The organism is Rhizobium sp. NFR03 (assembly GCF_900111275.1).
In the GTDB taxonomy this organism is placed as follows: domain Bacteria; phylum Pseudomonadota; class Alphaproteobacteria; order Rhizobiales; family Rhizobiaceae; genus Ferranicluibacter.
The window spans coordinates 1-57,671 of record NZ_FOGR01000006.1 but is presented as its reverse complement, the minus strand read 5'-3'; the positions used below and the strand labels follow the sequence as shown (position 1 = coordinate 57,671).

At 62.8% G+C, this 57,671-nt stretch carries 52 protein-coding genes (1 of these 52 running past the window's edge); 16 read left to right on the top strand and 36 right to left on the bottom strand.

All coding sequences use genetic code 11. The features are described from left to right. The 11 genes from BSG19_RS18565 to sdhC all read right to left on the bottom strand — a co-directional run. Positions 1 to 1,421, bottom strand: partial view of a 2-oxoglutarate dehydrogenase E1 component gene (locus BSG19_RS18565; RefSeq protein ID WP_092989525.1) — the 5' portion only. 1,576 nt of this gene lie to the left of the window's left edge; the window shows 1,421 of its 2,997 coding nt (coding positions 1-1,421); it begins with the start codon at positions 1,419 to 1,421; its stop codon lies beyond the left edge, outside the window. A gap of 222 nt (positions 1,422 to 1,643) precedes the next feature. Then, a complete protein-coding gene (sucD, locus tag BSG19_RS18560; protein ID WP_062596279.1) occupies positions 1,644 to 2,546 on the bottom strand; it encodes a succinate--CoA ligase subunit alpha in 903 nt (300 codons plus the stop codon). Between the two features lie 3 nt (positions 2,547 to 2,549). Further along, complete coding sequence (locus BSG19_RS18555; protein ID WP_092989524.1) at positions 2,550 to 2,927, bottom strand: hypothetical protein; 378 nt, start codon at positions 2,925 to 2,927, stop codon at positions 2,550 to 2,552. 4 nt (positions 2,928 to 2,931) lie between these two features. Beyond that, on the bottom strand, positions 2,932 to 4,128 hold the full coding sequence (gene sucC / locus BSG19_RS18550; RefSeq protein ID WP_092989523.1) for an ADP-forming succinate--CoA ligase subunit beta: 1,197 nt from the start codon (positions 4,126 to 4,128) through the stop codon (positions 2,932 to 2,934). Positions 4,129 to 4,158: 30 nt separating this feature from the next. Then, a complete protein-coding gene (gene mdh, locus BSG19_RS18545) occupies positions 4,159 to 5,121 on the bottom strand; it encodes a malate dehydrogenase (protein ID WP_092989522.1) in 963 nt (320 codons plus the stop codon). 188 nt (positions 5,122 to 5,309) lie between these two features. After that, complete coding sequence (zapE, locus tag BSG19_RS18540) at positions 5,310 to 6,464, bottom strand: cell division protein ZapE (protein ID WP_092989521.1); 1,155 nt, start codon at positions 6,462 to 6,464, stop codon at positions 5,310 to 5,312. Positions 6,465 to 6,568: 104 nt separating this feature from the next. Next, complete coding sequence (locus BSG19_RS18535; protein ID WP_092989654.1) at positions 6,569 to 7,117, bottom strand: protease inhibitor Inh/omp19 family protein; 549 nt, start codon at positions 7,115 to 7,117, stop codon at positions 6,569 to 6,571. Positions 7,118 to 7,277: 160 nt separating this feature from the next. Further along, positions 7,278 to 8,057, bottom strand: coding sequence for a succinate dehydrogenase iron-sulfur subunit (locus BSG19_RS18530; RefSeq protein ID WP_092989520.1), 780 nt, complete (start codon positions 8,055 to 8,057; stop codon positions 7,278 to 7,280). A 27-nt stretch (positions 8,058 to 8,084) separates the two neighbouring features. Continuing rightward, positions 8,085 to 9,947: a succinate dehydrogenase flavoprotein subunit gene (gene sdhA, locus BSG19_RS18525; RefSeq protein ID WP_092989519.1), complete on the bottom strand. Its 1,863-nt coding sequence runs from the start codon at positions 9,945 to 9,947 to the stop codon at positions 8,085 to 8,087. 4 nt (positions 9,948 to 9,951) lie between these two features. Next, on the bottom strand, positions 9,952 to 10,332 hold the full coding sequence (gene sdhD, locus BSG19_RS18520) for a succinate dehydrogenase, hydrophobic membrane anchor protein (protein ID WP_092989518.1): 381 nt from the start codon (positions 10,330 to 10,332) through the stop codon (positions 9,952 to 9,954). 11 nt (positions 10,333 to 10,343) lie between these two features. After that, entirely contained in the window at positions 10,344 to 10,736 is a 393-nt protein-coding gene (sdhC, locus tag BSG19_RS18515) for a succinate dehydrogenase, cytochrome b556 subunit (RefSeq protein WP_062477893.1), read from the bottom strand. A 301-nt stretch (positions 10,737 to 11,037) separates the two neighbouring features. On the opposite strand from sdhC, the gene BSG19_RS18510 reads away from it, so the two are divergent. Beyond that, positions 11,038 to 11,562: a hypothetical protein gene (locus BSG19_RS18510; protein ID WP_092989517.1), complete on the top strand. Its 525-nt coding sequence runs from the start codon at positions 11,038 to 11,040 to the stop codon at positions 11,560 to 11,562. A gap of 136 nt (positions 11,563 to 11,698) precedes the next feature. Here the strand turns inward: BSG19_RS18510 and BSG19_RS18505 are convergent, their stop codons facing one another. Genes BSG19_RS18505 through tsaD form a run of 5 tightly spaced genes read right to left on the bottom strand, consistent with a single transcriptional unit; the run spans position 11,699 to position 15,208 of the window. After that, positions 11,699 to 12,343 carry a class I SAM-dependent methyltransferase gene (locus BSG19_RS18505; RefSeq protein ID WP_092989516.1) on the bottom strand — a complete coding sequence of 215 codons (645 nt, stop codon included), beginning with the start codon at positions 12,341 to 12,343 and terminating at the stop codon, positions 11,699 to 11,701. Positions 12,344 to 12,353: 10 nt separating this feature from the next. Continuing rightward, entirely contained in the window at positions 12,354 to 12,797 is a 444-nt protein-coding gene (locus BSG19_RS18500) for an EVE domain-containing protein (protein WP_092989515.1), read from the bottom strand. Positions 12,798 to 12,803: 6 nt separating this feature from the next. Then, the gene (locus BSG19_RS18495) at positions 12,804 to 13,094 is read right to left on the bottom strand and encodes a YciI-like protein (RefSeq protein WP_092989514.1); all 291 of its coding nucleotides are present in this window, start codon (positions 13,092 to 13,094) and stop codon (positions 12,804 to 12,806) included. A gap of 18 nt (positions 13,095 to 13,112) precedes the next feature. Then, entirely contained in the window at positions 13,113 to 14,117 is a 1,005-nt protein-coding gene (locus BSG19_RS18490; protein ID WP_092989513.1) for an NAD(P)H-dependent glycerol-3-phosphate dehydrogenase, read from the bottom strand. Then, positions 14,114 to 15,208, bottom strand: coding sequence for a tRNA (adenosine(37)-N6)-threonylcarbamoyltransferase complex transferase subunit TsaD (gene tsaD / locus BSG19_RS18485; protein WP_092989512.1), 1,095 nt, complete (start codon positions 15,206 to 15,208; stop codon positions 14,114 to 14,116). Before tsaD ends, BSG19_RS18490 begins: the two co-directional genes overlap by 4 nt. 75 nt (positions 15,209 to 15,283) lie before the next feature. Here tsaD and hemC point away from each other — a divergent pair, with 75 nt between their 5' ends. The 5 genes from hemC (at position 15,284) to BSG19_RS18460 (ending at position 20,734) form a co-directional block, all read left to right on the top strand. Then, complete coding sequence (gene hemC, locus BSG19_RS18480) at positions 15,284 to 16,213, top strand: hydroxymethylbilane synthase (RefSeq protein ID WP_092989511.1); 930 nt, start codon at positions 15,284 to 15,286, stop codon at positions 16,211 to 16,213. 4 nt (positions 16,214 to 16,217) lie between these two features. Continuing rightward, a complete protein-coding gene (locus tag BSG19_RS18475; RefSeq protein ID WP_170866031.1) occupies positions 16,218 to 16,919 on the top strand; it encodes a uroporphyrinogen-III synthase in 702 nt (233 codons plus the stop codon). A gap of 87 nt (positions 16,920 to 17,006) precedes the next feature. Next, positions 17,007 to 18,392, top strand: coding sequence for a COG4223 family protein (locus BSG19_RS18470; protein WP_092989509.1), 1,386 nt, complete (start codon positions 17,007 to 17,009; stop codon positions 18,390 to 18,392). 11 nt (positions 18,393 to 18,403) lie between these two features. Next, on the top strand, positions 18,404 to 20,134 hold the full coding sequence (locus tag BSG19_RS18465) for a heme biosynthesis protein HemY (RefSeq protein ID WP_092989508.1): 1,731 nt from the start codon (positions 18,404 to 18,406) through the stop codon (positions 20,132 to 20,134). Positions 20,135 to 20,257: 123 nt separating this feature from the next. Continuing rightward, positions 20,258 to 20,734 (top strand): tellurite resistance TerB family protein, encoded by a 477-nt coding sequence (locus BSG19_RS18460; protein WP_092989507.1) that lies wholly within the window; start codon positions 20,258 to 20,260, stop codon positions 20,732 to 20,734. A 38-nt stretch (positions 20,735 to 20,772) separates the two neighbouring features. On the opposite strand, the gene BSG19_RS18455 is transcribed toward BSG19_RS18460, so the two are convergent. Beyond that, a complete protein-coding gene (locus BSG19_RS18455) occupies positions 20,773 to 22,014 on the bottom strand; it encodes an MFS transporter (RefSeq protein ID WP_092989506.1) in 1,242 nt (413 codons plus the stop codon). A 262-nt stretch (positions 22,015 to 22,276) separates the two neighbouring features. Between BSG19_RS18455 and BSG19_RS18450 the strand changes: the two genes are divergently transcribed. Beyond that, a complete protein-coding gene (locus BSG19_RS18450) occupies positions 22,277 to 22,579 on the top strand; it encodes a YggT family protein (protein ID WP_092989505.1) in 303 nt (100 codons plus the stop codon). 65 nt (positions 22,580 to 22,644) lie between these two features. Here BSG19_RS18450 and BSG19_RS18445 read toward each other — a convergent pair whose 3' ends face one another. The 11 genes from BSG19_RS18445 to BSG19_RS18390 form a co-directional block, all read right to left on the bottom strand. After that, positions 22,645 to 24,297, bottom strand: coding sequence for an OFA family MFS transporter (locus tag BSG19_RS18445; RefSeq protein WP_092989504.1), 1,653 nt, complete (start codon positions 24,295 to 24,297; stop codon positions 22,645 to 22,647). 107 nt (positions 24,298 to 24,404) lie between these two features. Beyond that, positions 24,405 to 24,785 carry a formate dehydrogenase subunit delta gene (locus tag BSG19_RS18440; protein ID WP_092989503.1) on the bottom strand — a complete coding sequence of 127 codons (381 nt, stop codon included), beginning with the start codon at positions 24,783 to 24,785 and terminating at the stop codon, positions 24,405 to 24,407. Next, positions 24,775 to 25,629, bottom strand: a complete 855-nt coding sequence (gene fdhD / locus BSG19_RS18435; protein WP_092989502.1) for a formate dehydrogenase accessory sulfurtransferase FdhD — start codon at positions 25,627 to 25,629, stop codon at positions 24,775 to 24,777. Before fdhD ends, BSG19_RS18440 begins: the two co-directional genes overlap by 11 nt. 100 nt (positions 25,630 to 25,729) lie before the next feature. Continuing rightward, the gene (fdhF, locus tag BSG19_RS18430) at positions 25,730 to 28,609 is read right to left on the bottom strand and encodes a formate dehydrogenase subunit alpha (RefSeq protein WP_092989501.1); all 2,880 of its coding nucleotides are present in this window, start codon (positions 28,607 to 28,609) and stop codon (positions 25,730 to 25,732) included. Positions 28,610 to 28,834: 225 nt separating this feature from the next. Beyond that, on the bottom strand, positions 28,835 to 30,400 hold the full coding sequence (locus tag BSG19_RS18420; RefSeq protein WP_092989499.1) for a formate dehydrogenase beta subunit: 1,566 nt from the start codon (positions 30,398 to 30,400) through the stop codon (positions 28,835 to 28,837). Beyond that, positions 30,397 to 30,876: a formate dehydrogenase subunit gamma gene (locus tag BSG19_RS18415; protein WP_092989498.1), complete on the bottom strand. Its 480-nt coding sequence runs from the start codon at positions 30,874 to 30,876 to the stop codon at positions 30,397 to 30,399. The genes BSG19_RS18420 and BSG19_RS18415 overlap by 4 nt, the downstream gene beginning before the upstream one ends. A gap of 149 nt (positions 30,877 to 31,025) precedes the next feature. Then, positions 31,026 to 31,919, bottom strand: coding sequence for a LysR family transcriptional regulator (locus BSG19_RS18410; RefSeq protein ID WP_092989497.1), 894 nt, complete (start codon positions 31,917 to 31,919; stop codon positions 31,026 to 31,028). Between the two features lie 117 nt (positions 31,920 to 32,036). Next, positions 32,037 to 32,807: a sugar transferase gene (locus BSG19_RS18405; RefSeq protein WP_244529319.1), complete on the bottom strand. Its 771-nt coding sequence runs from the start codon at positions 32,805 to 32,807 to the stop codon at positions 32,037 to 32,039. A gap of 275 nt (positions 32,808 to 33,082) precedes the next feature. Next, on the bottom strand, positions 33,083 to 34,084 hold the full coding sequence (locus BSG19_RS18400) for a DUF6030 family protein (protein WP_092989496.1): 1,002 nt from the start codon (positions 34,082 to 34,084) through the stop codon (positions 33,083 to 33,085). A 131-nt stretch (positions 34,085 to 34,215) separates the two neighbouring features. Continuing rightward, entirely contained in the window at positions 34,216 to 34,413 is a 198-nt protein-coding gene (locus BSG19_RS18395) for a hypothetical protein (protein ID WP_092989495.1), read from the bottom strand. 179 nt (positions 34,414 to 34,592) lie between these two features. Then, complete coding sequence (locus BSG19_RS18390) at positions 34,593 to 35,468, bottom strand: potassium channel family protein (RefSeq protein ID WP_092989494.1); 876 nt, start codon at positions 35,466 to 35,468, stop codon at positions 34,593 to 34,595. A 257-nt stretch (positions 35,469 to 35,725) separates the two neighbouring features. Between BSG19_RS18390 and mprF the strand changes: the two genes are divergently transcribed. Together mprF and BSG19_RS18380 are read left to right on the top strand one after the other, a co-directional pair. Continuing rightward, positions 35,726 to 38,362, top strand: coding sequence for a bifunctional lysylphosphatidylglycerol flippase/synthetase MprF (gene mprF, locus BSG19_RS18385; protein WP_092989493.1), 2,637 nt, complete (start codon positions 35,726 to 35,728; stop codon positions 38,360 to 38,362). Continuing rightward, positions 38,359 to 39,729, top strand: a complete 1,371-nt coding sequence (locus BSG19_RS18380) for a virulence factor family protein (protein WP_092989492.1) — start codon at positions 38,359 to 38,361, stop codon at positions 39,727 to 39,729. The genes mprF and BSG19_RS18380 overlap by 4 nt, the downstream gene beginning before the upstream one ends. A 17-nt stretch (positions 39,730 to 39,746) precedes the next feature. Here the strand turns inward: BSG19_RS18380 and BSG19_RS18375 are convergent, their stop codons facing one another. The 6 genes from BSG19_RS18375 to BSG19_RS18350 all read right to left on the bottom strand — a co-directional run bounded on the left by BSG19_RS18375 (position 39,747) and on the right by BSG19_RS18350 (position 50,402). After that, positions 39,747 to 40,322, bottom strand: a complete 576-nt coding sequence (locus tag BSG19_RS18375) for a dual specificity protein phosphatase family protein (protein ID WP_348272147.1) — start codon at positions 40,320 to 40,322, stop codon at positions 39,747 to 39,749. A gap of 105 nt (positions 40,323 to 40,427) precedes the next feature. After that, positions 40,428 to 40,907, bottom strand: a complete 480-nt coding sequence (locus tag BSG19_RS18370; RefSeq protein WP_062477976.1) for a chemotaxis protein CheW — start codon at positions 40,905 to 40,907, stop codon at positions 40,428 to 40,430. A gap of 97 nt (positions 40,908 to 41,004) precedes the next feature. After that, complete coding sequence (rocF, locus tag BSG19_RS18365; RefSeq protein WP_092989491.1) at positions 41,005 to 41,928, bottom strand: arginase; 924 nt, start codon at positions 41,926 to 41,928, stop codon at positions 41,005 to 41,007. Between the two features lie 187 nt (positions 41,929 to 42,115). Then, positions 42,116 to 47,827, bottom strand: coding sequence for a translocation/assembly module TamB domain-containing protein (locus BSG19_RS18360; protein ID WP_170866030.1), 5,712 nt, complete (start codon positions 47,825 to 47,827; stop codon positions 42,116 to 42,118). Between the two features lie 150 nt (positions 47,828 to 47,977). Then, positions 47,978 to 49,897: an autotransporter assembly complex protein TamA gene (locus tag BSG19_RS18355; protein WP_092989489.1), complete on the bottom strand. Its 1,920-nt coding sequence runs from the start codon at positions 49,895 to 49,897 to the stop codon at positions 47,978 to 47,980. 247 nt (positions 49,898 to 50,144) lie between these two features. After that, a complete protein-coding gene (locus tag BSG19_RS18350; protein ID WP_092989488.1) occupies positions 50,145 to 50,402 on the bottom strand; it encodes a YMGG-like glycine zipper-containing protein in 258 nt (85 codons plus the stop codon). 388 nt (positions 50,403 to 50,790) lie between these two features. Here BSG19_RS18350 and hemA point away from each other — a divergent pair, with 388 nt between their 5' ends. Continuing rightward, the gene (gene hemA / locus BSG19_RS18345; RefSeq protein WP_092989487.1) at positions 50,791 to 52,005 is read left to right on the top strand and encodes a 5-aminolevulinate synthase; all 1,215 of its coding nucleotides are present in this window, start codon (positions 50,791 to 50,793) and stop codon (positions 52,003 to 52,005) included. A gap of 118 nt (positions 52,006 to 52,123) precedes the next feature. Then, on the top strand, positions 52,124 to 52,603 hold the full coding sequence (locus BSG19_RS18340) for a DUF2938 domain-containing protein (RefSeq protein WP_092989651.1): 480 nt from the start codon (positions 52,124 to 52,126) through the stop codon (positions 52,601 to 52,603). 1 nt (position 52,604) lies between these two features. On the opposite strand, the gene dxr is transcribed toward BSG19_RS18340, so the two are convergent. Next, positions 52,605 to 53,789, bottom strand: a complete 1,185-nt coding sequence (dxr, locus tag BSG19_RS18335) for a 1-deoxy-D-xylulose-5-phosphate reductoisomerase (protein WP_092989650.1) — start codon at positions 53,787 to 53,789, stop codon at positions 52,605 to 52,607. A 77-nt stretch (positions 53,790 to 53,866) separates the two neighbouring features. Between dxr and BSG19_RS18330 the strand changes: the two genes are divergently transcribed. Next, on the top strand, positions 53,867 to 55,120 hold the full coding sequence (locus BSG19_RS18330) for a glycosyltransferase family 61 protein (RefSeq protein ID WP_092989486.1): 1,254 nt from the start codon (positions 53,867 to 53,869) through the stop codon (positions 55,118 to 55,120). Positions 55,121 to 55,161: 41 nt separating this feature from the next. On the opposite strand, the gene BSG19_RS18325 is transcribed toward BSG19_RS18330, so the two are convergent. Further along, entirely contained in the window at positions 55,162 to 55,464 is a 303-nt protein-coding gene (locus tag BSG19_RS18325; RefSeq protein ID WP_092989485.1) for a hypothetical protein, read from the bottom strand. Positions 55,465 to 55,500: 36 nt separating this feature from the next. On the opposite strand from BSG19_RS18325, the gene BSG19_RS18320 reads away from it, so the two are divergent. From BSG19_RS18320 to BSG19_RS18305, 4 genes are all read left to right on the top strand, one after another. After that, positions 55,501 to 56,121, top strand: coding sequence for an O-fucosyltransferase family protein (locus BSG19_RS18320; RefSeq protein WP_092989484.1), 621 nt, complete (start codon positions 55,501 to 55,503; stop codon positions 56,119 to 56,121). A gap of 69 nt (positions 56,122 to 56,190) precedes the next feature. Then, a complete protein-coding gene (locus tag BSG19_RS18315; protein WP_092989483.1) occupies positions 56,191 to 56,535 on the top strand; it encodes a hypothetical protein in 345 nt (114 codons plus the stop codon). A 111-nt stretch (positions 56,536 to 56,646) separates the two neighbouring features. Further along, a complete protein-coding gene (locus BSG19_RS18310) occupies positions 56,647 to 57,369 on the top strand; it encodes a glycosyltransferase family 61 protein (protein WP_170866029.1) in 723 nt (240 codons plus the stop codon). Positions 57,370 to 57,416: 47 nt separating this feature from the next. Further along, on the top strand, positions 57,417 to 57,671 hold a 255-nt coding region (locus BSG19_RS18305; protein ID WP_139274793.1), incomplete at its 3' end, for an IS66-like element accessory protein TnpA.

Here is a 57,671-nt window from a genome sequence, read left to right as displayed (position 1 = left end):
TCGTCGCCGTTGACGTGGAAGATCGGCGCCTCGATCATCTTGGCAACGTCGGACGGGTAGGGCGACGAACGCGAGAAGGCCGGATTGGTGGTGAAGCCGATCTGGTTGTTGATGATGAAGTGCAGCGTGCCGCCGACGCGGTGGCCGCGCAGGCCCGACAGTCCGAGGATTTCGGCCGTGACGCCCTGACCGGCGAAAGCCGCGTCGCCATGAAGCAGCAAGGGCAGAACCTTGGAGCGTTCCTTGAGCGGAATGACGTCGCCTTCGAAGGTCGTCGCCATCTGGTCCTGCTTGGCGCGCGCCTTGCCCATGACCACGGGGTTGACGATTTCCAGGTGCGACGGGTTTGCCGTCAGCGACAGGTGAACCTTGTTGCCGTCGAACTCGCGGTCCGAGGAGGCGCCGAGGTGGTACTTCACGTCGCCGGAGCCTTCAACGTCGTCAGGAGCAGCCGAGCCGCCCTTGAACTCGTGGAACACGGCGCGATGCGGCTTGCCCATCACGTTGGTGAGAACGTTCAGGCGGCCACGGTGCGCCATGCCGAGGATGATTTCCTTCATCCCGTCCTGGCCGCCGCGCTTGATGATCTGCTCGAGCGCCGGAATGAGCGATTCGCCGCCATCGAGGCCGAAGCGCTTGGTGCCCTTGTACTTCACGTCGATGAACTGCTCGAAGCCTTCGGCCTCGATCAGCTTTGAGAGGATGGCCTTCTTGCCTTCCGGCGTGAACTCGACGCCCTTGGCGGGGCCTTCGATACGTTCCTGGATCCAGCCTTTGATCTCGGGATCGGAAATGTGCATGAACTCGACGCCGAGCGTCGAGCAGTAGGTCCGCTCGAGAATATCGACGATCTCGCGCATCGAGGCATATTCGAGCCCGAGCACGTTATCGAGGAAGATCTTGCGGTCCATGTCGCCGGCTTCGAAGCCGTAATTGGACGGGGACAGTTCGTGGTAATCCTCAACCGGTGCTGCGATCTGCAGCGGGTCGAGCTTGGCATGCAGGTGACCGCGCATGCGATAGGCGCGGATGAGCATGATGGCGCGGATGCTGTCGCGGGTCGCCTGGTGCACGTCGGCGGGCGAGGCGGGAACGCCGGTCGCTTCCGCCTTGGCTTCGGCCTTCGCCTGCACCTTCTTCTCGATGACCTTCTCGACGGTGCCCCAATCGCCGTCCAGCGCCGACGTCAGATCGTCGCGCGGCGTCAGCGGCCAGTTCGGCTTCTTCCACGAGGCGCCCTTGGCGGCCTTCACGACGTCTTCGGGATTATCGGCCAGCGCCTTGAAGAAAGACTGCCACTCGCCCGAAACGGACGACGGGTCCGCCTCGTAGCGCGCGTAGAGCTGCTCGATGTAGCTCGCATTGGCGCCGTCCAGAAAGGACGTCAGTTGAAATTGCTCGTTGGCCTCTTGCCTTGCCATGGTTTTATCGCGGACCTGTCCGTCCGCCTCCTGACTTGTTGGATGCGGCCTCTGGGATATGCGGACGTGCCATCCCGGGCCGACTTTGCGACGGCCATCCAATACGGCCGTATGCGTGTCATTTGTTTGGCAGGACCCAAGCGCGAGGCTTCGATTGCCGACTTCACTTAGATGGGGCAAGGGACGGCTGGCGCCAATGGCCGGCCGTCCCTTAAAGTTGCATCAGCCCTTGAGGACTTCCACCAGCGTCTTGCCGAGGCGGGCCGGGGAGGGCGAAACACGGATGCCGGCCTGTTCCATGGCGGCGATCTTGTCTTCCGCGCCACCCTTGCCGCCGGAGATCACGGCGCCTGCATGGCCCATAGTGCGGCCGGGAGGTGCCGTGCGACCGGCGATGAAGCCGACCATCGGCTTTTTGCGGCCACGCTTGGCTTCGTCCATCAGGAACTGCGCGGCTTCTTCTTCGGCGGAGCCGCCGATTTCGCCGATCATGATGATGGACTTGGTCTCGTCGTCGGCCAGGAACATTTCCAGCACGTCGATGAATTCGGTGCCCTTGACCGGGTCGCCGCCGATGCCGACAGCGGTCGTCTGGCCGAGGCCTTCGTTCGTGGTCTGGAACACGGCTTCATAGGTGAGCGTGCCCGAACGCGAGAGAACGCCGACGGAGCCCTTCTTGAAGATGTTGCCCGGCATGATGCCGATCTTGCACTCGTTCGGCGTCATGACGCCGGGGCAGTTCGGGCCGATGAGGCGGGACTTCGACGCATCGAGACGCGCCTTGACCTTGACCATATCGGCAACCGGAATGCCTTCGGTGATGCAGACGATGAGCGGGATTTCCGCTTCGATCGCCTCGATGATGGCGGCAGCGGCGCCGGCCGGGGGAACGTAGATGACGGACGCGTCGGCGCCGGTCTGTTCCTTGCCCTCGGCAACGGTTGCGAAGATCGGCAGCTTTTCGCCCTTGGAGCCTTCCCAGGTCTCGCCACCCTTCTTCGGGTTGATGCCGCCGACCATCTGCGTGCCATGATAGGCGAGCGCCTGCTCGGTGTGGAACGTGCCGGTCTTGCCCGTCAGACCCTGAACGAGGATCTTGGTGTCTTTATTGATGAGAATGGACATGGATCAGTTTTCCTCTTCCTCGAATTCGAGGGAATCAAATTCTTCGAAAGCGTCGTTGGACCAGCGGTAACCCTTGCCGGCGATCGACTTCTCACCAAGATGGCTGTTCAGGTTCTTGGACCAGTGCGTGTGGAACCAGTCGAACTGCTTGTCGGCTGTCGAGATGCCCAGCTCGCCCTTCCAGACGTACAGCGTTTCGTCCTTCGACTTCAGCTTGAAGAACTCGACGGCATCTTCGTCATGCGTGAAATGGGCCCAGCGATCGGCGGCCTCGTCGTCGAGGTCCGGCGTGGTGTCCCAGCAAACGAAGTAGCACAGGTTGATGTCGGTCTCGTTCGGTCCGAAGGACTGGCGATTGACCGTCTTTTTCGCATCGCTCATGTGATCAGGCACCCTTCACGGCAGCAACGATCTTCTGTGCCGCATCGTCCAGATCGTCGGCCGAGATGACGTTGAGGCCGCTCTCGTTGATGATCTTCTTGCCGAGGTCGACGTTCGTGCCTTCGAGACGCACGACGAGCGGCACCGTCAGGCCGACATCCTTCACGGCTGCGATCACGCCTTCGGCAATGACGTCGCACTTCATGATGCCGCCGAAGATGTTGACCAGAATGCCCTTCACGGCAGGATCGGCCGTGATGATCTTGAAGGCAGCTGTGACCTTCTCCTTCGTGGCGCCGCCGCCGACATCAAGGAAGTTCGCGGGCTCGGCGCCATAGAGCTTGATGATGTCCATCGTCGCCATGGCGAGACCGGCACCATTGACCATGCAGCCGATATTGCCGTCGAGGGCGACATAAGCGAGGTCATACTTGGACGCCTCGATTTCCTTCGCATCTTCCTCGGTCTTGTCGCGCAGAGCGACGACGTCTTCATGGCGGAAGAGCGCGTTGCCGTCGAAGGACATTTTAGCATCGAGGACGCGCAGGCGGCCGTTGGTCATGACGATCAGCGGGTTGACCTCGAGCAGGCTCATGTCCTTCTCGACGAACGCCTTGTAGAGGATCGGAAACAGACGCTCGCCGTCGGCCTTGGCTTCGCCTTCGAGCTTCAGCGCGGAGGTGAGGGCGTCGAGGTTTGCAGCCGTCACGCCGGCGACCGGGTCGATCGCGACGTTGATGATCTTTTCCGGCGTGTCATGCGCGACGGTCTCGATGTCCATGCCGCCTTCCGTGGAGACCACGAAGGAAACCTGACCGACGGCGCGATCGACGAGGATGGACAGGTAGAGTTCGCGGTCGATGTCGGCGCCGTCCTCGATGTAGAGGCGGTTCACCTGCTTGCCGGCGTCGCCGGTCTGCTTGGTGACGAGCGTGTTACCCAGCATTTCCTTGGAGTGGGAAACGGCTTCCTCGATGGTCTTGGCGAGGCGAACGCCACCCTTGGCGTCGGGGCCGAGTTCCTTGAACTTGCCCTTGCCGCGGCCACCGGCGTGGATCTGGCTCTTGACGACGTAAAGCGGGCCGGGAAGCGACTTCGCCGCAGCTTCCGCCTCGTCGGCCGAGAAGATCGCGACACCTTCGGCAACCGGTGCGCCAAAGCTCTTCAGAAGAGCCTTGGCCTGGTATTCATGAATGTTCATGGAAATATTCCTGTCTGATGTCGGAAAAGATTACTTCAGGCTCGGAGCGATGCCGACGCAGGCTTCGCAAAGGCCTGCAACGGCCGCCACGGACTTGTCGAAAGCTTCCTGTTCGGCCTTGGTAAACTCGACCTCGATGATACGCTCGATGCCGCCGGCACCGATGATGGTGGGAACGCCGACATACATGTCGTTGACGCCGTACTGGCCGGACAGATAGGCCGCGCAGGGCAGAACGCGCTTCTTGTCCTTGAGGAAGGACTCGGCCATTTCGATGGCGGAAGCGGCTGGTGCGTAATAGGCCGAACCGGTCTTGAGCAGGCCGACGATTTCAGCGCCGCCGTCACGGGTGCGCTGGATGATCTCTTCCAGGCGTTCCTTGGTGACCCAGCCCATCTTCACGAGGTCCGTCAGCGGGATGCCGCCGATGGTGGAGTAGCGGGCGAGCGGGACCATCGTGTCGCCGTGACCGCCGAGAACGAAGGCGGTGACGTCCTGGACGGAGACGTTGAATTCCTGGCTGAGGAACAGGCGGAAGCGGGCGCTGTCGAGCACGCCGGCCATGCCGACGACCATGTTCTTCGGCAGGCCGGAGAACTTCTGCAGTGCCCAGACCATCGCGTCGAGCGGGTTGGTGATGCAGATGACGAAGGCGTTCGGAGCATACTTCTTGATGCCGGCGCCGACCTGTTCCATGACCTTGAGGTTGATGCCGAGCAGATCGTCGCGGCTCATGCCGGGCTTGCGGGCAACGCCAGCGGTGACGATGCAGACATCGGCGCCTTCAATCGCTGCATAGTCGCTGGCGCCCGTCAGGTTGGCGTTGAAGCCTTCCACCGGCGAGGACTGCGCGATGTCGAGGCCCTTGCCCTGAGGCACGCCGTCGGCGATGTCGAAGAGAACGATGTCGCCCAGTTCCTTGAGGCCGGCCAGATGTGCCAGCGTACCGCCAATCGTTCCGGAACCGATAAGTGCGATCTTGTTGCGCGCCATGAAAGTGCTTCCTTTGAGATCAAATCTGGCAAGGTCTGCAGCGACACGTCTCCGCTTGTCCGGGCGGCACCCAACCTCACGGGCGAAAGCACTAGTCGTCTCATCCGAAAATATCAACCGATACTTTCGGAGTGAGTTTTTTCAATCGTTTAGATCATTATTATCTTACGTCAACGTAAGATATTCGGTCACGAATTCTTCGCATTTGCAGCATGCGTACCGGCATATTCGCTGCTTTGCAGTTCGATCAGCCGGGAAACGGTCCGGTCGAACTCGAATCCTTCGGTTCCGCGCTTGACGGTCAAAAGGTCTTCGGGGCGTGCCGCAGCCGATGCGAACAGCCGCGCACCCTGATCGTAAATCGTATCGACCAGCATGATGAAGCGCTTGGTTTCGTTGCGCCGTTCAGGATCGAGCAGCGGGATGTCATCAATGAAGATGACACGGTAATGCGACAGAATGGTGAGATAGTCGGTTGCGCCGAGGGGACGGGCACAAAGATCGGCGAAGGAGAACCGCGCGCAGTCGCCGGCAGCCAACGGCACGTGGATCGTCCGGCCCTTGAAGGTGAGATCGGCTGGTGCGGGTTGCAGCCCCGCAGTTGCCTTCGCCCAGGATGTATCGAGTGCGTCACGCGCGGCGTCATCGAGCGGCGAGGACCATACGGGCAGGCCGCTGGTCTTCTCAAGGCGATAGTCGGTCTGCGTGTCGAGCGGCACGACCTCGGCATGAGCGCGCAGGAGATCCACGAAGGGCAGGAAGAGCGAGCGGTTGAGCCCGTCGCGATAGAGATCGCGGGGCTCGACATTCGACGTGGCGACCAGCACGCAGCCCCGCTTGAAAAGCTCGCCGAAGAGGCGCGACAGGATCATGGCATCCGCAATGTCGGTCACCGAGAACTCGTCGAAGCAGAGGAGACGGGCTTCCGCATAGATATCGGCTGCAACAGGCGGCATGGGGTCCGCCTCCTTCGTCTCGCCGTTCTTCAGCTTCTGCCGATGCTTGAAAATGCGATCCTGCACCTCGGCCATGAACTCGTGAAAATGCGCGCGCCGCTTGCGCTCGATCGGCACGGTCTCGAAAAAGAGATCCATGAGCATGGTCTTGCCGCGCCCGACGCCGCCATAGAGATACAGGCCCTTGATCGGTGGACGCTGATCACGCTTTGCGGCAAACAACCAGCCAAGCGCATTCGACTTGCGATTGGCGCGACTGGCGGCAAGCTCCGTCGAAAGCCGGTCGAGGCGGGCGGCAATGGCAAGCTGCGCCGGATCGCGGCGCATGTCGCCGCTGGCAATGCGAGCCTCAAGGCGTCTGGAGATGGTGTTCTCGGCGTTTGGCACGCGCAGCCTTCCTGGCCGTCAGAAGAAGCCCGGCCGGTGCCGGGCGCTGGAAATCGCCGCAAGTCGATACGGCTTTTGATCAAACCGCTTCGACCGCTTGGGAATCAGCGGCTCAGGCTGACGGGCTGTCCGCCGTTCGTCTGGCCGTCATAGCGCGAATCGGCTGTCTTGTAGAGGCGGGCAAGCGCATTGCCGCTGCGGTCCTTGAGGACGACCTGCTTGCCGGCCACTTCCCACGAACCCATCTGCGTCAGCTCGCCTGCGCAACCGCGGGTGCCGCCGCGTGAGCCGGAGCCGAGATTGGTCAGCGTCAGGAACATGTCGCAGGAGCTGCCGCCATTGGCGACGCGCCAGTTGCCGACCATGGATTCCTTCGTCACGTCGAGCGAGGCTGCAGGAACTGCCGGAGCACCGGGGGGAACCTGCGCGCCGCCGAGTGCTGCCGTCTGGTTAACAGGTGCTGCGGGGAACTGAGATGTGTCACCGCTCGTCGGAGGTGGCAGGGAGCCGCCGGAAACGGAGGGAACGGGCTGCGCCTGCAACGGGGCAGGGCCTCCCATGTCACGCTGATCGAAAGCGCCCACTGACGTGCGCTGGCATCCCGAAAGGGCCAGCACCGCCGCTAGACCCGCCGCAACATGATATGCCCGCATTTCGAACTCCCGGTCGTCTCGCATGAAAAATGAACGTTCGAGACAGATATAGGCCGGATTAAGGTTAATCGACCTTTAAGGTTGTTGAAAAACGTTCTTTCCTACAGCCTTGTGGCGGTGAGGAAACGCCGATCCGCGTTTCCTCCCGTAAAAATATGGCTCAGACGCGACGCTCGACCATCATTTTCTTGATCTCGCCGATTGCCTTGGCAGGGTTGAGGCCCTTGGGACAGGTCTGCGCGCAATTCATGATGGTGTGGCAGCGATAGAGGCGGAAGGGATCTTCCAGATTGTCCAGACGCTCGCCCTTCGCTTCGTCGCGGCTGTCGATCAGCCAGCGATAGGCCTGGAGAAGGACGGCCGGGCCGAGATAGCGATCGCCGTTCCACCAGTAGCTCGGGCACGAGGCCGAGCAGCAGGCGCAGAGGATGCACTCGTAGAGACCGTCGAGCTTGGCGCGATCGTCGTGGCTCTGCTTCCACTCCTTGGCCGGAGCGGGCGAGACCGTCTTGAGCCAGGGCTCGATCGAGCGGTGCTGGGCGTAGAAGTTCGTGAGGTCCGGCACGAGATCCTTGACGACCGGCATATGCGGCAGGGGATAGACCTTTACCGTGCCCTTCACGTCATCCATGCCCTTGGTGCAGGCCAGCGTGTTGGTGCCGTCGATGTTCATCGCGCAGGATCCGCAGATGCCCTCGCGACAGGAGCGGCGCAACGTCAGCGTCGGATCGATCTTGTTCTTGATGTAGAGCAATGCATCGAGAACCATCGGGCCGCAATCGTCGATATCGATGAAGAAGGTATCGATCGACGGGTTCTTGCCGTCATCGGGGCTCCAGCGATAGACGCGGAATTCGCGGGTGTTGGTGGCGCCGGCGGGCTTCGGCCACACCTTGCCTTCGGTCATCTGCGAGTTCTTGGGAAGTGCAAGTTCAACCATATCTGTTTTCCTTGACCCGGGCTTCCGTTAGTAGACGCGGGCTTTGGGCTCGATCTTGTAGGGATCGATGCCTTCGGCGAGCAATTCGGTGTGAACCGGGCGATAGTCGAGCTTGACGTCGCCGGCCTCATTGACCCAAGCCAGCGTGTGCTTGCGCCAGTTGACGTCGTCGCGACCTGCGAACGGGCCGGATGTGTAGTCCTCGCGGGCGTGGCTGCCGCGGCTTTCCTTGCGGGCCTCCGCGCCGACAACCGTGGTGATGGCGTTGGCCATCAGGTTTTCCAGTTCCAGCGTTTCCACCAGATCCGAGTTCCAGATCATCGAGCGGTCGGTGACCTTGATGTCGGACATTTCGGACCAGATGGCGCTCATCCGCTTGCAGCCGCTTTCCAGCGATTCCTGCGTGCGGAACACGGCGGCGTCTTCCTGCATCGTGCGCTGCATCTTTTCGCGCAGAACGGACGTCGGCGTGCCCCCGCTGGCATAGCGCAGCGTGTCTAGACGGCCGACGATCTTGTCGCATGCGGCCTTGTTCAGCGCGGGGATCGGGCTTGCCCGGTCGATGACCTCGCCGGCGCGGATGGCGGCGGCGCGACCGAAGACCACGAGGTCGATCAGCGAGTTGGAGCCAAGGCGGTTTGCGCCATGCACCGAGGCGCAGCCGGCTTCACCGACGGCCATCAGGCCGGGGATGATGCGCTCCGGGTTCTCGCTGTCGGCATTCAGCACCTCGCCCCAGTAATTGGTGGGAATACCGCCCATGTTGTAGTGAACCGTCGGCAGAACCGGGATCGGCTCGCGCGTTACGTCGACACCTGCGAAGATCTTGGCGCTTTCGGAAATCCCCGGCAGACGCTCGTTGAGAACGGCGGGGTCGAGATGGTCGAGATGCAGGAAGATGTGGTCCTTCGCCTTGCCGACGCCGCGACCTTCGCGGATTTCCAGCGTCATGCAGCGGGAGACGACGTCGCGCGAGGCGAGGTCCTTGGCGGACGGTGCATAGCGCTCCATGAAGCGCTCGCCTTCGGAATTGACGAGATAACCGCCTTCGCCGCGTGCACCCTCGGTGATCAGGCAGCCGGCGCCGTAGATGCCGGTCGGGTGGAACTGGACGAACTCCATGTCCTGCAGCGGCAGGCCGGCGCGTGCGATCATGCCGCCGCCATCGCCCGTGCAGGTATGGGCCGAGGTTGCCGAGAAGTAAGCGCGCCCGTAGCCGCCTGTCGCCAGCACGACCATCTTGGCCGAGAAGCGGTGGATCGTGCCGTCATCGAGGCACCAGGCGACGACGCCCGTGCAACGGCTGCCGTCGTCTGACATGATCAGGTCGAGGGCGAAATACTCGATGAAGAATTCGGCATTGTGCTTCAGCGACTGGCCGTAGAGCGTGTGCAGGATGGCGTGACCGGTGCGGTCGGCCGCAGCGCAGGTGCGCTGCACCGGCGGGCCTTCACCGTAATTCTGCATGTGACCGCCGAACGGGCGCTGGTAGATCTTGCCTTCGGCGTTGCGCGAGAAGGGCACGCCGTAATGCTCGAGCTCATAGACCGCCTTCGGCGCTTCCATGGCGAGATATTGCATGGCATCGACGTCGCCGAGCCAGTCGGAACCCTTGACCGTGTCATAGAGATGCCACTGCCAGCTGTCCGGCGTCATGTTCTGCAGCGATGCGGCAATGCCGCCCTGGGCTGCAACCGTGTGGGAGCGCGTCGGGAAGACCTTGGTGATGCAGGCCGTCTTGAAGCCCTGTTCGGCCATGCCGAGCGTGGCGCGCAGTCCCGCGCCGCCAGCGCCCACGACGATCACGTCGTAGGAATGATCGACATACTGGTAGGCCTTGCCGTTGATGGAAGTCGGGCCGTTGACGGACGGTGCTTCGGTCGATGCCATGGTGTTATCCTGCAAAGGCGAGCTTCAGGATGGCGAAAAGACAGAGCCCGCCAACTGCGATCGCGAAGAATGTATTGAGCATGAGAAGGACGATCTTGATGCCTTCGGCGTGAACGTAGTCCTCGACGATCACCTGCATGCCGATCCGCATGTGGGTCAGGGCGGAGATGACGACAAGGGCCATGACCACGGCAACGAACGGATTGGCGAGCGCGGCGACCACGTCTGCGTGAGGAGCGCCGGCATAGGTCATGATGAAGATGACGAAGAAGGTCAGAAGGGGCACATTGGCGACGGCCGTCAGGCGCTGGCGCCAGAAGTGATCCGTGCCTTCTTTGGCCGAGCCGAGACCGCGAACCTTGCCCAGTGGTGTGCGCATATCCATGGTGTGTGCCCTCAGCGAACGATGTAGCCGACGATCCACAGAAGGAGCGTCACGGTGATGGAGCCGACGGCATTGGCGATGGCGAGCTTGGTCGAGAATTCCTTCTCGTAGCCGTAGCCCAGATCCCACATGAAGTGGCGCAGACCGCCGAACATATGGTGGATCAACGCCCAGGTGTAGCCGAACAGAATGACCTGACCGATGATGGTGCCGAAGAACCAGCTGGCCCAATCGTAATAGGCCGGGCCGCTGGCCGCTGCGATCAGCCACCAGGCGACGAGCACCGTGCCGAAGTAGAGCGCCGCGCCGGTGATGCGGTGCACAATCGACATGAGCATGGTCGGAATGAGCTTGTAGATTTGAAGATGCGGCGAAAGCGGCCGGCTTTTGGTGACATTCGTCATCTGAACCTCACGGAACGACCGGTCAATCGTCCAGAAACTAGACTTTTTATATCCGGTTTGCGCAGGGATTGCGCAGCATTCAGTTGTCGCGAGCTTTAATCTTCGGCAGGGGTCTTCACAAGCCTGTTTGCGGTGCGAAAGAAAATTAATCGATTAGAGACGGAGGTTTATCGGAAACGGCGATGCACGGTATTTTAACGGTTAAGCATATCCGGCGAAATCTGCTGCAACCGCCTGACTTTCGCGACGACCTGCGCCAGATTGCTCTTAACGTTTTGTTAAGATCCGTCGGAGGTTCATTATGGTTCGGGACGTTTCTCTGCGGCCGATCGTCGTCGCCATTGCCCTGGTCGCCTCCTCGTTCGGAAGCGCCGAAGCAGGGGATGAGGGCTATCGTGGTCTGTATCACCGCGTGCAGCAAGAACAGCTCGAACAAAGATCCGGCGTCCGGCTTCAGAGTGACGACCGTGACGTGCCGGATTATCGCGCGATACCGGACTATCGCGCGATACCAGACTATCGCGTCGTGCGCGGCGTCTTCGACGGCGAGCGTCGGTATCCACGCGGCTGGCATGCGCCGGCCGCCATCATCGTCGGCTCCGGGCGATATTCCGGCAATGCGAACGGCCTCTATCGCCGCAACGCCGGCAGCTACTTCACCGTCACGAATTATGATGAAGATCCCTCCTACGGTGCCATCGAACGCTATCCCGCGGGAACCGGTACTTTACGAAGCCGCGTGATCAACATCGACCGCGGTGCAGCTCGCCGCAACGACAGCGCGTGCAGCTTCGAGGCGGGCGTCTGCGTCATTCGGGGGCGCTGAGGCCAGGTTCGCGGCCGGCTCCTGCAATGCAATCTGGAGTATTTCCAGCCGAAGCGGCATCGCTTCCGCGTCGGACAATGCGGAGAAAACAAGAGGCTAGAGTATTTCCGGTGAACCCGTGTTCATCGAAAATATTCTAGCGAAACCGCCAGACCGTCGTCTTTTTGACCTCGCTGTCTTCCAGCGCCCGTGTGACCGGAACCTCAAAGGTCGCAAGCGGCTCCATGCGATGGCGCGGACAATAGGAGCGGCCGGGGTCGCCGACGATGACGTCGATGCCGCTTGCCACGAGACGTTCGAACCAGGGTATCAGCCTGTCGGCAAAGGCCTTGTCGTAAAAGACGTCGCCAGCAAGGAACACGTCGCAGGCGACGGGCCGGCCGATCCGGTCCGTGTTCTCGCTCGTGACGGCCACGTCGTTCAGTTCAGCATTGAGACGGATCGCGGTCCCCGTCCACGGATCGGTATCCAAAGCGAGAACCGATGCCGCGCCGGCCTTCATGGCGGCGATCGCCACCAGCCCGGAGCCGGAGGCGAAGTCAATGACGCTCTTGCCGGCCACGATGTCGGGTTGATCGAGCACGTAGCGGGCAAGACCCTGTCCGCCGGCCCAGGCGAAGGCCCAGAAGGGCGGCGGCAGGCCGATGGCGTCGAGCTCGTCCTCCGTCTTCAGCCAGAGATCGTGCGCCTCGCTCGCCAGAAACAGCCGCACCTCGGGAACATGCGGGGGAGCGATGACGCTCGTGTTCTCGCGGATGAAGCGTTCGGGATCCGTCTTCACGCCCCGGTCTTCATGCGGGGGGCGATTCCGGTGGGCTGTCGAGGCCGCCCATGCGGCAGACCTCCTGCCATTCGTCTTCCGTCACGGCCTGAACCGAGAGGCGCATGGAGGTGACGAGCTGCATGTCCTTCAGCTTCTCGCTTGCCTTCACGTCCTTCAGCGTGACGGGCCGGGGCATGTCGCAGACGGCGCGGATATCGACGCAGTCCCAGCGGGCATCGCCTTCGGCCGTCGAATCAGGATGCGACAGGGCGCAGACCTCGGCGATGCCGACGATCTCCAAGCCTTCGTTGGAGTGATAGAAGAAGCCCTTGTCGCCGATCTTCATGGCCCGCATGTTGTTTCGGGCAAGGTAATTGCGCACGCCGGTCCATTCGGTGCCGGCTTCGCCCGCGTCCTTCTGCATGGCCCAGGACCATTTGAACGGTTCGGATTTCCAGAGCCAGTAGGCCATCGCACGTCACTCCGGCTTGTTGAACACCCAATTCCAGGCCTTGACCTCGACGGAGGCGAAGAGGCCGGCCTTGGCGTAGGGGTCTTCGGCAAAGATCGCGGCGGCCGCTTTCTTCGTCTCGGCGTCGATGATGACGAGACTGCCGGTCGGCTTGCCGTCGTCGCCCAGAAACGGGCCGGCGATTTTCAGGATACCACGCGTATTCAGGTCATCGAGATAGGCGACGTGGGTCGGACGGGTGTCGAGGCGGATCTGGAGCGCGCCTTCCTTATCGGTGCAAAGGGCTGCAAAGAGCATGGTCGTGCCTTTCCAAAGCTATTCTTGAGTGATGGGACGGGACATGAGCTGTTCGAGCGCCGTTTCCACGTCAATGGTGCCGTCGATCATGGCGGCTACTGCGAAGGTGAGCGGCATGTCGAGGCCGAGACGGCGGGCCTCTGTGGCCGCGACCGAGGCCGCAAGCGCGCCTTCCACGAGATCGGCGGTCGGCTGGGCGGCGCGTTGCTTGCGACCGAGCGCGATTCCATAGCGCAGGTTTCGCGACTGATGGCTGGTGGCGGTGAGGACGAGATCGCCGAGCCCGGACAGGCCGCGGACGGTGTCGCCCCGGCCACCGCAGGCCGCGACGTAGCGCGAGAGTTCGGCAAGGCCGCGGGCGATCATGGCGGCGCGGGCGGAGTCGCCGAGACCCGCGCCCTCGACGATGCCGCAGGCAATCGCCAGCACATTCTTCAGCGCGCCGCCGAGCTGAACGCCCGTGCGGTCGGCCGAGGGGTAAAGGCGGAAGGACGGGCCGGAAAGAGCGGTCGCAAGGCGGGCGGCACGGTCTGCCGTAGCCGAGGCGATGACCATGGCGGTTGGCAGGCCGGTGGCGATATCGGCGGCAAAGCCGGGACCGGAGAGAACGGACACATCGAGGTCTCGTAGTTCCTCGGCCACCACCTCCGTCAGAAGCCGGCCGGTGCCGCGTTCCAGACCCTTGGCGCAGATGACGATGTCGGTGCCCGGCGCAAGGTGCGGCCGGAGCGCTTGCGCGGCCTCTCGCTGCGCCTGCGACGGCATGGCGAAGAGGACGATGCCGGCTGAGGAAACGGAGGCTGGTTCGGCCGTGGCCAAAAGGCCCTCGGGCAGTTCGATGCCGGGCAGTGCCTCCTCGTGCCGGCGCTGCGAGAGGATCGCGTCGGCTACGTCCTTCCGGCGGGCGATGAGCGTGACGTCGCTGCGGCCGGTGCGCGCGATAACGGTGGCGAGCGCGGTTCCGAACGCGCCTGCGCCGACAACAGCCACTTTGTCGGCAGGAGACCGCATTGGCTCGCTCATGCCTTGGCGCCGCGCTTGCCGAAGCCGAGCAGGGTTTCGGCGTTCCCATCGAGTGGCCAGCGCGCGCGGGGCGAAACGGAAAGTTCATCTGGCGGCAGGCCGGCCGCCATGCGCTCTGCGCCCGCCCATGCGATCATCGCGGCATTGTCGGTGCAGAGATGGAGCGGCGGGGCGACGAAATCGAACCCATTTTTGTCGCAGAGGCTGTCGAGCGTTGCCCGCAGGGCCTGATTGGCGGCCACGCCGCCGGCAACCACGAGGGAGGGCCGGCCGGCATCCGGGTAGGTCTCGCGAAAGCGCTGGAGACCGCGACCGATCCGGTCCTTCAGCGTTCGGGACACGGCATGCTGGAAGGAGGCGCAGATGTCGGCGATATCCTGCTCGCCCACCGGCGCGATCGCTTGCGCCGACTGCCGAACGGCGGTCTTCAGGCCTGAGAAGGAGAAGTCCAGCCGCGCTTCGCCGACGAGCGGGCGGGGGAAGGTGAAGCGCTCCGGATTGCCGCTGCGGGCGGCGCGTTCGACGGCCGGGCCGCCGGGGTAGGGAAGGCCCAGAAGTTTTGCCGTCTTGTCGAAGGCCTCGCCCAGCGCGTCATCGATGGTCGTGCCCCAGCGCTCGTAGTCGCCGGTGCCGCGCACCAGCACCAGCTGGGTATGGCCGCCGGACACCAGCAGCATCAGATAGGGGAAGGTGAGGCCATGCGTCAGTCGCGCGGTCAGCGCGTGGCCTTCGAGATGGTTGATGGCATAGAGCGGCTTGTTTGCGGCACGGGCCATCGCCTTGCCGGTCATGAGGCCGACGATCAGCCCACCGATAAGCCCCGGGCCGCTGGTGGCGGCAATCGCATCGACGTCGGACAGCGACATTTGCGCGCGGGCCAGTGCTTCGGCAATCAGCGTATCCAGCGCCTCGACATGGGCGCGAGCGGCGATTTCCGGTACAACGCCGCCGTAGACGCTGTGCTCTTCAAGCTGGCTCAGCACCACGTCGCCAAGGATTTCGCCGCGCCCGTCCGTTTCGCGCAGCACCACGGAAGCGGCGGTTTCGTCGCAGCTCGTCTCGATGCCGAGAATACGCAGGGGCCGGTTCATGGGCGGGTTACTCGAAGATTGCGGTCGGGAATAAAGGGGGATACACGGACCTCCGGTAACAACGGATCGTAGCGGATGCAAACGAAACCTTTCCGGATCGGCACGCGCGGCAGCCGGCTTGCGCTGGCTCAGGCCCATGAAACACGCGACCGGCTGATGGCGGCGCATGGCCTGCCGGAGGAGATGTTCGAGATCGTGCCACTATCGACGGCGGGCGACCGCATCACCGACCGCGCGCTATCGGAAATCGGAGGCAAGGGACTCTTCACGCAGGAGCTGGAAGACCAGCTTCTGGCGGGTACGCTCGATTTTGCGGTGCATTCGGCAAAGGACATGGCGACCCGTCTGCCGGACGGCCTGTTCCTCTCCGCCTTCCTGCCGCGCGAGGACGCCCGCGATGCCTTCATCGGCGGCACGGCGCCGACCCTCCTTGCCCTGCCGGAAGGGGCGACGGTCGGCTCGGCTTCGCTGCGTCGACAGGCTCTGATCCGCCGGCTGCGGCCCGACATCAACGTCGTCGTCTATCGCGGTCTCGTGGAGACCCGGCTGCGCAAGCTTGCCGAGGGCCAGGTGGATGGTACGCTGCTCGCGCTTGCCGGGCTGAAGCGGCTCAATCTCGAAGGCGTGGCGACCGAGATTCTCGATCCCACCTATTTCCCGCCGGCGCCTGCGCAAGGCGCTATCGCTGTCGAAAGCCGGATTGGCGACACGAGAATTAACGAGCTTCTGTCGGCCATCGATGATCGCAGGACGCATGAGGCCGTGACCTGCGAAAGGGCGTTTCTCGATACGCTGGATGGGTCATGCCGCACACCCATAGCCGGCTATGCGATATCCGACGGAGAGCAGATCTCTTTCTCCGGGATGATCCTGACGCCGGACGGCACCCAGCATCACCGCGTCAATGCCGAGGGGCGGGCGGGCGATGCGGCAAGGATCGGAGCGCAGGCAGGCGAGGACATTCGCGCGGATGCGGCGCCCGGTTTCTTCTCAAGCTGGGCGTGAGCGCGTGCGCGTCCTCGTCACGCGCCCGGAAACGACTGCGGACAACACGCTCCGGCGGCTGGCGCTTGCCGGCCATGAAACGCTGCTCCTGCCGCTGAGCGAGGCGGAGCATCTGCCGATCCGCGCCACGGCTCTCACGGCATCGGGCGTGGTCGCCACCAGTGCGGAGGCCTTTCGGGCGTTGCGGCAATCCCCCGACGCCTTGCCGTCGCTGGTGCCCTTGCCGGTTTACTGCGTGGGTACTGCAACGGCGGAGGCGGCGCTCGATCTGGGCTTTTCCCAGGTGCGCGTCGGTCCCGGCGACGCGGCGGGTCTTGCAGAATTGATCCTGCGTGATCGCTACGGGCAGACCGGTATTCTCCTCTATCTCGCGGGCACGCCCCGACTGCCGGATCTGGAAACGCGCATGACCGTTGCCGGCGTGCCGTTGCAGGTTCGCCTTGTCTATCGCATGAGACCGGTCGTGCGGCCGCCGGGCGAGCTTTCCGCGCGCGTAAGGGCCTTTGATCCGCAAGCCGTGCTGTTCTACTCGCGGGAGGCAGTCCGGCAGTTCTTTTCCGACATCGCTCCGGCGATGCTGGCCGATACGGTGCGGATCCTCTGCCTCGGGCCCCGGATTGCGGACGCCGTGCCGCCCGGATGCCGGCATGTGGAGATCGCGCCGCGGCCGGACGAGGATGCGCTTCTCGCTCTGCTCGACGCCTGAATCGCGCAAATCGACCTTTGGGCCCTTTCCCTCGCCGGGGTCGGTGTCTAGGTTTATGCTGTTGACCTCACGCATAGAGAAGAGAGCATGGATCCGGAGAACCCGCCGCGCCGCACCAAGCCCGATCAGGAGCCGCTGACGATCGATCTGCATGCCACGCCGGATGCGTCGGATACGGCGCGACCGGAGGCGACGGACGTTCGTCCGGATGCATCGGAGCGAGACACGATGGAAAAGAGCTCGTCTGACGACACGGTCGTGCCGGACGCGGCGACAGCCGATGCCGAGCAAGGTGCTGCCGGAAGCCTGCATTTGAAAAATGATGCACTGAGCGACACGTCTGGCCAGACCAGCAGGGAAGCCGAGGCTGCAGAGCAGGCACGCGCCGAAGCGGCAGCGGCAGCCTTTGCCGAGGAACCGGCTTCTTCGACGCGGCCCAAAACGTCGTCCGTTCCGCCGACGCAGTCTGCCACGTCCTCGAAGTCTGCCAGTTCTTCCAAGCCCCCTAGTTCGGCGCAGCCCTCAAGCCCTTCACGCTCGGGCGCGCTGGCGGCCGGCATTCTGGGCGGCTTGATCGCGCTCGCCGGTGCCGGCGTTCTGCAATATGCCGGGGTCATCCCGTCGATCGGCCCTTCGTCGTCCGGCAATGCCGACCCAGGTCGTGATCTGGGCGCCGAAGTCGATGCGCTGAAGTCGCAGATTTCGGCGGCAGGCTCGTCCGGTGGCGAAGGTATGGAGCAAAGACTCGCCGCGCTTGAGCAAAGCGTCGGGGCGGCCGGTGACGCATCGGGCTCGGATAATCTGAAGGCGCAGGTCGAGAGCCTGACGCAAGAGCTGGCAACGGTAAAGTCCGGTCTTGCCGACCAGAGCCGTGCGGCCGAGACCGCCGCTTCGCAGCTTTCGACACGCATCGAGGAGGCGGAGAAGAAGCTTGAGGAGCCGGCAAGCGATGTTCAGCTCGCCCGCGCCGTCGCGGTGACGGCGCTGAAGACGTCGATCGATCGCGGCGGACCGTTTCTGGCCGAACTCGATGCGCTGAAGAGCATTTCACCGGACGACCCTGCCGTTGCCGGTCTGGCCGACGTCGCGCCGCGCGGCGTCTCGTCGCGTTCGGACCTGACGCGCACCTTCCCCGATACGGCCGACGCCATGCTGGCGGCCATTCGCGGGGCAGATCCGAATCAGGGCATCTTCTCGCGTCTGGTGGGAAGTGCAGCCTCTGCCGTGCGGGTTCGCCCGGTCGGCAGCGTCGAGGGCACGGGTCCGGAAGCCGTCGTTGCGCGCATCGAGGACCGCCTGACCAATGGCGACCTGAAGGGCGCGAGCCTCGAATGGGACGGACTGCCGCAACCTGCCAAGGATGCCGGTGCGGACTTCCGTGCGAAGCTCGATGAACGCATCAAGGTCGAAGGCCTGATCGACGCCGCCGTGGCCGGAGCCGCAACCGGCTCCACACCCGCCAAACAGGGCTGAGGAGAGCCGATTTGATCCGAATTCTCATCTTCGTCCTGATCGTGCTTGCGCTTGGCGCTGGTTTCTCTTGGCTTGCGGACCGTCCGGGCGAACTCTCGCTGGTCTGGATGGGTCAGCGCATCGAAACCAGCCTGATGGTCGGCGCCACGCTTCTCGTTGCCCTGATCGCGGCTATTCTTCTCGTCGTCTGGCTCGTCCGCGTCATCTGGTTCTCGCCCCACTCGATCGCCCGCTATTTCCGCGTCCGCAAGCGCGACCGGGGCTATCAGGCACTGTCCACCGGGCTTATCGCCGCCGGTGCCGGCGATGCGATCCTTGCCCGCAAGATGACGGCGCGCACGCGCGGCCTGTTGTCGGCCGATCAGGAACCGCTGATCCATCTTCTCGAAGCGCAGACGGCGTTGATCGAAGGCAAGCATGACGATGCCCGGCGCAAGTTCGAGCGGATGGCCGAGGATCCGGAAACGCGCGAACTTGGTCTGCGCGGACTTTATCTCGAAGCCAAGCGTCTCGGTGCGAATGAAGCTGCCCGCCAATATGCCGAGCGCGCGGCAGACAAGGCGCCACACCTTGCCTGGGCAACCCTGGCAACGCTCGATGAGCGCAGTCAGGCCGGGCGTTGGGACGAGGCGGTGCATCTGCTCGACCAGAGCCGCACCAGCCACGTCATCGACCGCAAGGAAGCCGACCGCAAGAAGGCGGTGCTTCTCACCGCTCGTGCCCGCGAAAAGCTGGATGCCGACCCAAAGGCGGCGCGCGACGATGCGCTCGCGGCTCTCAAGCTCGACGCTACACTCGTGCCGGCCGGGCTGATCGCCGCCAAGGCGCTGTTTCGCGAGGACAATCTGCGGAAGGCCGCCTCGGTTCTCGAAAAGCTGTGGAAGCATGCGCCGCATCCTGACGTTGCCAAGGCCTATGTTCGGGCGCGGAGCGGTGACTCGGCCGTCGATCGTCTGAAGCGTGCGCGCAAGCTGGAAGCGTGGAAGCCGAACAATGCGATCTCGCTGATGGCGGTGGCCGAAAGCGCGCTGGAGGCCCGCGAACTGGCGCTGGCGCGGTCCATGGCGGAAGCTGCGGCGCGAATTGCGCCAACGGAAAGCGTCTTTCTGCTGCTCGCCGATATCGAGGAGGCCGATACGGGCGACGAGGGGCGTATCCGCCACTGGATGAACCAGGCGCTGAAGAGCCCGCGTGACGCCGCCTGGATCGCCGATGGTGTCGTGTCGCAGGAGTGGCTGCCGGTTTCGCCCGTCAGTGGACGCCTGGATGCTTTCGAGTGGAAGATGCCGGTCAACACGATCGACGGACCGCTTGAGGAAGGTGGCATCAGTCGCGGCGAAGCTGCCATTCGCAGTCTTCCGCCTCTCGCGGCACCGACCAGCGCTCAGAGGCCGGTCGAGGTGCAGGAGGAGGCGACGACATCGGCCGTCCCTGTGGAAACAGTCGAGCGCACGACGGCGTTCGCCGTTCCCGTACCCACCGAATCGGTCATTGTCCACGAGCCTGTCGAGCCCGCGCATCCTATCGTGGTGCGCGAAGCTGACGAAGCCAATGGCACGGATCCGGTCAGGAAGGAGGACGCCGCGATTGCAGCCAAGGCGTCGTCTCAGCCGGCGTCCGGCACGGCATCTGCTGCGAAGCCGGCAGAGGCTCCTGTCGAGCCATTCTTTGGTCGACCGCCGGATGATCCTGGCGTCCGCAAGGATAGAGTTGCAGAAAAGACGACATTCAAAATTTTCTGACGGTTCGGGGGCCCTGCGGGGCCCCTTTCCACGTTTGCGGCGAGAATAGGGCTAGACCGGGCTTTCAGCCTCGTCTTTTCTGCGGATACCAACGCCCCTCTTCCCGTGAGCGACGCGCCATCCATGTTTGACCGTATCCGCACTTTTATCGACAGTCTCACCGGTGCCGAGCACCCGAACCCGATCGAGGCCGGCGATCCACGCATCGCGATCGTCGCGCTCTGCATTCAGGTGATGGAGGCCGATGGCCACGCCGACGATATCGAGCGTCGCAAGGTGCGCTCCATGATCAAGGAACATTACACGCTCGACGATGCAGCGCTCGATGCGCTGATCGCCGCTGGCGAGGATGCCGAAAGCGAGGCGATCGACTTCTTCCGCTTTACGTCGGATATCAAGCGCCACTTCAGCGAGGAGCAGCGGATCGATCTCGTCGGTATGCTGTGGGAGATCGTTTATGTCGACGGCGAGCGCAGCGAGATGGAAGACCACGTTATCTGGCGGATCGCCGACCTGCTCGGCGTTTCCGGCCGCGACCGCATCATGAAACGGCAAGAGGCCGCTGCGAAATCGGATATCGTGGAAACGGCCGAGCACTAAGCGATCTTCTCGTTGCCGCCGGCTGGAACATGGCCGGCCTATCGCTTCGTCTCGGGTGCATCGAGCGTGTCTATCCGGCGGAGCTGCGAGAAGCCGAGCGACCAGAGCACGGCCACGACCAGCGTGCCGGCCCCTCCGATGACGACGGCCGGTACCGCGCCGAAGGCAGATGCCATCATGCCTGCCCGGAATTCGCCGAGTTCGTTCGATGCGCCGACGAACACCATGTTGACGGCGTTGACGCGGCCGCGCAGCTCATCCGGCGTCCACAGCGTGATCAGCGTTTCCCGGACATAGACCGAAATCATGTCGGAGGCGCCCATGATGACGAGCGCCACGATCGAGATCCACGGTGTCGCGGACAGGCCGAAGATGACCGTGCCGAGGCCGAAGAGCGCGACGCCGACGAACATCAGCACGCCGGCGCGATGGCGGATCGGATGGGCGGCGAGCCACATGGCCATGCCGACGGCGCCCACGCCCGGGGCTGCGCGCAGGAGGCCGAGACCCCACGGGCCGAGAGCAAGGATATCGCGGGCAAAGACCGGCATGAGCGCGATGGCGCCACCGAGGAGAACGGCGAAGAGATCGAGCGAGATCGCACCGAGCACCACTTTTTCCGCCCGGATGTAGCGAAAGCCCGCGGTAATGGCTTGCCAGCTCTGGGCGGTCTGGCTGCTCTTCTGCGCAGGCTTCGGGATCGCATAGACCATCACGACGCTGGCGGCGAAGAACAGCACGGCGACGCTGTAGGGAATGGCCGGGCCGAGGGCATAGATGAGGCCGCCGACCACGGGGCCGACGATCATCGCGGTCTGCCACGAGGTGGAATTCCAGGCGATCGCGTTGGCAAGGTCCCGCTCCGGCACGAGATTGGGTGCGAGCGACTGGGATGCGGGTGCGAGAAAGGCCCGCTCGATACCGAAGACGACGAGGATCGTATAGACGGGCCAGAGGGTGAAGGTGCCCGTAAGGGTCAGGGCAAGAAGCGCCGCCGCACAGAGTGTGCTGACGCCCATGCTGACGCCCATGATCATGCGCCTGTTGTAGCGGTCGGCGACCGAGCCGGTGACGAGGATCAGGACCAGCGACGGCAGGAACTGGAAGAGGCCGATCAGGCCGAGGTCGAACGGATCGCGCGTCAGGTCATAGATCTGCCAGCCGACGGAGACGCTGACGATCTGGATGGCGAAATAGGCGAGGAACCGGGCGAAGAAATAGCGGCGGTATCCGACATGCCGGAATGCGGCATAGCGGTCTCCTGTTTCGACGATGGACATGAACTGGTCTTTCCCGGCCTCTGGTGCATCGGCCCGTCCGCGGATGGGCGGAATGGCGGCGGTGCGCCGTCTTAAACATGTTGCAACACCGCGCGCGACGCAGGGTTGCCGCCTTCGCCGCCAGTGTCTACATGTCAGTCAACACCTGCACAATGCCGCGTTCCGGGAAACGGGTCGAGGACATACTGTGCAGCCATAAATGTTGGAACGACGGTTGCCCATCGCCGATGGTGCACGGCGGTCCAGGAACCGGAGGCCCGGCATGCTCGCCGTCATCGCAACACTGAACTTCATCATCAATATCGCCTGGTTTCTCATCATCGCCTCGGCGATCTTTTCCTGGCTCTACGCTTTCAACATCATCAATACGAACAATCAGGCGATCAGCATGATCGGCCGCTCGCTCTATCAGCTGACGGAGCCGCTTTACCGTCCGATCCGCCGTATCCTGCCGAACATGGGCGGCGTGGATCTGTCGCCGCTTGTGGTGCTGGTCATCCTGTTCTTCCTGCAACAATTGCTGAACACGACGATCGCTCCGGCCCTGCTTGCGCCGACCTACTGATCGGCGTCTCGTCCTGCCCCCAATGAAAGCCCTTCGCGCGAACCCGCACGAAGGGCTTTTTTCGTTCAGCCGAAGAGTGCAAGGCTCGCTTTCACCGTGACCCAGACGCCCCAGGCGAGGGGCAGGCCGACGCAGGCCCAGGCAAGGAGCGCCTTGGCGTCGAGCCCGCCCCGGCCGATGCCGAAGGAGCCGGACGGACCTGCATTGACGGCGGCGGTCTTTGCCTGAAGCGCTGCCACCTCCGCATCCTTCATGAACCACTTGTCGGCCAGCGGACGCACGAAGGCGTTGGCGACGAGGCCGAGCGCCAGCATGCCGGCGAGGATATACATGGTGGTGTTATAGACCTGATCGCGCGGCAGGCCGGCGGCGATCTGGGCTTCGCGGATGTAGTTGACCACGACAGGACCGATGATGCCCGCCGTTGCCCAGGCCGTCAGCAGCCGGCCGTGAATGGCGCCGACGAACTGCGTGCCGAAGATATCGGCGAGATAGGCGGGAATGGTGGCGAAGCCGCCGCCATACATCGACAGGATGATGCAGAGCATGCCGACGAAGAACAGCTTGCTCTGGATGCCAGCCGCCCAGGGAGCGAGTGCGTAGAGCGCGATGCCGATCAGGAAGAAACAATAGTAGGTGTTCTTGCGCCCGATCCTGTCGGACAGCGAAGCCCAGAAGAAGCGTCCGCCGATGTTGAAGAGCGAGAGGAGCCCGGTGAAGCCGGCGGCGATCGCCGCAACGCCCGCCAGTTGCTCCCTCGACATGTCGGTGAAGGCAACTCCGGGCGCTCCGATCAGGGATCCGGCGAAGATCTCCTGGAGCATGGGTGACGCCATGCCGATGACGCCGATGCCGGCGGAGACGTTGAGGCAGAGGACGGCCCAGATCAGCCAGAACTGCTTCGTCTTGTGGGCATCGCGCAGATGCACATGGCGCGTCGTGATCATTGTGCTTTTGGCGGCGGGCGGTGTCCATCCTTCCGGACGCCAGCCGGCGGGCGGAATGCGATAGCCGAAAGCGCCGGCCAGCATGAAGACGAGATAGCCGAGCGCCATCACGACGAAGGTCTGCCAGACGCCGACGGACGTATCGGAGCGGAAATGCGTCATGAGGATGTTGGCGAGCGGTGCGCCGATCATGGCGCCGCCGCCAAAGCCCATGATCGCCATGCCCGTTGCCATGCCGCGGCGGTCGGGAAACCATTTGATGAGCGTGGAAACCGGCGAGATATAGCCGAGCCCGAGCCCGATGCCGCCGATAACGCCCGCGCCGAGCCACATCAGCCAGAGCTGGTGCGTCGCAACCCCCAGGGCCGCGATCAGAATGCCGCCGGACCAGCAGAAGGCCGAGACGGTCGCGGCCTTGCGCGGGCCCACCTTCTCCAGCCAGCCGCCCCACATTGCCGCGGACGAGCCGAGCAGGACGAAGAACAGCGTGTAGATCCAGCCGAGATCGCTGACCCGCCAGTCGCAAGAGGTGGTGAAGAGGGCGGATCCGAGCGTCAGGTCGGCGCAGGCAGCCGGTGCGGTGATGCCGATTGCTTTCGACAAGGGCAGCCAGAACACACTGAAGCCATAGGCCATGCCGATGCAGAGATGAATGGCGAGTGCTGCCGGCGGCACGAGCCACCGATTGAAGCCGGGCTTGGCAATGATGCGCTCCCGGTCGAGCAGTCCCGCCGACGCGGGCATGCCGAGTGTTTCCGTCGTTGCCGACATGGTCGTCCTCCTCCTCTACGCCCCTCCTCGGGCGGTTGGTCTGCGTCTCGTATGCGCGCCTGAAACCTCGCAGCCTCCACACTGCAAGATCCCGAAGCGGGGGTGGTCTACGGGCTCTCGGGCATGTTCGGCTCCGACAGCGATTCGCCGGCCGCCGTACCCTTGCCGCCGGGAGCGCCGCGAGCGGCGTCTTCTCCGGTGCCAATGGCGTCTTCCCTGGAATACGGGCGCTTGATCAGGGGGGCAGCCGCCAGCACCAGCGGATCGAAGCCTGCATCGCCCTTCTCGACCAGTGCGAAGAATGCGCCACGCATGCGCGGCTCCCAGAACTTGTTGATATGGATGGCGATGCCGGCCGGTCCGTCCTCGTGCGGTTGCGAGCGGAAGAAGGTGGCGATCTGGTTTGCCATGCGCACGAGCTTAGCATCCGTGCCGTGCGGCGGGCCGTCTTCGGCAAGGTGGACGTCCTTTGCGGCGTCAGGCGACATGGCTTGTTCTCTCCTGCGGATGCGCGGCTTCGGGCGTGATGCGATCTGCATGCGTGAAGACTTCGAACTCCTCGCCGCGCACCAGCGCGACCAGCGTCATGCCCGCCTTCTCGGCGGTGCGGATGGCCAGCGCCGTCGGGGCCGAAATGGCGATGATGAAGGGACTGCCGAGAATGGCCGTCTTCTGGACCATCTCGACCGAAACACGGCTCGTCACCACGACAGCACCAGCGGCGCCCTTGTACCCTTGTCGGGCGGCGGCACCGGCCAGCTTGTCGAGCGCATTGTGCCGACCGACATCCTCGCGCACGGCAACCAGTCCCTTGCCCGGCGTGTAGAAACCGGCGCCGTGGACGGCGCGGGTCTCGGCATGCAGCGGCTGACGGCTGTTCAGCATGGCGACGGCCTGCGCGATCTCGCTCGGCGTGAGGCTGAGGCTGGAGGCGGCAACCGAGGGTGTCTCCCGCACGGCCTGCTCCAGCGATTCGATGCCGCAAAGGCCACAACCGACAGGCCCGGCCATATGCCGACGCCGGGTGACGAGGGCATCGTGGGGCTCATCGCGCAATGTGATCTGCAGGTCGTAACCTTCCGGCGTCTCCACAGCCTCGATACCTTCGATATCGGCGGGATCTGAAATAATGCCCTCCGTCAGGCTGAAGCCCGTGGCGAAATCCTCGAAATCGGCAGGCGTCGCCATCATCACCGCATGGGTGGAGCCGCCGTAGCTGAAGGCGACGGGGGTCTCCTCGGGAACAATGCGTGTGGCCGGACGGATGCGACCGTCGCGGCGTGAGAGCTGCGGCACGGTGCGGGCGAGGGGCGTGGCGGTAAAGCGGATCATGGGTATCATCTATGCGCGATCCCCGCGGTGTCCACTCCTTTGGCCACTGCTCTGGCAACCCCTCTGGCTTCTCCACCTGTCGTCTTGCCGCGCTTGACCGTCATTCAGCAGCCTCCAGCTTGGCAGCGATGCGGCGCGACTGGCGGGCCTGATCCTCATATTCGGTCTGCCATTCCGACGGACCGTTCGAGGGCGAGATCTGCACCGCCGTGACCTTGTATTCCGGGCAATTGGTCGCCCAGTCTGAAAAGTCGGTCGTGATGACGTTCGCCTGTGTCGTCGGGTGGTGGAAGGTCGTGTAGACGACACCGGTCGCGACGCGGTCGGTGATCAGCGCGCGCAGGGTCGTGTCGCCCGAACGGCTGGCAAGCCGCACCCAGTCGCCATCGCGAATGCCGCGCAGTTCGGCATCATGCGGGTGGATTTCGAGCCGGTCCTCCTCATGCCAGACGACATTTTCGGTGCGCCGCGTCTGCGCGCCGACATTGTACTGGCTGAGAATGCGGCCGGTGGTCAAAAGCAACGGGAAGCGCGGGCCGGTCTTCTCGTCGGTCGCGACATATTCGGTGCGGATGAACTTGCCCTTGCCGCGCACGAAGCCATCGACATGCATGATCGGCGAACCCTCGGGGGCCTTCTCATTGCAGGGCCACTGCACGGAGCCCTTCTCCTCCAGATAGGCATAGGAGACCTTGGCGAAGCTCGGCGTTGTCGCAGCGATCTCGTCCATGACCTGCGACGGGTGCGTGTAGGTCCACGGGAGACCCATGGCGCGGGCGAGGTTCTGCGTCACCTCCCAGTCGGCAAAGCCGTTGCGCGGGGTCATCACCTTGCGGACGCGGTTGATGCGCCGCTCCGCATTGGTGAAGGTGCCGTCCTTCTCAAGGAAGGTGGAGCCCGGCAGGAAGACATGGGCGTAGTTGGCCGTTTCGTTGAGGAACAGGTCCTGCACGACGACACATTCCATGGCCCCGAGGCCGGCCGCAACATGCTTGGTATCCGGGTCGGACTGGAGGATATCCTCGCCCTGGATGTAGAGCCCCTTGAAGGAGCCATCGACGGCGGCATCCAGCATATTGGGAATGCGCAGACCCGGCTCGTCCGACAGAGTGACGCCCCAGAGCTTTTCGAAGATATCACGCGTGGCGTCGTCCGACACGTGGCGATAGCCGGGAAGCTCGTGCGGGAAGGAGCCCATGTCGCAGGAGCCCTGCACATTGTTCTGTCCGCGAAGCGGGTTCACGCCGACGCCGGGGCGGCCGATATTGCCGGTGGCCATGGCCAGATTGGCGATCGCCATGACGGTGGTGGAGCCCTGGCTGTGCTCGGTGACACCGAGACCGTAATAGATCGAGCCGTTGCCGCCGGTTGCAAACAGGCGCGCGGCGCCACGAAGGGCTTCCGGGGGTACGCCCGTCAGCGCCTCCGTCGCTTCGGGGCTGTGGCGCTCGTCCGAGACGAAGCCGGCCCAGTCCTCGAACTCCGACCAGTCGCAGCGGGTACGGATGAAGGCTTCATCGAAGAGGCCTTCGGTGACGATGACATGGGCCAGCGCCGTGACGACGGCGACATTGGTGCCGGGCCTCAGCGGCAGGTGGTAGGCGGCCTCCACATGAGGCGAGCGGACCAGATCGATGCGGCGGGGGTCGATGACGATCAGCTTGGCGCCCTGCCGCAGCCGTTTTTTCAGGCGCGACCCAAAGACGGGATGGCCGTCGGTCGGGTTCGCGCCGATGACGATGACGACGTCGGACTTTTCGACCGAATCGAAATTCTGCGTGCCGGCCGACGTGCCGAAGGCCTGACCGAGGCCGTAGCCTGTCGGAGAATGACAGACGCGGGCACAGGTATCGACGTTGTTGTTGCCGAAGCCGGCGCGGATGAGCTTCTGGACGAGGTAGGTTTCCTCGTTGGTGCAGCGCGAGGACGTGATGCCGCCGATCGATTCGCGACCGTACTGGTACTGGATGCGGCGGAACTCGGCAGCCGTATGGGCGAGCGCCTCGTCCCAGCTGACCTCCCGCCATGGGTCGGTGACCTTCTCGCGGATCATCGGGTTGAGGATGCGCTCCTTATGCGTGGAGTAGCCATAGGCAAAGCGGCCCTTGACGCAGGAGTGGCCGCGATTGGCCTGCCCGTCCTTCCAGGGCACCATGCGCACCAGTTCCTCACCACGCATTTCCGCCTTGAACGAGCAGCCGACGCCGCAATAGGCGCAGGTGGTGACGACGGAATGTTCGGGCTGACCAATTGATATGACCGACTTTTCGGTGAGCGTCGCGGTGGGACACGCCTGCACGCAGGCGCCGCAGGAAACGCATTCCGAGGAGAGGAAATCCTCGTGCTGGCCGGGCGAAACGCGGCTGTCGAAGCCACGGCCCTCGATTGTCAGCGCGAACGTGCCCTGCACCTCCTCGCAGGCCCGCACGCAGCGCGAGCAGACGATGCATTTGGAAGGGTCGTAGGTAAAATAGGGGTTGCTCTCGTCCTTCGGCATCCAGCGGGCGTTTGTGCCCTCGCTATCGCGGGCCTTTACATGGTTGTCACCCTTATAGCCGTAGCGCACGTCGCGCAGGCCGACCGCACCTGCCATATCCTGTAGTTCGCAATCGCCATTGGCTGCGCAGGTCAGACAGTCGAGCGGATGATCGGAGATATAGAGTTCCATCACACCCTTGCGGATGTCTTTCAGCCGAGCCGTCTGGGTATGGACGACGATGCCCGGCGCCACGGGTGTGGTGCAGGATGCAGGTGTGCCGTTTCGCCCGTCGATCTCGATCAGACAGAGCCGGCAGGAGCCGAACGCGTCGACCATGTCGGTCGCACAGAGTTTTGGAACCTGAATGCCTGCCTCCATGGAGGCGCGCATGATGGATGTCCCCTCGGGTACGGTAATCTCGCGACCGTCGATGGTGAGCGTGACGAGCTTTTCCGCATGAGAGGCGGGGGTGCCGAAATCGGTTTCAGGAACGAGAAGCATGGGGGTCTCCTGAACGATGAGGGTGTGATTTGGTGTTGCCGGTGAGGTGCCCCTCATCCGGCTGCCGCCACCTTCTCCCCGTTTCGACGGGGAGAAGGGACCTGGAGCGAGGTGCTGCCGTGTTCAAAAACGGTGAGCAGGCCACGTCCCCTCTCCCCGCATGCGGGGAGAGGGTTAGGGTGAGGGGCAGCCGCGATACCGCAACCTTGATGCCGACCGCGTCCGTCATTCTGCAGCCTCCACAACCGGTGCCGCGACGAAATCGCTGGGGAAATGCGTGACGGCGCTCATGACGGGATAGGGCGTGAAACCGCCGAGCGCGCAGAGGGAGCCGAACTTCATGGTGTTGCAAAGGTCGGTCAGGAGCGCGAGGTTCTTCTCCGGCTCGATGCCGCGACCGATGCGGTCGACGACCTCGACGCCGCGGGTGGAGCCGATGCGGCAGGGCGTGCACTTGCCGCAGCTTTCCACCGCGCAGAACTCCATGGCAAAGCGCGCCTGCTTCAGCATGTCGGCGGTGTCGTCGAAGACGGTGATGCCGGCATGGCCGATAAGGCCGCCGGCCGCAGCGAAGGCTTCGTAGTCGAACGGCGTATCGAACAGCGCGCGCGGGAAATAGGCGCCGAGCGGACCGCCGACCTGCACGGCCTTGACGGGGCGCCCGGTTGCGGTTCCGCCGGCCACGGTATCGATGATCTCTCCGAGCGTGAGACCGAAGCCAACTTCGTAAAGGCCGGTGTACCGGGCGTTGCCCGCGATCTGAATGGGGATCGTGCCGCGCGAGCGGCCCATGCCGAAGTCGCGGTAATGTTCGGGTCCCCTGTCGAGGATGACGGGGACTGAGGCGAGCGAGATGACGTTGTTGATGACGGTCGGTTGCCCGAAGAAGCCTTTATGCGCCGGCAAAGGCGGCTTGGCCCGCACCACGCCGCGCTTGCCTTCGAGCGAATTCAGAAGCGCGGTTTCCTCGCCGCAGACATAGGCGCCGGCGCCGGTGCGGATCTCGATATCGAAGCTGCCGGCCTGCCCGAGAACCGAGCCGCCAAGAACCCCGGCTCGCCGGGCGATGTCGACGGCCGTCGTCATCGTTGCGATGGCATGGGGATATTCCGAGCGGATGTAGACGAAGCCTTTGGTGGCTCCGGTTGCAAGACCCGCGATCGTCATGCCCTCGATGACGACGAAGGGGTCACCCTCCATGATCATCCGGTCGGCAAAGGTGCCGCTGTCGCCTTCGTCGGCGTTGCAGACGATGTATTTCCGCTCATCCGGACAGTCGAGGACGGTCTTCCATTTGATGCCGGTCGGGAAGCCCGCGCCACCGCGGCCGCGCAGGCCGGAGAGCGTGACAGCTTCGACAATCGCGCCAGGTGTCATGCCGACCGCTTTGGTAAGGCCGGCAAGCCCGCCATGGGCGCGGTAGTCGTCGAGCGACAGCGGATCCACGATGCCGCAGCGTGCGAAGGTGAGACGGGTCTGGTTCCGGAGGAACGGTATTTCTTCGGTTGGTCCGAGGAAGAGAGGGTGATTGGCGGCTTCGGATGCTTCGGTGAGCAGACCCGCGTCGAGCAGAGGGGCGATGTCGGCGGGTGTCACGGGGCCGTAGGCGACGCGGCCCATCGCGGTTTCCACTTCCACCAGCGGCTCCAGCCAATGCAGGCCGCGCGATCCGGTCCGGACGATGGTGATATCGAAACCGCGGGCCGCGGCTTCCTGCGCGAGGCGGGCTGCGACACGGTCCGCACCGACGGCAAGGGCTGCGGCGTCTCTGGGAATGAAAACGCGGGTCATGCGCCCACCTCCGCCAGAAGCGTGTCGAGCCCGTGTGCATCCAGCCGCCCGTGCACCGCGCCGTCCAGCATGGCGGCGGGTGCGGTGGAACAGAGACCGAGACAGAAGACGGGTTCCAGCGTGATCGCGCCGTCCGCCGTCGTCTGGTGGAAATCGATGCCGAGGCGGCTTTTTGCCCGGTCGCCCAGACGGTCACCGCCCATGGCCTGGCACGCTTCGGCGCGACAGAGTTTGAGCACATGCCGGCCGGCCGGATGATTGCGGTAATCATGGTAGAAGGTGACGACGCCGTGAACTTCGGCGCGCGACAGGTTGAGCCCCGTTGCGATCATCGGAACGGCCTCGTTCGGAATATGACCGAATGCATCCTGAACCGCATGCAGGATCGGCAAAAGCGGGCCTTCAAGATGTTTCAGATCGGAAACGATCTCGGCGACGCTCGTTGCAAGGTCGCTGCTGACAAGGTGTCGATCCACCGGGTTCCTCCAAACCTGTCCGCGACGCACCGGCGGTTGCACCGGTCTCCTCCAAGCGGGGTGAATGAACCCGGCGTCGGATGCAAAAGGTCTCAGAGATGAACGTCGCGAGCAATATGGAAGAACCGTGGAGCGATAGAAGATTTCTATCAAAGTCCCTGTTGTTCTGCGAGCTTGCGGGCCTCATGCAGGAGGGCGGAGACCAGCGGCGTATAGGGTTCACGATGCGTTGCGACCAGTCCGACGAGGTGGCCCGCATCCGGCTCCTCGATCGGTATTACGTGGATGTCATCGTGAAAGCCGAAGGATTTCGCGACGTTGTACGGCATGATGCTGGCCCATTGGCCCGTGCGGATGTGGGAGAACAGCACGATCATCGAGTTGGATTCGAGCGTCGGGCGGGCCTGTACACCCGCCTCGCTGAAGTGCTGATTGATGATGCGGCGGTTCTGCATATCGTTCGTCAATAGACAAAGCCGAATGGTGCTGGCCTCGGCCCAGGTCACGGATGACCGCTCGGATAGGGGCGTTCCCGTGGCTGTGACGAGATGGTAGCGCTCCATCAGCAGAGGCACGCTGGTCACGCGTCCGACCGGTTCGTTGTCGAGATAGGTGAGGCCGGCGTCGATCTCGAGATTTTCGAGAAGCCCCAGCATTTTCGATGATGTGGTCGACAGGACGGAGAAGGTCACGTCTGGATGTTTCTGCTGGAAGGGGGCCGTGAGCCGCGGAACCATCGCCAGCGTGGTGGGCACGGCCGCGAGGCGGATGTGGCCGACGAGACCCTTCTTCGCCGCCCGCATCTCCTGCCGCATCGTGCGGGCATCGCCGACGATGCGGCGCGCCCATTCCAGTACGCGCTGACCTTCCGGCGTCAACCCCTGAAACCGGGCGCCGCGATTGACGAGCATGACGCCGAGCGTGTCTTCGAGCTGACGAATGGCGGCGGACAACGTTGGCTGGGTGATGCCGCATTGCTCCGCGGCGCGGCCGAAATGCCGCTCCTGTGCAAGAGCTATGAAGAATTCGAGCTTGTCGATCATACAGGCCGGATCATGCGCTTCCCCGGCTGTTAGAGCAACTAACGGCCGGGCCCTTAGAGCAACGAACGGCCCGGGCGTTTCAGCCCGAGCCGTTCGATGTCATGCTGGCGCTTCGGTTCAGGAGCCCGTGCCGCCCCGAAGTTCGTTGATGATGGTGCGGAAGAGGATGCCGATGTCGAGCAGGATGGAGAAGGTCCTGATATATTCCACGTCGCTCAGAATGCGGCGGATGGCCGTGTCTCGATCCGTTGTCGGGCCGCGAAGTCCCCGGGACTGTGCAAGCCCCGTCAATCCCGGACGGACCAGATGGCGGTTCTCGTATCCGCGGACGAGGTCCGCGTAGTTCATGCCGCCGGCGACCATGTCCGGCACATGCGGGCGAGGTCCGACGAGCGACATATGCCCGACGACGACGTTCCAGAGTTGCGGAATTTCGTCAAGGCTGGTCTTGCGCAGGAACCGGCCCATGCGCGTCACGCGGGGGTCGCCATCGACCGTCAGCCTCACGCCGGCGTGATCGCATTGCTCGACATACATCGATCGGAATTTCAGAATTTCGAAGGGTACTTCGTTCCGGCCCGTGCGCAACTGGCGGAAGAAGACGGGGCCCTTGCTCTCCAGACGAATGAGGATGGCGATCAGCAGAAGGATCGGGGCGAGAACGACCAGCCCGGCAAGCGCTCCCCCGACATCCATCGCCCGCTTCATGGCGAACTGCATCGGTGCCTGGGGACGTCCGCGCACCGAAACTGTGGGAACGTTGTCGTTTGCGAGCACGGTATCAGCCAGCATGGCTTCCAGCAAAGGCGAGCGTGCTCCGCTCTTGTTTCCCGCATCGGTTACGGTCTCGGGGCGACCTATTCTATGCAGTGTGGAATTGGGGCTCATCGGCTGTTTCCCTGCAACTAAAGCTTTGTCGTCGATGTGACGTGATGAATGAGAGCGGCGGACGCGATTTTCATGGAACGGCACAGATTTGTGCCATATTGATACGCAGAAGCGCCTTTTAAACTCGGTTTTTTTCAAGTATCCAGTCGATCAATATTCGCATTTAACGATTTATTAAAGACAAGGAATTTTGGCAACCAGGCATTTCAAATGCCTTGTCTATTGGTTAATCCTAAAATTCTAATGTTTTACGTGACGCTGGTTCGCAAATTCGGTCACTTGCCGGGAAACGGCGGAAGCTTGAAGCTTTGCAGCGCGGTCTTCGGCATCCAGAGCGAGAGGCCGGCATCACTCAGAGGCAACCACGCGAACGGATCGAAAAACGCGTCGCTGATCTTGCGACGTGGCTTATCGCTCTGGCGGGCGAGGAAGTTGTATCGCGGCAGATCACCCATTTCCCGCTTGAACAGGATGTGGCTGCCGAAGTCGTCCCTGTCGAACTCCTGCAGTGCTGCGATCTGGCGCAGCATGTCGCCATCGTCCTGCCAGTGCACCTGCTTGAGGAAGGACTCCACGGCGCGGCTTCCCGCCGCGATCACCGTCGCGCGGTCTGCTTGGATCTCGATGTTGAATTTCACGCGGAAAGAGAGGACCCGGCCCTGAAGATCGCCCTTCAGTAGCACGAAGACGGAGGATTGCTGCGGTGGCGGAAGCTCGTCCGGCGGTGCCTCCACCAGAGGTTCGTTGTCCGGATCGACGTCTTCGCCGGTCTGCGGTTCCGGCGTCTCGATCCGCGGGGGTTCAGCAGGCGCGGCAACCGTCGGAACGCTCTTTCCGATCGACCGGAAAGACGAGCATTCGGACCCGCGCCCGTCCACTGCGCCCGCGGTCCAGGTGATCTCGGGAAATCCGTTCGCGCGCAGGGCATCGCAGAGGCTGCGCGGATCCATGCGGATCGCGCGAACGAAGGTGGTGGGGATGCCGTCCAGGTTCGCGCGCGCGTAGCGCGGAACCTGAATGGTGGGCGCCGGCAGGCGGATGCCCTTGACGATGCGCACGGCCGGCATAACGAGACCGGGTGCGCTTTGAACGGTTGGTGCTTCAGCTGGGAAGAGTTGCTCCAGTTTAACGGGCGGATAGCCGAAATGCGCCAGAACGAGATTGAGGTTGCGCAGGTCGTTTGCGCCCAGAACCGTGCCAACGATCGCCGTGAAAACGACGAGAACGGCAATGGCAAAGAACACGCGTCCAGAACGGCCTTTCTCCACACTCGTCATGCCGCGTCATCGTCTCCGTCTGATCTTCGCTTGCCTGCCCTATGAGCCTGTCCTGGCAGGGAGTCCAGTTTGGCGATGGCGCGTGCGCCGGATTGGCGCCCGGCGTCAGACGCGCGGCCTTATCCTCCCGATCAGCGGGCGTGCCGGTCGCGATAGGCGAGAATGGTCACGTGCAGGATCATCAGGGGCCATGCAAGACAATAGAGCAGGCCCGCGACCCGCATGATGTCCCAGCTCTTGACCTGCGCCATCTCGCCCTCACGAAACGTCGTCTCAAGAAAGAACAGTGTCACGAGCGTGTAGAGTGCCAGCAGGATCGTTTCCGTCATGACCGTTTCCGCATATCGAAATGTAACAGGAGCCGGCAGACTTGCCTAGGACAAGCGTGTGCCGGATTGGCACAATGCGCCCGCGCGTCGCAAAGTTGTGCGACGCGCAAAAGCATCCGGTTTCCATCAAGCCTGTTAATGCTTGTGCGGGTCTGGAGACAGCGGAGCTTCCCGAGCGATCAGAGGCCTTCGTCGGGGATATTCAGGATGTGGCCGCAGGCCTTGCAGTGAACGGCATTTGCATCATGACGGTTCAGGCCGCATTGCGGGCAGGAGAAGCGCACCTTGTTCGGCCGGACGATGGCCTGCGCCAGACGCACGAACAGCGAGATGCCGAAGATCATGGTGACGATGGAGGTCAGTTTGCCGAGCGTACCGGGCAGCGTGATGTCGCCGAAGCCCGTGGTGGTGATGGTCGCCACCGTGAAATAGAGAGCGTCCACGAAGCCGGTAATGCCGGATTCCGTTGCGAAGAACGCGGTGTAGACGAAGCCGGTGACGAGAAAGAGAAACGTCACGAAGTTGATACAGGCGCCGATGACATCCTGATATTCCCGGCATCCGACCTTGTGGACCAGAATGCCGAAGACGCGGCTCTGGCTGAAGGACCAGATGCGCAAGGCCCGGAGGAAGGCGAAGTTCGAGAACGTCTCTGGAAAGAGCAGCGTGGCAAGAATGACGATATCGACCAGCGTCATCGGCCGGACGAGAAAGCGCCAGGCATTGTTGGCGATGAGCGCCCTTGCCGTCAGTTCGAAGGCGATGAGCGCCGCGATCGCATAGTCGATGGCCAGATAGATGCCGTGGCGCGTGAGATAAGGGCCCGCCAGAAAGAACAGGATGACGGCGAGATCGACGATGCCGATCGTCAGCTGGAAGCCGACGGCCTGACCATCCGTGCCGTAGTAGAGCCGCCGCAACGTGGCGCGCAGTCCGTACGGCTGGTCCGGCTGCCGGGCGTCGCCGTCATCCTGCAGTCCGGCTACATCCGAAACGTCCTGCCGGCCGTTCGTCTTGTCGGCCTTGTCTCTGTGGTCGCTCGTGCTGTTCGTCATTCTGCCCGCCTGAACTGCGTCGAGAAATAGCCGGGTCGGGTGCGTCTTCAAGAGAGCTGGCACGCACAGAACCCCGTCTGCCCTCGTATTGCCGGATTTGCTGATGAAAGCCAGAGGTGACCTTGATGTCGGCCTATGCTCAAGCGTATTGCAATCTGCTGAACGTTACAGGAAGTTCACTGTCAAGCAGCACGGCCCGACGCTATAGAGCTTTGCAATAAAGCGCTTTCCGGCCTTCACCAGACGCATGTGGTTCCATGACCCTTCCCGACACGACGCCTTCGATCCCTGCTTCTGCCGGCGCACCTGCGACAGGTGCGGAGCCTGATGTCCCCCGCGACATCCTTGCCCGCGTCGGCGGCATCAGCCGGTTCGCGGCTGGCGGCGCCATCCTGCTTGTCGCCGCCATCGTCGTCATTGCCATCGTGCACCTGACCTCGGAAGTCCGCTACGAGGACGTGATGGGTGCGCTCGATTCCACGAGCTGGACCGCGATTGCGCTCGCGCTGGTGTTCACAGGCCTCAGCTTCTTCGCCCTTACATTCTACGATGTCAGTGCGCTCTCCTACGTCAAGCGTCGCCTGCCCTACAACGATGTCGCGCTGACGGCCTTTGCCGCCTATGCGGTTGGCAATACCGCAGGCTTCGGACCGTTGAGCGGCGGGGCGATCCGGTATCGCGCCTATTCCCGGCTCGGCCTGAAGCCGGAGGAGATCGGCGGGGTCATCGCTTTCGTCACGCTCGCCTTCGGTCTCGGCCTTGCCGCCGTCGGCTCGCTCAGTCTTCTGGCCATCGCGCCGGAAGTCGCGCCGCTCACCTGGCTGTCGGCATCCGGCCTGCGGGTTGTCGCCATTCTCGTTCTGACGGCCATTGTCGCGCTGATGGTGGCGGGTCGTGACGGGCAGCCGCTCGTTTTCAGTCGCATCTCGGTCCGGCTGCCCGATTCGCGGACGGCATCGCGGCAGTTCCTCGTCACCGTTCTCGATCTCGCGGCTTCGGCCTCTGTGCTCTACGTGCTCCTGCCGGAGGGAACGATCGGCTGGCCGGCCTTTCTCGCCATCTACTCCGTGGCGGTGGGGCTCGGTGTGCTCAGCCATGTCCCGGCGGGTCTCGGCGTCTTCGAAACCGTCATCGTTGCGGCTCTCGGACAGACGGCAAGCGTCGATACGGTTCTTGGCGCGCTGGTTCTCTATCGTCTCATCTACCATGTCGTTCCGCTGATCCTCGCCGTGCTTTTCGTGGTCATCGCCGAAGTGCGCACGCTTGCCCGCAAGCCGGTTGGCTCCAGCATGCGGCGTGTCGCCGGACGCCTGACGCCGCTGCTTCTGTCCGCGCTCGCGCTCGTGCTTGCAGCCATGCTCGTCTTCTCGAGCGTCACCCCGACGCCGGACGAGAATCTTGCCTTCCTTGCCGACTACGTGCCGCTGCCGGTCATCGAGGGCGCGCATTTTCTCGCAAGCGTGCTGGGTCTGGCTCTTTTGATTGCGGCACGTGGCCTTGCGCGGCGGCTCGACGGGGCATGGTGGGCAGCATTCGGCCTGTCGCTTGCAGCCCTTCTGCTCTCACTGGTCAAGGCCGTGGCCGTGTTCGAAGCAGGGCTGCTCGCTTTCTTCATCGTCAGCCTGCTTATCAGCCGCCGTCTGTTCACACGGCCGGCAACCATGACCAGTACCGCGTTGACGGTGCCGTGGCTGACGGCCATGGGTGCGCTCTGCCTGTTTGCCGTGGCCGTGCTTCTGTTCGTCTACCGCGACGTCGCATATTCCAACCGGCTCTGGTGGGAGTTCGAGCTCTCGGCCGAAGCGCCGCGGGGATTGCGCGCCGTGCTGGGCCTGGTCCTGTTCTCCGGGGCTGTCGCGTTCTGGAGCCTGATGCGGCCGGCACGCGGGACGATCGAGACACCGTCGCCGCAGGATCTGGACCGCGCCATGGCGATCGTCGCGCAGCAGGGGATGTCCGATGCCAACCTCGTGCTGATGGGTGACAAGAGCCTGATGTTCTCCCATGATGACAGGGCTTTCATCATGTATGGCCGGCAAGCCCGCTCCTGGATCGCGTTGTTCGATCCGGTGGGCCCGCGCGATGCCTGGGCAGATCTGATCTGGCAGTTCGTCGAAAGCGCTCGCGCCGTCGGCTGTCGTCCGGTCTTCTATCAGGTCTCGCCGGCCGGTCTGTCCTACTATGCGGATGCTGGCCTGCGCGCCTTCCGACTGGGTGAAATCGCGACGATGGACCTCACAAACTTTACCCTGAAGGGCGGCAAATGGGCGACGCTGCGCCAGACGGTGAGCCGCGGGCAGCGGGACGGACTGGTTTTCGAACTGATCGAGGCTGCTGACGTGCCTGCCATTCTCAACGATCTCCAGACGGTGTCGGACAGCTGGCTTGCGCATCACGAAGCCAAGGAGAAGGGTTTCTCGCTCGGCGCATTTTCCCGGGACTATCTCAGCCGACAGCCGGTCGCGGTTCTCAAGGTCGAGGGCAAGATCGTGGCTTTCGCCAATATTCTCGTGACCGATACGCTCGAAGAGGGTTCGGTGGACCTGATGCGTTTTTCGCCCGATGCGCCCAAGGGATCGATGGATTTCCTGTTCGTCTCGGTCATGGAGCATCTGCGCGATCTCGGCTTCAAGCGCTTCAATCTCGGCATGGCGCCGCTCGCCGGCCTTTCGGAGCGGCGCTCGTCGCCGGTCTGGGACAAGGTCGGCCGGACCGTTTTCGAGCACGGCGAGCGCTTCTATAATTTCAAGGGCCTCAAAGCCTTCAAGACGAAGTTCCATCCCCGATGGGAGCCTCGTTACATGGCAGCCGGCGGAGGGATCAGTCCGGTTCTCTCGTTGATGGATGCCACCTTCCTGATCGGTGGCGGCGTGAAAGGGCTCGTGAAGAAATGAGACTGTTGAAGACGTTGACGGTTCTGAGCCTGCTGGCGGCGGCGCCCTGCGCCGCGTCCGCCCAAGATGCATCCGGCTTCGACACCGGCATGATCCCCGCGCCACGCATCCTCAAGCCTTCGGGCGAGGTGAAGGCGGCCGTCGTGCTGCTCTCGGATGCGGCCGGCTGGGGCCCCCGGGAAGACGACGTGGCGTCGCGGATGACAGGCAAGGGTGCGCTGGTCATCGGTATCGACCTGCCATCCTACCTCGCTTCGCTTGCCAAGGACGATGGCGACTGCGTCTATACGGTGTCCGATATCGAGGCGCTCAGCCAGCAGATCCAGCGTTCCCTCGATAATTCCGATTACGACCTGCCGATCGTCGCCGGCGTCGGCGCGGGCGGCGCCATGGCGCTGGCGATTGCGGCGCAGACGCCGCCGGCCACAATCGGTCATACGCTCGCCGCCGACCCCGACGCCGGTATCGCGCTGACCCGCGAGCTGTGCACGCCCGCCGACAAGCGCACCGTGGGTGACCGGATGGAATACGGCCTGACCGACGGGCCTCTGCCCGATCCGGTAACGGTTCTTCTCGGCGCGGCGGCACCAGCCGATGGCAAGGCCCATGTGGAAGCGCTGAAGGCAAAGCATGACGACATCGATGTTCAGGACAGCGATGGCGAGATCTGGCAGGATTTCTCCGACACTCTATCGAGCCTCGTGGAGAATAGCGGCGGTGACGACAACCCGCTCGGCCTGCCGCTCACCGTGCTCGATGCGAAGCCGACGCGCGATACGATGGCCATCGTGCTCTCGGGTGATGGCGGCTGGCGCGATATCGACAAGGAGGTCGGCGATGTGCTGCAGCAGCAGGGCATGCCGGTCGTGGGTATCGATTCGCTGCGCTACTTCTGGGCAGAGCGCGAACCGCAGGAGGTCGCAAACGACCTGTCGCGCATCATCGGGCTCTATAGCAAGCGATGGAAGGTCAAACGCGTCCTGCTCATCGGCTATTCCTTCGGCGCCGACGTCTTGCCACGAACCTACAACCTGCTGCCGGCTGCCGATCGTGCGCGTGTCTCGCAGATCTCGCTCCTCGCCGTGTCGCACCAGGTTGACTACAAGATTTCGGTTCTCGGCTGGCTGGGTGCTGCCGCCTCCGACGGCCATGGTGATCCAGCCGATGATCTGAAGACCATCGACCCCGCGCTCGTCCAGTGCGTCTACGGGACCGATGAGGAGGATGACGTATGCCCGACGCTCAAGGGCACCGGCATCGAGGTCATCCCGATCGAAGGCGGGCATCATTTCGATGAGGACTACCCGGCCTTGGTCAAGCGCATCCTCGATGGCTATGACAGGCGGCTCGGCAAGCCCGCTCCTTAAAGCTTCGGGCACTCGGCCTATCCCGGCATGCCGAGCTCGGCCTCGAGATTTTCCCAGCTTTCATCCATGGCAAAAGCGGAGGAGAGGAAGGGGATGGCAATGTGGCCGAAGGCGATCGACAGTTGCCGCTCCGCCGTCTCCTCGTCCCTACCGGCGATCTGGCTCGCATAGATGACACTTGCAAGGCCCGTGCGGTCGGCGCCGGACTTGCAGTGAACCAGAATGGGCTTGGGGGCGTCGCGGAGGATCGTGATCAGCTTGCGACTCTTCTCCGTCGTCAGTGCACGTGAGGCCGACATCGGGAAGTCGATATGTACGAGACCTTCGCGTGCGGCCGCTTCGATCTCGTCGCGGTACCAGGACGCCTCGCTCGGGCCGCGCAGATTGATGACGGTGCGGATGCCGTAGCGGCTCTTGTAGTCGGAGAGATCGGCGCCTGACGGCTGCGCCGACCGGTAGAGCTGCCCCGGAACGACTTCATGGAAATTGTCGGTAAGCAGCAGGCCGCTGAAATGCACCGCCGCCATCAGCGTGGTGGGCAGGAAGGCTGTCCACAGCAGGGCTGCCAGCGTTGGTCTCTTGCGTGTGCGCATGCTCCAGGGCCTCCGGATCGGGTGGGCACGAGGGGGCCCCGCGCCGCCGTCCGGTTTTCCCAGAGGCATGTAACAGCATTATGTAATATTGCTGTCCGGCAGCTGTCAGGCCGCCATTTCCTCGACGTCGCGTTCCTTGAACATGCGAGCGAGGTTGAGGAAGCAGATCATGCCGTTCTCGTTGGCGATGATGCCTTCGGCATAGGCCTTGTCGAAGGATGTCGTGACTTCCGGAACCGGCTGAACCTGGCTGCCCTGCACCGTCAGGATATCGGAGACGCGATCGACAACGAGGCCGACGACCATCGAATGCACTTCGGCAACGACGATGGCGCTGCGCTCGTTGGCGACAGTCGATTTCATGCCCAGCTTGTGCGCGAGATCGATGATCGGAATGACCGTGCCGCGCAGGTTCATGACGCCGATGACTTCCGGCGGCGAATGCGGAATGGGTGTCGACGGCGCCCAGCCGCGAATTTCGCGGATCGTCGTGGTCTTGACGCAGAATTCCTGGTCATGCAGCCGGAATGCGATGATTTCCAGCGTCTCGCCGCCAAAACCGGCCATTGTCAGTGCATTGCTCATGTGTCTTGTCCCCGCATTCGAAATCACGACGGATTTTCAGACTGCAGGATACAGCATGAATGGTTAAAAGAGCTTTTCATGCTCCGCAGAAGCTGTTTCAGCCACTGCGGGTCGGCCGGTCGAGAATACGGCGACCGAAAAGACTGGCGGCGAGTTCCACCATGACGCGGGCGCTCTTGCCGCGGTCGTCGAGGAAGGGATTGAGTTCCACGAGGTCGAGCGAGGACACCCGGCCGCTGTCACAGAGCATTTCCATGACCAGATGCGCCTCCCGGAAGGTCGCGCCGCCGGGTACCGTGGTGCCGACGCCGGGTGCGATGTCCGGCTCGAGAAAATCGACGTCGAGGCTGACATGCAGCAGCCCGTCCTCGCCTTCCACGGCCTTCAGGATCTCCTTGACGATGGCGGCAACGCCCATCTCGTCCAGCGCGCGCATGTCATAGACATTGACGCCATGGCGATTGATTTCCTGTCGCTCGGTCTCATCGACGGAGCGGATGCCGACCTGATAGACGCGCCTGGGGTCCACAAAGGGACGCCCGGGCGGCAGAATGTCCGTAAATTCGGCGTGACCGCAGAAGAAGGCGACAGGCATGCCATGCATATTGCCCGAGGGAGAGGTGTCCGGCGTGTTGAAATCGGCATGGGCATCGAGCCACAGCACGAAGAGCGGTCGGCCGTTTTCCGCGGCATACCGCGCCATGCCCGAGACGCTGCCCATCGAAAGCGCGTGGTCCCCACCCAGAATGACCGGCACCGCGCCGTTCGACGCCGTCTCATAGGTCGCTGCCTCCAGCGCGCGGGTATAGCCGGCGACGACCGGCAGGTGTTTGGCGCCCGGATGACGTCCGAGCCCCTCAACAGGCTCAGGGCGCAGGTCTCCATGATCCGTGACGTCAAATCCGAGATCGGCCATGACGCGGTCGATGCCGGCGATCCTGAGAGCCGTCGGCCCCATGCTGCAGCCCCGGCGGCCGGAGCCTTCTTCCAGCGGTACGCCAATCAAACCAATCGAAACCATCTGCATCTCCCCTTATCGAAACATCTGGCCGGGACTGTGCACCGGCGGCGGTCCTGCCGGAAGATGCAAGATGGGTAAATTTGCGTGGCCGTTCTGGCGAATTGCAAAGGCGTATTCGCCAGATTGCGCATCGCGAAGGTCCGCAGCAGCCATCGCCAGACACGGATACGTCGAAGATGCCCGGACGTCAGTATTCCTTTTCGTAAAAGACGCCGGCGCCGCCGCCTTCCGAGCCTGCCTCTCCGCGCAGTTTCACGCCACGGCCGACATCGAGATTGATCACCGCCTTGGCGCCATCTTCCGCGCTCTGCTGCAGTTCCAGATAGGTGCGATCGTTGATATAGCGCCCGGCCCTGAACATGGCGCCACCGCCATCGTCCGTGGAGACGTCGAGATCATCGACGCCGAGCTTGTTGCGCAACCCGTCGAACAAGGAGCCACCCTGTCCGCCGGCAAGCTGCGCCACGGCGCTTGCCAGCTGCGCGATCTGCACGGCCGACAGGTTGGAAAGCGACCGGTTGAAGATCAGCTGGGCAAGGATTTCATCCTGCGGCAAAGCGGGCGAGGAGCTGAAGGTTACATTGGGGCTGTTGGCGAGGCCCGCGACATTGACGGTGACGGTGGTGGAGCCAGCCGTCGATGTCGCATCGAGGTCGAGGGCCGGAATGAGGTTTCCGCCGAAGGTGATGGTCCCCTCGGTGAAGTCGAGGCGTTTGCCGAGGATTTCCAGCCGCCCACGGCGCATCTGGAAACCGCCGGTGACGGCCGGACTGGCGGCGTTGCCGCGGATGACGAGATCGCCGCCAAGCTCGGCATCGACGCCGCGGCCGCGCACGAAGATGCGGGATGCTGCGACCGTCAGATCGAAGCCGATGCCGCCGCTCTTCTCGGTCGTGCCGTCGCCTGCGTCCTTTTGAACCTGCGCCTGCATGCGGCGCACGTCGGCCGGCGCGTTGCGGTGCTTGATGTTGATCTCCGACAGCGATGCTGGAAGCTTTTCGGGAATGGTGATGGATGCCTTGGGAATGGCAACGCGCCCGCTGAGGATGGGCGAACCGGTAAGGGGGCCGGTCAGCTTCAGCGTGCCATCGAGGTTGGCCGTCAGCAGGCTGCCATCGACATAGGTTGCCTTTGCAAGGCGGATGTCGAGATTGGCGGGGAAGCCCGAGCCGGGCTCAATACCGATCGTGCCTGTGACCGCAAGTGAGCCGCCGGTCGATAGCGTTCCCGTGAGCCGCTCGATCCGCGCCTGCTGTCCAGCAAGGATTACATTTGCCGTCAGCGCGTTGATGGCGAGGTTTCGGCGCGCATCGAGCAGGCGGGCACCGGATGTGGTGACGGATCCGTTGATGATCGGGGCCGACACCGCACCGGAGATTGCCGCATCGACCTTTGCGGTGCCGTTCAGCACGAAGCCGTTCTGCGCAAGGATCGGGCCGAGGAGCGCGAAGGGAAGATCGCCGTTGAACCGCATGTCGATCGGTCGGTTGCCGGCAATGCCAAGCTTTCCCCCGCCATTGAAGGCAAGCCCGCCGCCGCCGCGGATATCGGTGTCGAGCGTGACGGTGTTGTCGGCGAAACCACCCTTGGCGGTGATGGTCAAGGCGCCAACGCCGGCCGACTTCGCCTGGGCGACGGTGGCATTGGCCCAGCGCAGATCGTAGGTAACATCGGGCGCGGCAGCGGTGCCCTTGGCGATGATCGAGCCGTTGATGGTGCCGTCTGCACCGAGCGTCGGCGAGACCGCATTGATCAGCCGGGCGGGCAGGCGGTCGAGGCGGACGTTGAGGTCGAGCGTGTTGCCCGCCGTGCCGGTGATGGCCAGCGTGCCTCCGGATGCACCAATGCGCAGGTCGGAGACGCGTACCGTGCCGTTCTCGATCACGATGGTGGAGGGTGCGGCAAGCTTCAGCGCGATCTGGCGAGGTGCTGCCGACAGTGTCGCGAGCCGGACGGTCGTGCGTGCCGCTGCCGTTTCGATGGCACCGCGGAAGACGAGCGGTGCATTGTCGTAGACTGCATCAAGCCGGACGTCGGTGAGGCCGGGCTGTTTCTGGTCGAAGGCGAGATCGAGGTTGGAAACGCGGTTTGCGCCTTGCGCGATCGTTTCCACCTTGGCTGAGCCGCGAATGGCGAGCGCCTTCACGTCATCGACGGTGATGTCGGCCTGCGGGCGGGTGATGACGAGATCGCCCCGCTTGATGCCGGATCCCGATGCCTTCAGAGCGAGCGAGGTCTTGCCATTCGTGCTGGCAATGGTCGCAGAGCCTGCAAGATCGCCCGAAGCGCGCTCGCCTGCCATGGCTGCAAGCAACGCGACATCCGGCAGATCGAAGGTGATGGTGCCATTCGGCTCATAGGCTTCCGTAAGGTCGATGCTGCCGTCGAGCCGGTTGTCGCCGATCCGGGCGGCGAGTTCGGGGATGCGGATGCGGCCGTTCGTCGTCTCGAGCCGGGTGCGGATGTCGATTGCCTGGCCGCCGAGTGCGCCGGTGGCCGTGATAGCCGCCTGCGGGTTTGCGGGATCGGCAGTGACCGTCGCCGCCGCGACGAGATCGCTCAGCGTTCTCCCGGCCAGAGTCGCGCCGCTGGAGCGGATCTCCGCCTTGACCAGCGGACGCTCGAGGGCGCCGGTTGCATCCAGCGTGAAGCGGGCGTTGCCCTTGGCGTCGGCCAGCACTTTGCCAAGATCGGGAAGCGTGCCGGCAGTCGCCGCGGTCAACTGTCCGTCGATCAGCGACAGCGAGCCATTGGCGGTGATGGTGCCTGAATCGACGGCAATGTTGGTGACGTTCAAGGCGCCAGCGGTATCCCGAGTGACGTTCGCCGATAGTGCGAGGTTCGTATCGAACCGCGACGCGAGCGCGGCGGGCAGGGAGTTCGGCGGCGCGCTCAAGCGGAGGGCGGCGCGCAAGCTGTTGTCGCTCATCTGGAACCGGCCGTTGACAGCGCCGTCGAGACCGGCGCTGTCGATGGTGACCGGATCGAAGCCGACCGCATCCGGCGCCACGCTGACGGTTGCGTCAAGTTTCAGGGGGGCGGGCAAGAGGCGGCCGAGATCGGCGTTGACGAAGCGGGTCGCGCCGGCATCGACCGTGGCGCGGATTGCGCCCTTTCGACCGGTGATATCGAAGCGATCGCTATGGGCGACGATGCCGACCGTCTCAAGCCGGCCCTGGGGCAGGGCGACATAGGCAAGCTGTCCCTTCACGTCGATGACGGCGCCGGTCATCGGGCCACGGGCGAGGATATCCGCCGTTGCGATAGCCACGCGGGCCTCGCCGCCTTCGATGGGCTGGGCGTATTCGACGGCCGGGTTGCCGCGCACGGCAACAGCGACATCGAGGGTCTCCCCGACGAGGCCGGTGACGCTGGCCGTGCCGCCGGGAAGCTGGATGGTGAAATTATCGAGCCGGACACCACCCTGATCCAGCGCCAGGGTCTTCGGATCGGAGAGTTCGAGCGGGATGCCACGGGGCGCGGCGTTCAGCGATTGGATGGTGAAGGACGGCGAGCCATTCTGCGTGGTTACCGCGCCCTTCAGCGACAGCGGCGCGTTGTCGAAGGTGCCGTCGAGCGCGATGTTCGTGTCTGCGCCCAGCTTGTTCAGCGTAATCGTCGTACCGGTGGCGCGATTGCTGCCCTGACCGAGCGAATCAGCGGTGATCTTGCCTTCGACGGTGAGGTTCTTCAGATCGGTAATCGTGACCTGCGCACGTGGCTGGACGATCGAGAGATCGCCGCGCGAGAGGCCGCTGCCGGTAGCATCGATCGCAACCGAGGTCTTGCCGTCGCGGCTGACGATATCCGCCTTGCCGGAGAGGTCGCCCGCAGCGGTCTGGCCGGCCAGAGACGCCAGCGCGCCGACATTCGGCAGCGCGAAGTTGAGTGTTCCGTTCGGCTGGAAGTCCGGCGTGAAGGTGAGGGCGCCGGTAATGCGGTTTTCGGCAATCGTCGCCTCGAGCGCGGGTATGGCAAGCCCGCCATTCTCGGCGGTGAGATCTGCGGTCGCGGAGACGGCTTGGCCATCGACTGCGCCATTGGCAGTGAGCTTGCCGACAGGCAGGCCACCGCGCAGCGTGGTGTCGGCGATAACCGTGAGGCCGGTTACGCTTTTTCCGGCGATCGACGCCTGATCCGTCCTGGCCTCCGCCTTGATCCCGAGCGCGCTCAACGGGCCGGATATGTCGGCGGTGACGGTGGCGCTGCCGTTCGCATTCGCAGCAAAGGCGCCGATATCAGGAACCGTGGCCTCGATCCGCCCCGTGAGGCTTCCAGACTGGAGCGCGAGGTTGCCTGTAGCATCGAGCGTCGGGGCCTTCAGAGACAGGCCGGAGAGCGAAAGGGCCCCGTTGGCTCCCGTTTCAATGCGACCGTCGAGCGAAACCGCACCGCCAGCCCGGCTTGCGACGGCCGGCGGAAGAGCTTCTGCAGGTGCGGTCAGGCGGAGATCGGTCGCGAGCGTGCCATCTGTCAGGCCGTAACTGCCGGTGACGGTGCCATCGACGCCTGCGGTGTCGATCGTCAGCGGATTGAATGCGATGGCGTTACGGCTCACGTCGAGGCGACCATCGATCGTCAGGGGACCCCGGATCAGCCGGTCGAGATCCGCATTCGCCAGCTTGGTTGCGCCCGTCGTCAGCGAGAGGGTGACGGCGCCGCTGCGGTTCGTCATGTCGAAGGCATCGCTGTGGGCCTTCAGGGCCGCATTCTCGATGGTGCCTTGGGGCAGCACGGCGCGGTCGAGCGCGGCATTGAGATCGAGCACAGCGGAGCGGGCATCGCCGACCAGCGAAAGATCTGCCGACCGTATGGCGAATTCGGCCGTTCCGCCGGAAAGGCCCAAGCGCAGGGGTGCCGGACCACCGACGCCGGCAAGCGTTACCTTGAGGTCATTGCTGCCGACCGTGCTAAGCGTGCCAGCGGCGTTGACATCGATCGCGGCCGTGGAGATGCGGCCACGATCGATGCGGATTGCGGTGCCATCCTGCAGGGCGGCTGCGATGTCGATTGCGGTGGTGCCTTCGAACAACGGGCGCAGCGTCTCCGGCATCAGGGCGGCGAAGGTGCCGCCGCCGTTGAGCGACAGCGTCCGGTACCCGTCCGGCGCCAGCGTATGGGAGCCGTCGAGCTTGAGAACTTCCTGTCCGTCGAGGGCAGCGCTTGCGTTTCCGTTCCAGCGTGACAGCGGACCATCGCCGGTCAGGCGGATCGTTATCGCGGGTTCGCCCGGCAGGCGCAGCGCACGGGCAAGCATGCCGCCCTTCGGCTCGTCCACACTGGCTTCGAGCTTCAGCGCATTGGCGGAAGGGTTGTAGACGATATCGGCAAGCGCTTTCGCATCGGGCCGGTCACGCTGGGCGACGGCCACCGTTGCGGCAATACTGGAATTGGTGGCGTTGACAGTGCCGCCCGCGTTCAGCACCTGGTCCTCGCCGGCAATGGCCTTGCCGATGACCACTTCCTTAAGATCGAAACGGTCTATCTTTACGTCGAGCGGCAGGGCGAAGCTGGACCGGACCTCCTCGGTCTGCTGGGAAGGAATAGGCAGGCGGTCGATGCGGATATAGCCGGCGGACAGGCTGGCGGCGTCGAACCGCCTGGAGAACAGTGCCGTGGGGGACCAGTCGAGCTTCAGCTCGCGGATTTCGGCATAGGCGCCCTTGCTGTCGTAGAGCGCGATGGAGCCGGCCTTGAAATTGCCGGTGAGAAGCGCGCTCGGATCGTTGATCTGGACGATCTGGTCCGGTGTCGAGGCATATTTCTCGATCAGGCTGGCGACCATGCGCGCGCCGGGGGCCGTAAAGCCGGCAAACAGCACGAAGGCCAGTGCGAGAACGACAACAAGGCCGAGGAGAGCGGCGAAGCCGCGCAAGGCGATCGAGAAAATCCGTGTCATCGTCTGCTCCATGTCAGGCCGGCGTCTCGCCCTGACCCATCGATCGTCGTCATGTCCGCAACCCGTAGGTTGCGATCATGTCATTGCAACGGCAATCCGCCGAGGGAATGCAGGCATTCGACATGCTCTGCCGACTGCTGCGACCGGCTGTCAGAACGTCTGGCCGATTCCGGCATAAATGCCGTATCGCGTTCCCCCGTCATAGGGGTTCAGCGGCACGGCGAAATCCACGCGAATGGGACCGACCGCGGTCAGATAGCGCACGCCGATGCCGGCTCCGATCTTGACGTCCGAGAAGTCCGGCACGGTCTTTGCCGATACGGTGGCGGCATCGATGAAGGGCACGACGCTGATGGTCTTCGTGACACCGATGCGGGCCTCGACATTGGCGTTGACGTAGGAGCGGCCTCCGAGAAGGTCGTCATCCGCGTTGCGCGGGCTGATTTCCTGGTAGGAGAAGCCGCGCACGGTGCCGCCACCGCCGAGGAAGAAACGGCGTGTCGCCGGAATATCGTCCAGCCCGCCATCGGCCGCGATGACGCCCGCACCAAGGCGTCCTGCCAGCACGTATTTGTTGTCTTCGCCGAAACCGAGATAGCCGGTTGCCGAGCCCTCGAACGAAGAGAAGAACGTCTGGCCGTAGATATCGTAGCTCGGCTTGACGCTCAGGGTGGCGCGGTAGCCTTCGGTTGGGTTCAGCTTGTCGTCGCGGGCGTCGTGGACATAATCGAGCGGGATGGACGGCGTCAAATATCGGCGCTCGCTAAACGCGTCCTCGATATTGTTCCAGGCGAGTTCCGCGCCGATCGACAGGGTGTCGGCTTCCGAGAGCTCGTAGGCGATGCCGACAGCACCCGTCACCACCTGCGCCTTATAGGCATCCGGATCCATCAGGGACGCTTTGACGCTGGCGGTCAGGGTGGAGTAGGGATCGAAGACGCCGGGCTTGGTGAAGAGGATGCCGGCGGTATAATCGAGATCGGTGATCTCCTTGGTCTCGCCCAGCCGGTCGATCGACCCTTCGATGCGCAGAGATTCCGCCTCGCCGAAGAGGTTCCTGTGTCCCCAATAGCCCTGCACGCCAAAGCCGTCTGTCGAGGAGAACTTGGCGCCTGCGCCGAAATAGCGGTGCTTGCCTTCGGAGACCTCGATGGTCAGGGGCAACGAGCCGTCGGGTGCGAGTTGCTCGGCCTCGCGGATGGTGATGCTGGAGAAGACGCCGAGCTGTCGCAGGCGCTCGGAGGCCTTGCGCATCTCCTCCGGCGAATATTGCCGGCCGGTGTTGAGCCGTGAGTAATTGGCGACGAAATCCGGGTTGACCGTGCGCGCACCCTTGATGGCGACAGCGCCGAAAGGCGCAACCGGGCCACCTTCGGCACCGATCGTCACATCGACCGTGTTTGTCTTGTGGTCGGCGACGGCCGTGCGGGACTTCAGGGTCGCAAGCGGGCGACCCTCTTTCTTCAGATCCTCGACGATCTTCTCGCCAGCCTTGATGATCAGGGTCGAATCGGCGCGGTTGCCAGGCTCGAGACTGTAGGCTTTGGGATCGCGGCCGCCGGCGTCACTCTCCAGAAGAATGTTGCCGAAGGTGAAGACGGGGCCCGGATCGACCGTGATGGTGACGGGTACGGGCGCGCCTGCGGGAAAGACAGGGTCCGGTGGCAGGCTCTCGATCGGCTTGCCGGCGACCATAACCTGTACGGTGCCGCCGTAGCGGGCCTTTTCGTAAAGTGCGGCCAGCAGTCTGTCGCGGTCGTCGCGGGCCTTGATGGCGAGGCCAAGATTGCCGGATACGGGCTTGTCTTTATCCTGGACCAGCCTGGAACTGCCGGAAAGCGCGCTCTTCAATTCGTCGTCTTCAGTGCCCTCGTTCAAGGTCACGGTATAGGTGACGGGATCGATGACCTCCGCAGCCTCCTCGTCCTTGTCCTTGCCGAAGAAGTTGATGCCGAAAAGCTTGAACGCAGCAGCGTCCTGCACGGAGGCGGGGCCGCAGAGTGCCAGCGCGGCAACGCTCAAGGCAAGGCCGGCTTTACGATACGCGGGACTGACAGTCGGCAAACGCATTCGATTCCGCATCCCGTGTTGGCTGACAAGTGCTGTAGCGATCGCCCACGGAAAGCGATGCTGTCTCTTCAGACGTTTGCACGTCTGCGATGTCCCGTGACACTACACATCCTCGTGAGGGGGATGAAGTCTCCAACGCCTCGTGACGTCAGAAACAGTCGTTAGTGTGACGTTCTGGAAACAAAAGCCCCGCCGAAGCGGGGCTTCCGAATGTCTTTCGCAGGATCGGCGACCCTTGAGGACGCAATCAGCGCGGGCAATCGTCGATGTAGCGGCCGCCGTTGCGATCGCGGTAGTAGCACTGGCCGGGCTGTTCCGAGACATTGCCGATAACCGCGCCGGAAACGCCGCCGATGGCAGCACCGACGGCTGCACCGCGAACATTACCGGTGACGGCGCCGCCGATGACCGCGCCCGAGACGGCGCCGATACCGGCGCCCTTTTCCGTCTGGCTGCAGCTGGCAACCGTCATGGCGAGTACCGCCAGCACAATGGCTTTCTTCATAATGATCTTCCCCTGCTTCCCTTGGAACTGGCAGATGCGTGCCTTTTCATGAACCTTAATGCGAGAAGTTAAATGCGGCCTTCCGAAAGTCCAATCCGAAGCCATAAAAAACGTCCCTAACGGAATGGACGACAATTATGATGAACAAAAGCTGAAGGCAGCCGGGAGCCTTGCCGGCGTTTTCAGGTTCGACGGTCGCGATATCGTGTCACAGGTCTGTTTTACGCCCCGGTCTTGACTTGATTGAGATGAGGGTGGAATGAAATCTTCACGATAATCTGGAACCATTCAAAACAATGGGCCTGATGCCGCGCAAGCCATGAGGGCGCGTGCCGGCCGGCCACCGGGATGGTTCGCTGAAAAAGACGCCAAGGGTCTGGAGACACGCATGAACTTCGAGCAATTCTTCAGGTCTGAACTGGACGGTCTTCACGAGGAAGGCCGCTACCGCGTCTTTGCCGATCTCGAACGGCAGCGCGGGGAATTTCCCAAGGCGCGCCGGCATACGGCCGATGGCGTCAAGGACGTCACCGTCTGGTGCTCGAACGACTATCTCGGCATGGGCCAGCACCCCAAGGTGATCGACGCGATGAAGCAGGCGATCGATCACTGTGGCGCGGGTGCGGGAGGCACCCGGAATATCTCGGGCACGACGCACTACCATGTTCTTCTGGAGCAGGAGCTTGCCGATCTCCACGGCAAGGAATCCGCGCTGCTCTTCACCTCCGGCTACGTGTCCAACTGGGCAGCCTTGGGAACGCTCTGTTCGCGCATTCCCGGCATCATCGTCTTTTCCGACGCCGGGAACCACGCCTCCATGATCGAGGGTATTCGCCACGCCAAGTGCGAGCGGGTGATCTTCAAGCACAATTCGGTGGCCGATCTCGAGGCGAAGCTGGCGGCGGCCGATCCGGCAGCGCCGAAGCTCGTCGCTTTCGAATCCGTCTATTCGATGGATGGCGACATCGCGCCGATCAAGGAAATCTGTGACGTGGCCGAGCGCTATGGCGCGATGACCTATCTCGACGAGGTTCATGCGGTGGGCATGTACGGCCCGCGCGGCGGCGGTATCGCCGAGCGCGAAGGCCTGATGCATCGGCTGACCGTGATCGAGGGAACGCTCGGCAAGGCCTTCGGCGTGATGGGCGGCTATATTGCGGCCTCCGCAGCTCTTTGCGATTATATTCGCTCGTTTGCCTCCGGCTTCATCTTCACGACGGCGCTGCCGCCGGCGCTGGCCGCAGGCGCGCTCGCCTCGATCCGTCACCTGAAGGAAAGTCAGGTCGAGCGCTTCGCCCATCAGGAGCGCGTGCGCCGGCTGCGGTCCGCGCTCGATCGCAACGGCATTCCGCACCTGCCCAATCCGAGCCATATCGTGCCGGTGATCGTGGGCGATGCGGCCAAGTGCAAGTGGATCTCGGATCTGCTGCTCGACAATTGCGGCATCTACGTCCAGCCGATCAACTATCCGACCGTGCCGAAGAAGACCGAGCGCCTGCGCATCACCCCGACGCCGCTGCACTCGGATGGCGATATCGACCATCTGGTCGGCGCGTTGCACCAGCTTTGGTCGCGGTGCGCGCTGGCGCGCGCCGTCGCCTGAGGCGACGGGTTCGGCGCTCGGGCCTTCCCCCCGGACGCGCTGCATATTCCGCTTCGCAGCTCCCGGTTTCTGATCTAGAAGACGGACATAACGGGGAAGTGGCGGGGGCGATGGCATGATGATGGAACTGATCTGGCGCGGGCTGGTGATCGGGGTGGGCGCGACGCTTGCCATGGATCTCTGGGCCATTCTGCTGGCGGTCGTCTTCGGTCAGCCAAAGGCGAACTGGGCGCCGGTCGGGCGGTGGTTCTATCATGCCGGGCGGGGGCAGCTGTTTCACGAATCCATCAGCGATGCCGCGCCGTTTGCCAATGAAAATGCGCTCGGCTGGATCGGCCATTATGCCGTCGGCATCGTCTACGGGGTCATGCTCGCGCTCTTTGTCGGTCTCGACTGGTTCGCTGAACCGACGCTGATCCCGGCGCTGGTCTGGGGCATCGTGACGGTGGCGGCGGGCTGGTTTCTGCTGCAGCCGGGCCTCGGCCTCGGCGTTGCCGCCTCCAGGCTACCCAATCCCAGCAGGGTGCGGGCGCTGAACCTTGCAGCCCACGTCGTCTTCGGCCTCGGGCTTTACGCTACGGCGCTGCTCCTTCGCTGAGTCAGGCTGCCGCGCGACCGTCGATGGCCTCGACAGCAAAACGGCGGGCCGCGGCGTCGCCGGCAAAGACATCGTCCATATCTCCGGCTGCCGGCCAGTCGATCATCCGCTCCATCACCGTCTCGGCGATATCGGCCATGTCGAGAAAACCGATGCGCCCGTCGATGAAGGCTTCGAAGGCGGTCTCTTCGGCGGCGTTCATGGCGGCACCCTGCAGGCCGCCGCGCGTGAGCGCAGTGCGCGCGAGACGGAGCGCGGGGAAGCGGACCTCGTCCGGCGCTTCGAAATCGAGCCGCGCCAGCTTTGCGAAATCCAGCCGTTCGACGTTCAGCGCCGGGCGCTCGGGATAGGTCAGAGCGTAGCCGATGGCGGTGCGCATATCCGGCGCGCCCAGCTGCGCGAGCACCGAGCCATCGGTATAGCCGACCATGGAATGAACGATCGACTGCGGGTGGACGATCACCTCGATCTGCTCCGGCGCGACATCGAAGAGGTGTTTTGCCTCGATCATCTCCAGCGCCTTGTTGAACATGGAGGCGCTGCCGATGGAGATCTTCAGGCCCATGGACCAGTTGGGATGCGCCCGGGCAATCTCGGCGGTGACGCCCGCCATCGCCTCTCGCGACCATGTGCGGAACGGCCCGCCGGAGGCCGTGAGGATGATGCGCTCCACGGCGTGGCGCTGGTCGTCCTCCAGCGCCTGGAAGATCGCGGAATGCTCGCTGTCGACAGGGATGAGCCGCCCGCCGCCCTCTGCCACGGCACGCACGAAGAGCGCGCCGGCCGAAACCAGACATTCCTTGTTGGCAAGCGCGATATCCGCACCGCGCCGGGCTGCCGTCAGCGTTGGCGCAAGACCGGCCGTGCCGACGATCGCCGCCATGACCCATTCCGCCTCACGGGCTGCCGCTTCCTCAAGCCCGCTTCTGCCCGCGGCCACCGCGATGCCGGTGCCGGCCAGCGCCGATTTCAGCGCCAGATACCGCCCCTCATCCGCCGTCACCGCCAGCCGCGCCCCGGCGGCCTTCGCCTGCTCGCAGAGAAGCCCGATATTCCCGTTCCCCGTCAAAGCCTCCACCACAAACCGCTCCCGCCCGCCAAGCTGCGCGACCACGTCAAGCGTGCTGCAGCCGATGGAGCCGGTGGAACCGAGGATGGTGATGTGGTGGTGTTCTGACTTCGCCATGCCGCTTACGACGCTCTCCATGTTCAAGCGCCAAAGTCGTACAAGCGGAGAAATTCCTGAACAAGGCTTAACCGCGCTTGGCGGTCGAGAAGATACGGAAGATCCGAAAATTCAGTCGAAAGGCTGACCTGTTCATGTTAGAGGCAGGCAAAGCACTACATAAGGTAATATTAGCAGTCACTTGGCCTGAAAAATGCATATGCCTCTGGCACGCGCGTTCGAAACAGGGTCTTATCAAGCGTGCCATCGGAGCAGTGTCATTCGTAATGGTTGAAGCCGTCGATATACGCAGTATGCATCACGTACATTTGGGTGTGATTGAATCGCCTGAATTTCTTGCGCCGCCTCCGGTCGTCTGGGGTCTCGATCTCATACCCCAGCCGATCCACGATGCCATGCGGCCCGGCTGGTACTCGAACACTCATGTCGCGCGAACGATTTCGGTCGACAAGGTCTTCGATGTCCATGTGACGGCCGAAGGCCTCGTGTTCAACAGCGACGGCAAGGTCATCAGCCAGACGATTACGCAGCACGCGCCTGCAGAACAGGAGCGAGCCCTTCAGGACATCGCATCCGCCACCGATATCCCTGTCATCGATACGTCCTGTCTGCTTCTGAGAAAGCGGGGCGAGGCCAATTACGGGCACTGGATGGTGGAAATCTTGCCAAAGCTCGAATTGGCGCGAAAGTTGACTCATGTCTCGGGCGTTGCCATTCCGGATGTCGGCGGCGGAATGAACACGGTCATCTCCGAATCCCTCGGTATCGTCGATACGATCAAATCGACCCCGCGCTTTCCACTGAAGGCCAACAGCGTGACCTTCTTCAAGGAGTTGATCGTCGTCAGCGGGATGACGATGCACGGTTCCTACATGTCGCCGCTCGTGTTCGAGGCGATCGATAGAATACGGGATGTGGTGGACGGCGAGGAGCCTCGCAAGATCTTCGTCAGCCGCGCAGGCGCGCCACGCAATATTGCCAATGAAGAGGACATGCACCGTCTGGTGACGGAACATGGCTTTGAAATCCTGCATCCCGGGAAGCTGGATCTCAGGCAGCAGGTCCACAAGTTCAAGAACGCGTCCTGCGTCATGGGCGTCATGGGCGCCGGCATGACCAATATCATGTTCGCCCCGCCCACCGCGCGCATCATCAATCTCGCGCCCGCGACGATGCCGGATACCTTCTTCTACTTCATAGCGACCTTGAGGGGGCAATCCTACGAAGAGGTGCGCGGCGAGAACGTCAATGGAGGAGCGTCATGGGACGAGGCATTTTTGGTCGATTTTGGAAGTCTCAACGAGCTTCTGCGGCCAAGGTCCAAGGTATGACAGATCTACCGATATCCGCTCCTTCTGAGGCGAGGGCTGGTTTAGGTTTCGACTATAATGATGGTGGAATCAGCAACCAGAAGCTTGCTCTTCTGGGCCTGGTAATCAATGCGTCCAGAATGCCTGACCCAGCGGATCGTTTCATCTACTTGCCAAGGATCTACAGTCGCGATCAGGACGAAACCAAGTCCACCTTCCACGCCTTCGGCGACGTATTTTGGTCTGAAATATTTATCGAGTTTCTGAAGCGCTGGGGTGTTGGTGTTGTGCCAATCCCTGATGTTGAGTATGCGGATCGCATTGAGCGAGGCGGTTAGAACCATTTTCACCTCGGTGCGGCTCATCTCGGCTCCATTGCCGAGAAGGAAGAGACTGCGGCGATGGACATTATTTCTGATTTCTGTCGGTCGTTGGTGCCTCGGATAAGAAGTTCATCATTGTTCCAAACATTGTGCAGCGAGATCTTCTACAAGAATAAACTCTCAGTTATGGCGCAGTTTCGGATCGAGGGTGATTGGGCATCCTATTGCCGGTACAATCTGGATCCGGTTCTCGTTCGCCCAGAGCAGAATTACCTTACGCCTGTGGAGATCTGCACAAAGATCAAGAGCTCGTTGCCGGATGTTAAACAGCTTTATGTCTTCTGCGATGAGCGATACGCGCCTCAGCCCAAGCACTTGATCAATCAGGCTGTCGAGGATGCAACGGGTATTAGATTGTTTTGGAAGACAGACTTCATGGATCCAGAAATTTACAGGAACATGTCGGCGATAGATGCGTCCCTTATTGATTTTGAAATCAGCAAGCTGGCATCGACCTTTATCGGTTTAAGTCGATCGACATTTTCAAACATGTCGGCGTTCGAGCGTTTTTCCGAAAACTTCGCCAGTTTGTCACACGATTACATCTACAATCTCCCTCAAGAAAATTTAGGTCTTCGTGTCGATAAAGGTACGCGTGTCGATCCTTGGGAAACGTGCGGTCTTCCTTGGCCGAACTGAGAGGCTAATCGAAGCATCGTTAGTTGAAGATATCGACGTCAATCCTTAGATAATCCATTGCGGTGTCCTATGTCGCTTCCTCAAAAAGTTATCGATAGTCTTCAGAAAAAGATCTGGTTTTTTAATCATCAGTTTGATCACTATCAGAAAATGTTGCTTCTTGACGCTCCCGGGAAAATTCTCGGTTATAATGGAGCGAACGAGACGTCGTGGCTTGAGGAGGGCGGTGTCCTCTATTTTCTCGGTCCAACAGGACAAAGGTCTATCGCCTTTGAACAAGCTGTGCGTCGGCTGGGTCGCCTAGTTCTTGAGGGAGAGTTCCTTGATCCGAACCTGCATGGTGCAAAAGCACAGTTAGAAGAGGCTTCAGGCGTGCAGCATCTGCTGCCAGTAGCTATTGATCAGGCTGCGTAGCATCGAGAGGTTGTAAAGCCTTCGATCGTTGTTCGATATCCTCCTTACAGATTCGGTGATATACCCCTTGACGGAGACTCCTATCCCGCACCTTCTGTTCAACGCATTATATTGAACGACGCACGAGTTATTTCACGATTCGGCGCTGTTCGTATTGATAATCGCTTTGTCGAAAGCACGGCATTTCAACACCCGTTCTTTTTGACGCATAATCTCATTGAAGACCGAGGCGAAGGCTACTTGCATGCTAGCGCCGGTGACGTCGTTTCCATTGATCGAGCACTCTATGTGTGCGGTGGAATCTACGACAATTACTATCATTGGCTATTATTTCTTATTGCGAGAATCAATCCTGATTTCCTCTTAGGGATTGATACGATCGTTACATCTCAGCCAAATACCGAGTTTCAACGCACAGGTCTGGAAAAGCTGTTAAAGAAATACGGTCTGAAAGCTGTTTATGTGAGAGATAATGTGAGCCTTCACGTACGGGAGTTGGCCGTTGCGCAGCAGTTTGGTACGGCGGGTCTTGATCCGCATCCAGTGTTCATGGAAACCTTCCGAAATCTCAAGAACGAGCTTGTTGACTCTACCAGACCGGCTTCAGAGCGAATTTACATTTCGCGATCCGATGCGTCTGACCGAAAGCTTGTGAATGAGCGTGAAGTGGAGGCCCTGGTTTCTCGGCACGGCTTCACGGTGGTATCATTACAGGGACGAAGTTTGCAGGAGCAAGCGTGCCTGCTACACAGCGCCAACATCATAATTTCCCCGCACGGAGCCGGATTGACGAATATTGGTAAGCGCGAATTTCTCCGCACCTTCTGTAGTTGAGTGAGCTTTGGCATGAGGTGTCCACTTAAAAAAGGTGGACACCAAGTATGGGTGAAGGTCAAAAACTCGCTGTGCGGCTGGTTGGTCGGAATGGAAGACGGCGCTTCGATCAAGGTTCGAAAGATCGCCTCGTTGCGGCCTGCCTTGAACCCGGCGCATCAGTATCGAAACTGGCGCGAGAACACGGGGTCAACGCGAACCTCGTTTGGAAATGGATCAGGAAACATACCCCGGCACATCCATTATCGCCGTCTTCGACATCTGCGTTTATTCCGGTTCAGATTGCCGCCCCGAGCAGCGAG

Coding starts and splice junctions, on each gene's coding strand:
- mprF (WP_092989493.1), top strand. CDS start 35,726: ATGACCCTTCCCGACACGACGCCTTCGATCCCTGCTTCTGCCGGCGCA.
- tsaD (WP_092989512.1), bottom strand. CDS start 15,208: ATGAACCGGCCCCTGCGTATTCTCGGCATCGAGACGAGCTGCGACGAA.
- sdhA (WP_092989519.1), bottom strand. CDS start 9,947: ATGGCATCGACCGAAGCACCGTCCGTCAACGGCCCGACTTCCATCAAC.
- BSG19_RS18440 (WP_092989503.1), bottom strand. CDS start 24,785: ATGTCGCCTGACGCCGCAAAGGACGTCCACCTTGCCGAAGACGGCCCG.
- sdhC (WP_062477893.1), bottom strand. CDS start 10,736: ATGACGAATGTCACCAAAAGCCGGCCGCTTTCGCCGCATCTTCAAATC.
- BSG19_RS18420 (WP_092989499.1), bottom strand. CDS start 30,400: ATGACCCGCGTTTTCATTCCCAGAGACGCCGCAGCCCTTGCCGTCGGT.
- BSG19_RS18445 (WP_092989504.1), bottom strand. CDS start 24,297: ATGTCGGCAACGACGGAAACACTCGGCATGCCCGCGTCGGCGGGACTG.
- BSG19_RS18400 (WP_092989496.1), bottom strand. CDS start 34,084: ATGACGAGTGTGGAGAAAGGCCGTTCTGGACGCGTGTTCTTTGCCATT.
- hemA (WP_092989487.1), top strand. CDS start 50,791: ATGAACTTCGAGCAATTCTTCAGGTCTGAACTGGACGGTCTTCACGAG.
- BSG19_RS18510 (WP_092989517.1), top strand. CDS start 11,038: ATGGTTCGGGACGTTTCTCTGCGGCCGATCGTCGTCGCCATTGCCCTG.
- BSG19_RS18320 (WP_092989484.1), top strand. CDS start 55,501: ATGGACATTATTTCTGATTTCTGTCGGTCGTTGGTGCCTCGGATAAGA.
- BSG19_RS18315 (WP_092989483.1), top strand. CDS start 56,191: ATGTCGCTTCCTCAAAAAGTTATCGATAGTCTTCAGAAAAAGATCTGG.
- BSG19_RS18500 (WP_092989515.1), bottom strand. CDS start 12,797: ATGGCCTACTGGCTCTGGAAATCCGAACCGTTCAAATGGTCCTGGGCC.
- BSG19_RS18470 (WP_092989509.1), top strand. CDS start 17,007: ATGGATCCGGAGAACCCGCCGCGCCGCACCAAGCCCGATCAGGAGCCG.
- BSG19_RS18405 (WP_244529319.1), bottom strand. CDS start 32,807: ATGAGCCCCAATTCCACACTGCATAGAATAGGTCGCCCCGAGACCGTA.
- BSG19_RS18390 (WP_092989494.1), bottom strand. CDS start 35,468: ATGACGAACAGCACGAGCGACCACAGAGACAAGGCCGACAAGACGAAC.
- BSG19_RS18350 (WP_092989488.1), bottom strand. CDS start 50,402: ATGAAGAAAGCCATTGTGCTGGCGGTACTCGCCATGACGGTTGCCAGC.
- BSG19_RS18410 (WP_092989497.1), bottom strand. CDS start 31,919: ATGATCGACAAGCTCGAATTCTTCATAGCTCTTGCACAGGAGCGGCAT.
- BSG19_RS18370 (WP_062477976.1), bottom strand. CDS start 40,907: ATGAGCAATGCACTGACAATGGCCGGTTTTGGCGGCGAGACGCTGGAA.
- BSG19_RS18355 (WP_092989489.1), bottom strand. CDS start 49,897: ATGCGTTTGCCGACTGTCAGTCCCGCGTATCGTAAAGCCGGCCTTGCC.
- mdh (WP_092989522.1), bottom strand. CDS start 5,121: ATGGCGCGCAACAAGATCGCACTTATCGGTTCCGGAACGATTGGCGGT.
- BSG19_RS18495 (WP_092989514.1), bottom strand. CDS start 13,094: ATGCTCTTTGCAGCCCTTTGCACCGATAAGGAAGGCGCGCTCCAGATC.
- sdhD (WP_092989518.1), bottom strand. CDS start 10,332: ATGGATATGCGCACACCACTGGGCAAGGTTCGCGGTCTCGGCTCGGCC.
- BSG19_RS18455 (WP_092989506.1), bottom strand. CDS start 22,014: ATGTCCATCGTCGAAACAGGAGACCGCTATGCCGCATTCCGGCATGTC.
- BSG19_RS18530 (WP_092989520.1), bottom strand. CDS start 8,057: ATGGTTGAACTTGCACTTCCCAAGAACTCGCAGATGACCGAAGGCAAG.
- dxr (WP_092989650.1), bottom strand. CDS start 53,789: ATGGCGAAGTCAGAACACCACCACATCACCATCCTCGGTTCCACCGGC.
- BSG19_RS18555 (WP_092989524.1), bottom strand. CDS start 2,927: ATGAGCGATGCGAAAAAGACGGTCAATCGCCAGTCCTTCGGACCGAAC.
- BSG19_RS18535 (WP_092989654.1), bottom strand. CDS start 7,117: ATGCGGGCATATCATGTTGCGGCGGGTCTAGCGGCGGTGCTGGCCCTT.
- BSG19_RS18450 (WP_092989505.1), top strand. CDS start 22,277: ATGCTCGCCGTCATCGCAACACTGAACTTCATCATCAATATCGCCTGG.
- BSG19_RS18395 (WP_092989495.1), bottom strand. CDS start 34,413: ATGACGGAAACGATCCTGCTGGCACTCTACACGCTCGTGACACTGTTC.
- BSG19_RS18380 (WP_092989492.1), top strand. CDS start 38,359: ATGAGACTGTTGAAGACGTTGACGGTTCTGAGCCTGCTGGCGGCGGCG.
- hemC (WP_092989511.1), top strand. CDS start 15,284: ATGCAAACGAAACCTTTCCGGATCGGCACGCGCGGCAGCCGGCTTGCG.
- BSG19_RS18375 (WP_348272147.1), bottom strand. CDS start 40,322: ATGCGCACACGCAAGAGACCAACGCTGGCAGCCCTGCTGTGGACAGCC.
- sucD (WP_062596279.1), bottom strand. CDS start 2,546: ATGTCCATTCTCATCAATAAAGACACCAAGATCCTCGTTCAGGGTCTG.
- fdhD (WP_092989502.1), bottom strand. CDS start 25,629: ATGATCCGCTTTACCGCCACGCCCCTCGCCCGCACCGTGCCGCAGCTC.
- BSG19_RS18325 (WP_092989485.1), bottom strand. CDS start 55,464: ATGAGCCGCACCGAGGTGAAAATGGTTCTAACCGCCTCGCTCAATGCG.
- BSG19_RS18360 (WP_170866030.1), bottom strand. CDS start 47,827: ATGACACGGATTTTCTCGATCGCCTTGCGCGGCTTCGCCGCTCTCCTC.
- BSG19_RS18340 (WP_092989651.1), top strand. CDS start 52,124: ATGATGGAACTGATCTGGCGCGGGCTGGTGATCGGGGTGGGCGCGACG.
- BSG19_RS18490 (WP_092989513.1), bottom strand. CDS start 14,117: ATGAGCGAGCCAATGCGGTCTCCTGCCGACAAAGTGGCTGTTGTCGGC.
- rocF (WP_092989491.1), bottom strand. CDS start 41,928: ATGGTTTCGATTGGTTTGATTGGCGTACCGCTGGAAGAAGGCTCCGGC.
- sucC (WP_092989523.1), bottom strand. CDS start 4,128: ATGAACATTCATGAATACCAGGCCAAGGCTCTTCTGAAGAGCTTTGGC.
- BSG19_RS18460 (WP_092989507.1), top strand. CDS start 20,258: ATGTTTGACCGTATCCGCACTTTTATCGACAGTCTCACCGGTGCCGAG.
- fdhF (WP_092989501.1), bottom strand. CDS start 28,609: ATGCTTCTCGTTCCTGAAACCGATTTCGGCACCCCCGCCTCTCATGCG.